Origin of the sequence: Paraburkholderia sediminicola, from assembly GCF_046027825.1 — a bacterium.
Taxonomy (GTDB): Bacteria; Pseudomonadota; Gammaproteobacteria; order Burkholderiales; family Burkholderiaceae; genus Paraburkholderia; species Paraburkholderia sediminicola_D.
Map to the genome: position 1 here is coordinate 1 of NZ_JAQQDU010000056.1, position 56,893 is coordinate 56,893.

Annotated in this window: 53 protein-coding genes and 5 pseudogenes (1 of these 58 cut by a window edge); 30 read left to right on the forward strand and 28 right to left on the reverse strand. The window is 61.4% G+C overall.

Annotation, left to right across the window (positions count from 1 at the left end):
• From PQQ96_RS26590 to PQQ96_RS26610, 5 genes are all read left to right on the forward strand, one after another.
• On the forward strand, window positions 1–878 hold an 878-nt coding region (locus PQQ96_RS26590; RefSeq protein ID WP_408298206.1), incomplete at its 5' end, for a LysR family transcriptional regulator.
• A gap of 189 nt (window positions 879–1,067) precedes the next feature.
• Window positions 1,068–1,490 (forward strand): cupin domain-containing protein, encoded by a 423-nt coding sequence (locus PQQ96_RS26595; protein WP_408298306.1) that lies wholly within the window; start codon window positions 1,068–1,070, stop codon window positions 1,488–1,490.
• A 59-nt stretch (window positions 1,491–1,549) separates the two neighbouring features.
• Complete coding sequence (locus PQQ96_RS26600) at window positions 1,550–1,810, forward strand: hypothetical protein (RefSeq protein ID WP_408298208.1); 261 nt, start codon at window positions 1,550–1,552, stop codon at window positions 1,808–1,810.
• Window positions 1,811–1,965: 155 nt separating this feature from the next.
• Window positions 1,966–3,180 carry a mechanosensitive ion channel family protein gene (locus tag PQQ96_RS26605; RefSeq protein ID WP_408298210.1) on the forward strand — a complete coding sequence of 405 codons (1,215 nt, stop codon included), beginning with the start codon at window positions 1,966–1,968 and terminating at the stop codon, window positions 3,178–3,180.
• Window positions 3,181–3,270: 90 nt separating this feature from the next.
• Window positions 3,271–3,633, forward strand: a complete 363-nt coding sequence (locus PQQ96_RS26610) for a translation initiation factor Sui1 (RefSeq protein WP_408298212.1) — start codon at window positions 3,271–3,273, stop codon at window positions 3,631–3,633.
• Between the two features lie 97 nt (window positions 3,634–3,730).
• On the opposite strand, the pseudogene PQQ96_RS26615 reads toward PQQ96_RS26610, so the two are convergent.
• Window positions 3,731–4,061: pseudogene (locus tag PQQ96_RS26615) on the reverse strand (DHCW motif cupin fold protein).
• Between the two features lie 178 nt (window positions 4,062–4,239).
• On the reverse strand, window positions 4,240–4,887 hold the full coding sequence (locus PQQ96_RS26620) for a LysE family translocator (protein ID WP_408298214.1): 648 nt from the start codon (window positions 4,885–4,887) through the stop codon (window positions 4,240–4,242).
• A gap of 104 nt (window positions 4,888–4,991) precedes the next feature.
• Here PQQ96_RS26620 and PQQ96_RS26625 point away from each other — a divergent pair, with 104 nt between their 5' ends.
• From PQQ96_RS26625 to PQQ96_RS26635, 3 genes are all read left to right on the forward strand, one after another.
• A complete protein-coding gene (locus PQQ96_RS26625; protein WP_408298216.1) occupies window positions 4,992–5,840 on the forward strand; it encodes a LysR substrate-binding domain-containing protein in 849 nt (282 codons plus the stop codon).
• A 226-nt stretch (window positions 5,841–6,066) separates the two neighbouring features.
• The gene (locus tag PQQ96_RS26630) at window positions 6,067–7,920 is read left to right on the forward strand and encodes a DUF4153 domain-containing protein (protein ID WP_408298218.1); all 1,854 of its coding nucleotides are present in this window, start codon (window positions 6,067–6,069) and stop codon (window positions 7,918–7,920) included.
• A gap of 200 nt (window positions 7,921–8,120) precedes the next feature.
• The gene (locus tag PQQ96_RS26635) at window positions 8,121–8,609 is read left to right on the forward strand and encodes an NUDIX domain-containing protein (protein ID WP_408298220.1); all 489 of its coding nucleotides are present in this window, start codon (window positions 8,121–8,123) and stop codon (window positions 8,607–8,609) included.
• Window positions 8,610–8,780: 171 nt separating this feature from the next.
• Here the strand turns inward: PQQ96_RS26635 and PQQ96_RS26640 are convergent.
• Window positions 8,781–8,900, reverse strand: a pseudogene (locus tag PQQ96_RS26640) (lipocalin-like domain-containing protein); the annotation flags it as partial.
• A 572-nt stretch (window positions 8,901–9,472) separates the two neighbouring features.
• Here PQQ96_RS26640 and PQQ96_RS26645 point away from each other — a divergent pair.
• Entirely contained in the window at window positions 9,473–9,778 is a 306-nt protein-coding gene (locus tag PQQ96_RS26645; RefSeq protein ID WP_408298222.1) for a hypothetical protein, read from the forward strand.
• A 427-nt stretch (window positions 9,779–10,205) separates the two neighbouring features.
• Here the strand turns inward: PQQ96_RS26645 and PQQ96_RS26650 are convergent.
• Window positions 10,206–10,394 (reverse strand): annotated as a pseudogene (locus tag PQQ96_RS26650) (tyrosine-type recombinase/integrase); the annotation flags it as partial.
• An 86-nt stretch (window positions 10,395–10,480) separates the two neighbouring features.
• Here PQQ96_RS26650 and PQQ96_RS26655 point away from each other — a divergent pair.
• Window positions 10,481–11,608, forward strand: a complete 1,128-nt coding sequence (locus tag PQQ96_RS26655) for an aminotransferase class V-fold PLP-dependent enzyme (protein WP_408298224.1) — start codon at window positions 10,481–10,483, stop codon at window positions 11,606–11,608.
• 253 nt (window positions 11,609–11,861) lie between these two features.
• Here PQQ96_RS26655 and PQQ96_RS26660 read toward each other — a convergent pair whose 3' ends face one another.
• Window positions 11,862–12,155 (reverse strand): DUF1330 domain-containing protein, encoded by a 294-nt coding sequence (locus PQQ96_RS26660; RefSeq protein WP_408298226.1) that lies wholly within the window; start codon window positions 12,153–12,155, stop codon window positions 11,862–11,864.
• 63 nt (window positions 12,156–12,218) lie between these two features.
• Between PQQ96_RS26660 and PQQ96_RS26665 the strand changes: the two genes are divergently transcribed.
• The 9 genes from PQQ96_RS26665 (at window position 12,219) to PQQ96_RS26705 (ending at window position 19,726) form a co-directional block, all read left to right on the forward strand.
• Window positions 12,219–12,677 carry a MarR family winged helix-turn-helix transcriptional regulator gene (locus PQQ96_RS26665; RefSeq protein WP_408298228.1) on the forward strand — a complete coding sequence of 153 codons (459 nt, stop codon included), beginning with the start codon at window positions 12,219–12,221 and terminating at the stop codon, window positions 12,675–12,677.
• Between the two features lie 153 nt (window positions 12,678–12,830).
• Complete coding sequence (locus PQQ96_RS26670; protein WP_408298230.1) at window positions 12,831–13,316, forward strand: LysR family transcriptional regulator; 486 nt, start codon at window positions 12,831–12,833, stop codon at window positions 13,314–13,316.
• Complete coding sequence (locus PQQ96_RS26675; protein WP_408298232.1) at window positions 13,204–13,740, forward strand: LysR substrate-binding domain-containing protein; 537 nt, start codon at window positions 13,204–13,206, stop codon at window positions 13,738–13,740. The genes PQQ96_RS26670 and PQQ96_RS26675 overlap by 113 nt, the downstream gene beginning before the upstream one ends.
• Window positions 13,741–13,882: 142 nt before the next feature.
• Entirely contained in the window at window positions 13,883–14,608 is a 726-nt protein-coding gene (locus tag PQQ96_RS26680; protein ID WP_408298234.1) for an alpha/beta fold hydrolase, read from the forward strand.
• A gap of 233 nt (window positions 14,609–14,841) precedes the next feature.
• On the forward strand, window positions 14,842–15,561 hold the full coding sequence (locus PQQ96_RS26685) for a P-loop NTPase family protein (protein WP_408298236.1): 720 nt from the start codon (window positions 14,842–14,844) through the stop codon (window positions 15,559–15,561).
• A gap of 145 nt (window positions 15,562–15,706) precedes the next feature.
• Window positions 15,707–16,135, forward strand: coding sequence for a GNAT family N-acetyltransferase (locus PQQ96_RS26690; protein ID WP_408298238.1), 429 nt, complete (start codon window positions 15,707–15,709; stop codon window positions 16,133–16,135).
• A gap of 91 nt (window positions 16,136–16,226) precedes the next feature.
• Entirely contained in the window at window positions 16,227–17,648 is a 1,422-nt protein-coding gene (locus tag PQQ96_RS26695) for a serine hydrolase domain-containing protein (protein WP_408298240.1), read from the forward strand.
• A 400-nt stretch (window positions 17,649–18,048) separates the two neighbouring features.
• Complete coding sequence (locus PQQ96_RS26700; RefSeq protein ID WP_408298242.1) at window positions 18,049–18,942, forward strand: NAD(P)-dependent oxidoreductase; 894 nt, start codon at window positions 18,049–18,051, stop codon at window positions 18,940–18,942.
• A gap of 100 nt (window positions 18,943–19,042) precedes the next feature.
• A complete protein-coding gene (locus PQQ96_RS26705) occupies window positions 19,043–19,726 on the forward strand; it encodes a class I SAM-dependent methyltransferase (protein WP_408298243.1) in 684 nt (227 codons plus the stop codon).
• Between the two features lie 58 nt (window positions 19,727–19,784).
• Here PQQ96_RS26705 and PQQ96_RS26710 read toward each other — a convergent pair whose 3' ends face one another.
• The 8 genes from PQQ96_RS26710 to PQQ96_RS26745 form a co-directional block, all read right to left on the reverse strand.
• Window positions 19,785–20,561 (reverse strand): SDR family oxidoreductase, encoded by a 777-nt coding sequence (locus PQQ96_RS26710; protein WP_408298245.1) that lies wholly within the window; start codon window positions 20,559–20,561, stop codon window positions 19,785–19,787.
• A 10-nt stretch (window positions 20,562–20,571) separates the two neighbouring features.
• On the reverse strand, window positions 20,572–21,381 hold the full coding sequence (locus PQQ96_RS26715; protein WP_408298247.1) for an SDR family NAD(P)-dependent oxidoreductase: 810 nt from the start codon (window positions 21,379–21,381) through the stop codon (window positions 20,572–20,574).
• A gap of 3 nt (window positions 21,382–21,384) precedes the next feature.
• The gene (locus PQQ96_RS26720; protein ID WP_408298249.1) at window positions 21,385–22,770 is read right to left on the reverse strand and encodes an aspartate aminotransferase family protein; all 1,386 of its coding nucleotides are present in this window, start codon (window positions 22,768–22,770) and stop codon (window positions 21,385–21,387) included.
• Between the two features lie 53 nt (window positions 22,771–22,823).
• The gene (locus PQQ96_RS26725; protein ID WP_408298251.1) at window positions 22,824–23,591 is read right to left on the reverse strand and encodes an ABC transporter permease; all 768 of its coding nucleotides are present in this window, start codon (window positions 23,589–23,591) and stop codon (window positions 22,824–22,826) included.
• Window positions 23,588–24,355 (reverse strand): ABC transporter permease, encoded by a 768-nt coding sequence (locus PQQ96_RS26730; RefSeq protein WP_408298253.1) that lies wholly within the window; start codon window positions 24,353–24,355, stop codon window positions 23,588–23,590. The genes PQQ96_RS26725 and PQQ96_RS26730 overlap by 4 nt, the downstream gene beginning before the upstream one ends.
• Before the next feature lie 66 nt (window positions 24,356–24,421).
• Window positions 24,422–25,402: an ABC transporter substrate-binding protein gene (locus tag PQQ96_RS26735; RefSeq protein WP_408298255.1), complete on the reverse strand. Its 981-nt coding sequence runs from the start codon at window positions 25,400–25,402 to the stop codon at window positions 24,422–24,424.
• A 103-nt stretch (window positions 25,403–25,505) separates the two neighbouring features.
• Entirely contained in the window at window positions 25,506–26,390 is an 885-nt protein-coding gene (locus tag PQQ96_RS26740) for an ABC transporter ATP-binding protein (RefSeq protein ID WP_408298257.1), read from the reverse strand.
• A gap of 28 nt (window positions 26,391–26,418) precedes the next feature.
• Window positions 26,419–27,789, reverse strand: coding sequence for an aminotransferase class III-fold pyridoxal phosphate-dependent enzyme (locus PQQ96_RS26745; protein WP_408298259.1), 1,371 nt, complete (start codon window positions 27,787–27,789; stop codon window positions 26,419–26,421).
• A gap of 95 nt (window positions 27,790–27,884) precedes the next feature.
• Here PQQ96_RS26745 and PQQ96_RS26750 point away from each other — a divergent pair, with 95 nt between their 5' ends.
• From PQQ96_RS26750 to PQQ96_RS26760, 3 genes are all read left to right on the forward strand, one after another.
• On the forward strand, window positions 27,885–28,643 hold the full coding sequence (locus PQQ96_RS26750; RefSeq protein WP_408298261.1) for an IclR family transcriptional regulator: 759 nt from the start codon (window positions 27,885–27,887) through the stop codon (window positions 28,641–28,643).
• A gap of 89 nt (window positions 28,644–28,732) precedes the next feature.
• Window positions 28,733–30,178 (forward strand): NAD-dependent succinate-semialdehyde dehydrogenase, encoded by a 1,446-nt coding sequence (locus PQQ96_RS26755; RefSeq protein WP_408298263.1) that lies wholly within the window; start codon window positions 28,733–28,735, stop codon window positions 30,176–30,178.
• Between the two features lie 140 nt (window positions 30,179–30,318).
• Window positions 30,319–31,515, forward strand: a complete 1,197-nt coding sequence (locus PQQ96_RS26760; RefSeq protein WP_408298265.1) for a porin — start codon at window positions 30,319–30,321, stop codon at window positions 31,513–31,515.
• A gap of 106 nt (window positions 31,516–31,621) precedes the next feature.
• Here the strand turns inward: PQQ96_RS26760 and modA are convergent, their stop codons facing one another.
• From modA to PQQ96_RS26830, 14 genes are all read right to left on the reverse strand, one after another.
• Entirely contained in the window at window positions 31,622–32,446 is an 825-nt protein-coding gene (modA, locus tag PQQ96_RS26765; protein ID WP_408298267.1) for a molybdate ABC transporter substrate-binding protein, read from the reverse strand.
• 14 nt (window positions 32,447–32,460) lie between these two features.
• Entirely contained in the window at window positions 32,461–34,587 is a 2,127-nt protein-coding gene (locus tag PQQ96_RS26770; protein ID WP_408298269.1) for a TonB-dependent receptor, read from the reverse strand.
• Between the two features lie 132 nt (window positions 34,588–34,719).
• Entirely contained in the window at window positions 34,720–35,553 is an 834-nt protein-coding gene (locus PQQ96_RS26775) for an AraC family transcriptional regulator (RefSeq protein ID WP_408298271.1), read from the reverse strand.
• A 123-nt stretch (window positions 35,554–35,676) separates the two neighbouring features.
• Window positions 35,677–37,179: a DHA2 family efflux MFS transporter permease subunit gene (locus PQQ96_RS26780; protein WP_408298272.1), complete on the reverse strand. Its 1,503-nt coding sequence runs from the start codon at window positions 37,177–37,179 to the stop codon at window positions 35,677–35,679.
• 180 nt (window positions 37,180–37,359) lie between these two features.
• On the reverse strand, window positions 37,360–38,037 hold the full coding sequence (locus tag PQQ96_RS26785; RefSeq protein ID WP_408298274.1) for a glutathione S-transferase: 678 nt from the start codon (window positions 38,035–38,037) through the stop codon (window positions 37,360–37,362).
• An 87-nt stretch (window positions 38,038–38,124) separates the two neighbouring features.
• Window positions 38,125–39,348, reverse strand: coding sequence for a dienelactone hydrolase family protein (locus PQQ96_RS26790; protein WP_408298276.1), 1,224 nt, complete (start codon window positions 39,346–39,348; stop codon window positions 38,125–38,127).
• 40 nt (window positions 39,349–39,388) lie between these two features.
• A complete protein-coding gene (locus PQQ96_RS26795) occupies window positions 39,389–41,029 on the reverse strand; it encodes an AMP-binding protein (protein WP_408298278.1) in 1,641 nt (546 codons plus the stop codon).
• 76 nt (window positions 41,030–41,105) lie between these two features.
• A complete protein-coding gene (locus PQQ96_RS26800) occupies window positions 41,106–41,501 on the reverse strand; it encodes a RidA family protein (protein ID WP_408298280.1) in 396 nt (131 codons plus the stop codon).
• On the reverse strand, window positions 41,498–41,941 hold the full coding sequence (locus PQQ96_RS26805) for an acyl-CoA thioesterase (RefSeq protein WP_408298282.1): 444 nt from the start codon (window positions 41,939–41,941) through the stop codon (window positions 41,498–41,500). The genes PQQ96_RS26800 and PQQ96_RS26805 overlap by 4 nt, the downstream gene beginning before the upstream one ends.
• Window positions 41,938–43,128, reverse strand: coding sequence for an acyl-CoA dehydrogenase family protein (locus tag PQQ96_RS26810; protein WP_408298308.1), 1,191 nt, complete (start codon window positions 43,126–43,128; stop codon window positions 41,938–41,940). Before PQQ96_RS26810 ends, PQQ96_RS26805 begins: the two co-directional genes overlap by 4 nt.
• Window positions 43,129–43,147: 19 nt before the next feature.
• Entirely contained in the window at window positions 43,148–43,999 is an 852-nt protein-coding gene (locus PQQ96_RS26815) for an enoyl-CoA hydratase family protein (protein ID WP_408298284.1), read from the reverse strand.
• A gap of 72 nt (window positions 44,000–44,071) precedes the next feature.
• Window positions 44,072–44,629, reverse strand: a complete 558-nt coding sequence (locus tag PQQ96_RS26820) for a MarR family winged helix-turn-helix transcriptional regulator (RefSeq protein WP_408298286.1) — start codon at window positions 44,627–44,629, stop codon at window positions 44,072–44,074.
• Window positions 44,626–45,399, reverse strand: a complete 774-nt coding sequence (locus tag PQQ96_RS26825; RefSeq protein WP_408298287.1) for an SDR family NAD(P)-dependent oxidoreductase — start codon at window positions 45,397–45,399, stop codon at window positions 44,626–44,628. Before PQQ96_RS26825 ends, PQQ96_RS26820 begins: the two co-directional genes overlap by 4 nt.
• On the reverse strand, window positions 45,396–47,768 hold the full coding sequence (locus PQQ96_RS26830) for a bifunctional salicylyl-CoA 5-hydroxylase/oxidoreductase (protein WP_408298288.1): 2,373 nt from the start codon (window positions 47,766–47,768) through the stop codon (window positions 45,396–45,398). The genes PQQ96_RS26825 and PQQ96_RS26830 overlap by 4 nt, the downstream gene beginning before the upstream one ends.
• Window positions 47,769–47,925: 157 nt before the next feature.
• On the opposite strand from PQQ96_RS26830, the pseudogene PQQ96_RS26835 reads away from it, so the two are divergent.
• The 6 genes and pseudogenes from PQQ96_RS26835 to PQQ96_RS26860 all read left to right on the forward strand — a co-directional run.
• Window positions 47,926–48,162: pseudogene (locus PQQ96_RS26835) on the forward strand (aromatic ring-hydroxylating dioxygenase subunit alpha); the annotation flags it as partial.
• Window positions 48,159–48,563: pseudogene (locus tag PQQ96_RS26840) on the forward strand (ferredoxin reductase); the annotation flags it as partial. The pseudogenes PQQ96_RS26835 and PQQ96_RS26840, both read left to right, overlap by 4 nt.
• Window positions 48,564–48,675: 112 nt before the next feature.
• Window positions 48,676–49,443: a coniferyl-alcohol dehydrogenase gene (locus PQQ96_RS26845; protein ID WP_408298290.1), complete on the forward strand. Its 768-nt coding sequence runs from the start codon at window positions 48,676–48,678 to the stop codon at window positions 49,441–49,443.
• 36 nt (window positions 49,444–49,479) lie between these two features.
• Window positions 49,480–50,952 carry a benzaldehyde dehydrogenase gene (locus tag PQQ96_RS26850; protein ID WP_408298292.1) on the forward strand — a complete coding sequence of 491 codons (1,473 nt, stop codon included), beginning with the start codon at window positions 49,480–49,482 and terminating at the stop codon, window positions 50,950–50,952.
• A 76-nt stretch (window positions 50,953–51,028) separates the two neighbouring features.
• Window positions 51,029–51,865: a p-hydroxycinnamoyl CoA hydratase/lyase gene (locus PQQ96_RS26855; RefSeq protein ID WP_408298294.1), complete on the forward strand. Its 837-nt coding sequence runs from the start codon at window positions 51,029–51,031 to the stop codon at window positions 51,863–51,865.
• A gap of 18 nt (window positions 51,866–51,883) precedes the next feature.
• Window positions 51,884–54,049 carry an acetate--CoA ligase family protein gene (locus PQQ96_RS26860; RefSeq protein WP_408298296.1) on the forward strand — a complete coding sequence of 722 codons (2,166 nt, stop codon included), beginning with the start codon at window positions 51,884–51,886 and terminating at the stop codon, window positions 54,047–54,049.
• 48 nt (window positions 54,050–54,097) lie between these two features.
• Here PQQ96_RS26860 and PQQ96_RS26865 read toward each other — a convergent pair whose 3' ends face one another.
• Window positions 54,098–54,571 carry a MarR family winged helix-turn-helix transcriptional regulator gene (locus tag PQQ96_RS26865; protein WP_408298298.1) on the reverse strand — a complete coding sequence of 158 codons (474 nt, stop codon included), beginning with the start codon at window positions 54,569–54,571 and terminating at the stop codon, window positions 54,098–54,100.
• Between the two features lie 180 nt (window positions 54,572–54,751).
• Between PQQ96_RS26865 and PQQ96_RS26870 the strand changes: the two genes are divergently transcribed.
• Together PQQ96_RS26870 and PQQ96_RS26875 are read left to right on the forward strand one after the other, a co-directional pair.
• Window positions 54,752–56,038 (forward strand): MFS transporter, encoded by a 1,287-nt coding sequence (locus PQQ96_RS26870; protein WP_408298300.1) that lies wholly within the window; start codon window positions 54,752–54,754, stop codon window positions 56,036–56,038.
• A gap of 92 nt (window positions 56,039–56,130) precedes the next feature.
• Window positions 56,131–56,893: the 5' portion of a porin gene (locus PQQ96_RS26875; protein WP_408298302.1), read on the forward strand. The gene runs 314 nt beyond the window's last position; 763 of the gene's 1,077 nt are visible here — the first part of the coding sequence; the start codon lies at window positions 56,131–56,133; its stop codon lies beyond the right edge, outside the window.

A 56,893-nucleotide genomic window follows, 5' to 3' on the forward strand; every position in this document is an offset into this window, starting at 1 on the left:
CTAGAAGCGGGGCTAATATCTTGAGTCTTTCACTCGAAATCGATCTGCTGCGTTCGTTTATCGTCATAGCCGAAGTGCGGGCGCTCAGTCGCGCGGCCAACCGGATCGGCCGGACCCAGTCTGCGCTGAGTCAGCAGATGAAGCGCCTCGAAGAAATCGTCGATCAGCCGCTGTTCCAGCGCACGGGTCGTGGGGTGGTGCTGACGAATCCCGGCGAACGCCTGTTGATCCACGCCCAACGCATACTGCGACTGCACGACGAGGCGATGGCCGATCTGTCCGGTAAAGGGCTGTCGGGGACGATCCGCTTCGGCTGCCCGGACGACTACGCCGCCGTTTTCCTCCCGCATTTACTGCGGCAGTTCTCAAGCCAACACCCGCATGCGCTGGTGGAGGTCATGTGCGCTCCCACGCCGCGATTGCTCGAACAACTGGAGATGCATGCGCTGGACCTTGCCATGATCTCGTTGCCTGAGGACGCCTCGAATGAGGGCATCATTCGCCGCGAACCGTTGGTCTGGGTTGGCTATCCGGGACTGGATTCCGCGCACTTTGACCCATTACCGCTGGCGCTTTCCGATCCGGACACGCTCGATCACGTGGCGGCCTGCGAGGCATTGGAACGCGCTGGCAGGGCCTACCGCATCGCCTATGCGAGCAGCAGTCTTGCCGGGCTCACGGCCCTCGTCCGCTCGGGGCAGGCCGTGGCGGTCATCACACAGACCGCCGTCGCCCCGGATCTCTCCATACTCAATGGCGATCCCGCGCTTCCGCCGTTGCCCACCATCGGCATAACCTTAAAGTTCGAGCGGGAGCGTCCCTCTCATCTCACCACGGCGTTCGCCGAGCACATCAGACTGACGCTGCCCTTGTTGTGACCGAACAGGCTCAGCAGGGGGCGGCGACATGGCGTCGCCGCTTCAGTGCGAGCAAGTGATCATTCGACATTGATGAAAAGATCACTGACAATCCAAGCGGACTTTCTCCCAAAGCCATACCCGTTAGAGACGAGGCGAATAGTGTCGAATCAAGCACGCGAGCTGTTGAAGGCAACCGAAATCGACGCCATGGAGCCCCAGCGCTCCGTCCATCCATTGAATGAACGAGCCGTTCGTCTTAAAAGATCGCTGAGCGAAATGACCGGGCTCACCCAGCTCGGCTTTCACCTCATCACGATCCAGCCGGGGCATGAGTCCACTGAATATCATCGCCACCTCTACGAAGAGGAATGTGTCTACATCCTCTCAGGCACGGGCGAGGCGATGATTGACAATCAGGTGTACGAAGTTGGACCCGGGGACTTTATGGGTTTTGCACGCGGCGGTGCCGCCCATACATTGACGAATACGGGGCACATGCCTCTCGTTCTTATCGTCGCCGGTCAGAGGCTGGAGCAGGATGTTTGTGACTACCCACACAAAGGCAAGCGCCTTTATGTGGCGGGCAGCAACAAGGTTTTTGTGGACCTTGTCAGTGAGAGCAAAGACTAAGGGGTTACGCGACCTCAAAGGGTGCATTCGCATTCTGATCATTTCAAGGACGGACTCCCATGAAACACGCAGGTGCGGCTGCACTCAACCGGCTCGAAAGCGTCCTTGGCGATTTACGTGAGTTTTCGGATTTACGGGAACGTTCAACCGGCGTGTTTTATAGAAAATCAAAGTCTTTTCTGCACTTCCACGAAGATCCGACTGGACTCTACGCCGACGTTCGGATCGGGCTTGAATTTGAGCGCTTTCCCGTGAATTCGGCGATCGATAGAGCGGGATTGATGATCGCAGTTCGTCGCGCATCGGCGCCGCTACAATAGCGTTCATACGATGCGTTCGCCGCCAGGCCCGGCCAGGCTTGCACGGTGGCGACGCCTGCTGCGGCGCCGCATCGCGTGAGCCGCCGCAGCGCGCTAGCCAACCGGTCAGAGCAGACATGCTCGGCAAAGTGGGTTCGCCGACAATGGAGGGATCTATGTTCGACGAAGCGCTGCGTGTCGAGGGCGGTCCAGACTGGCATCACTTCCACGTCTATACCGATAGCGCGTTTGTCGCGGTGCTGCTTGTGGCCGCTCTCCTGCTCGCGATTCTGCTGGCGAGCACGATCTGCTACTACGTGACGCGCTCGATCATGTTGATGATCGTTGGCCGCCTCGCACGCCAGGAGCAGCACAAGTGGCTGCGCGCCGCCGAGCGCCACAAGGTCTTCCATCGGCTCGCGCCGCTCGTGCCCGCGGCGATCGTCTACGCGGCCGGCCCCCTGCTTTCCGGACTCACGTTCCCGCTGATCGCGGCGCTCGGACATCCACTGGCGCTGCTCGCGGCCTGCTACATGGTGTACACGCTGCTTCGCGCCGCGCTCGCGTTCCTTGACAGCGTCAGCGAGCGCTATAGCCACGTCCCATCCGCGAGCGAACGGCCGATCAAAAGCTTTTTGCAGATCGCCACCATCGTGCTGTACGTGATCGCGCTGATCGCCGTGATTTCGGTGTTGCTGGAGCGTTCGCCCGCCTACTTCCTCACCGGCCTCAGCGCGATGACCGCGCTTCTCATCATCATCTTCCGCGATTCGCTGCTCGGCTTCGTGGCAAGCATTCAGCTCGCCGCCTACGACATGCTGCGGGTAGGCGACTGGATTGAGGTGCCCGGTTTCGTCGCCGACGGCACGGTGATCGACATCGCGCTGAACACGATCAAGGTGCAGAACTTCGACAACTCGATCGTCATGCTGCCCAGCTACGTTCTGCTGACGAATAGCGTGAAGAACTGGCGTGGCATGACAGAGTCGGGCGGCCGGCGCGTGAAGCATGCGATTCATTTCGATGCCGACACCGTCCGCTTTCCCGACGAGGCGCTGCTCGCCCGGCTGCACAGCGATATCCACCAGCCGCTCGCCGCACTTGCGCCCGACGACACACGCCGCCGCACGAACCTCGGCCTGTACCGTCTCTATCTGACCGCGCATTTCCGCGACCACCCGGCGGTTCGCCACGACATGCCTCTCGTGATCCGCCAACTGCAGTCCAGCGAGCCCGTCGTCGCGCTGGAGATCTTTCTCTACGTCGACGAGACTCGCTGGGAAGCGTACGAAAACCTGCAGTCGGACATGCTCGACCATGCTTATGGGCTTGTGCCGCTGTTCGGCTTACGCTGCTGGCAGCCGCAATGCCCGTCATCCCGGCGGGTGTAGCGGCACTCGGGGAGTGGAATCTGCCCGGCGCAGAAGTGGCTGCTAAACTCATTCCGATTCCCAACTTCACTGTCTCTGAGTAAGCAAATCATGAAGGGTAGTTCAAAAGGCGGCCTTGTCTATTCCACCGATGGCGGGCGGATGTGTCCCGAATGCAGGCAGGTGCTCGCGGAATGTGTCTGCAAGGCGGTCAACAAGACCGTACCGACGGGTGATGGCGTGGTGCGAGTGACGCGCGAGACCAAGGGCAGGGGCGGCAAGAGCGTGACGGTCGTTAAAGGGCTGGCGCTCGATCCTCTTGCCCTGGCCTTGCTAGGCAAGCAGTTGCGCACGGCCTGCGGTTCTGGCGGAACGGTCAAGGATGGCGTGATCGAAATTCAGGGTGACCATTGCGAGCGGGTCATTGAAGCGCTCAAAAAGTGCGGGCACAGCGCGAAGCGGGCGGGGGGGTAGTCGCTTCACTGAGTCGCAGAGCGATAAGCGCAATGGGCCCTGTGCGGCCAGCTTCGGTCGTTCGAGGTCAGGGCGGGAAAGAGGGGGTCGACGTTACCTAGTCGACGATGAAAAGTTTGGCACCCGTTGTAGTCGACGAGCGATGTGCCTCGGCATCATCGGCAACCTGGTAACTCATGCCGGGCAGGAGTGTGAACTGGCGTCCATCTTGAAGTTCGGTTTGAAGTTCTCCCTCGATACAGAAAAGGATGTGTCCCTTGACGCACCAATGGTCGGCAACGTAGCCTGCCGTATACTCGACGCGCCGTACGCGAACCGGTCCGAAGTATTGCGTTCGCCAGTAAGCGACACCGCTATCGCCCTTATGTTCAGTTTTTTTTCAACATCTCCCAGTCGGTGACGCCGAATGGATAGCCTTTCATTTGCATCATTGAGTTCTCTTGATCGTTGCATTGGAAATGCGCGGTGATTGCGCATGGCCGAAGAAAATCTTTGCATCCGATCACTCTAAAGACTTAGGGCCTCGATAGTCAGATACAGATCGCTGGACATTCGACCGCTACAGCGAATGGGTGAATACGGAAGCGCGATGCTTGAAACACAGCATCAATAGATGCCTCCCAGCCTCAATGCATCGATCGTCATGTGCGCACCGAGGACAGCCAGAACAACGCCCATAGCCCAACGTTGAGCCAGCAGGAGTCCTGGGCGACGGGCGAGGAACGTCGCCATGCTGCCAGAGCAGATGGCCACGAAGCCATTGACCGATGCGAACGCGACAATCAACGATGAACCCAGCACGAGCGATTGCCTGAGAACGCTGCCGTCCTGATAGTTGATGAATTGCGGCAGGAGCGACAGAAAGATCATCGCCAGCTTGGGATTCAGGAGACTAGTCGTTGCGCCCATCGCGAAGAGCCGGCGAGGCTGTTCGCGAGGCAGATCGCGAACCTCCAGGGGCGAGCGGCCACCCGGTTTCACGGCCTGCCATGCCAGATAGAACAGATACACCGCGCCCACTGCGCCCAACACGCTGCCCGCATAAGGCACACTCAGGAAGAACGCCGTGATGCCGAACGCTGCACCAAACATATAGAAGAGGTATCCGAGCATGACGCCCGCGAGCGATATCAGCCCGGCCGTGCGTCCTTGCGCAATCGAGCGCGACATCACGTAGACCATGTTCGGACCTGGTGTCACAGCAAGCATGCCGCCGACCGCCAGAAATCCGTAAATTGATGCCGTACCGTGCATTCTCGCGGGCTCCCTGCGAGTGACCATTGTTAGCAGTATCGGATCGATACCTATTCTAGTAAAACGAATTAAACTGAATCGATTACTCAGATTTTCTGACGAATATGAAAAAACTCGATCTGGACGTGCTTGAAATGGTGGTGGCGGTCGCCGATACGGGGTCGTTTGTCCGAGGTGCGGAGTCCGTGAATCGGTCGCCGTCGGCGGTGAGCATGCAGATCAAGGCGCTTGAAGAAGCGCTGGGAAAGCCGCTCTTCGTGCGAAGCACCCGTAACGTGGTGATTACCACGGAGGGAAAGACGCTCCTCGACTATGGCCGTCGAATGCTGGCGATGCGGGAGGAAGCATGGGCATCGGTCGTTCGCCCGGAGATGAAGGGGCGGGTCACCATCGGCGTTCCTGACGACTACGCGTCATCGTTGCTGCCCCAGGTTCTGGGCAAGTTCGCGGTTGCTCATCCGCGTGTTGAAATTCGGGTGATTGGCCTGCCCAGCAGCGCACTCGCTCCATTGCTCAAAGACAATACGCTGGACCTGGCATGCATCACGAAAACGAGGGGGATCGCTGGCGAATTCGTCCGGTTCGAACCGATGGTGTGGGCCGGGTCGCCCACAAGGAAAGTGTGGAAGGAGCGCCCGCTTCCAATCGCCGTTTTCGCTCATGGTAGTACGGCACGTGCCTATGCCATCAGAGCGCTTCAGCGGGAAAATATCAAATTCCGGATGTCCTACGAAAGCCCGAGTTTGTTGGGCCTTATCAGCATGGTCGACGCAGGGCTCGCGATAGCGCCTCTCGCAAAATGCAGCGTACCGGGGCATCTTGTTCAGCTATCGCAGAACGAAGGGTTACCGCCCCTGGATGACCTCGAAGTCGTCCTTGCCCGCAGTGCCCGATCCGGCCGACCGCCCTGTGATTTTCTTGCCGAACAGATTATGGCTGAATTGAGGATTTGAGCCCGTCGACAATCGACCTATGTGCCTATCGACTGTCGGAGTTTAGGGTCCAGATCGGTCGCATATAATGGCTTTGAACTCGAACATCGCGTTCGCGCGTGACGCGGCGAACAGGTACGGCCAATGACTTTCCGGGCGTCGGCAAGACAACCGCATCGGTTACGACGGACAGGCCGGCGCCCAGCGCGACCGTAGAAAAAACAGATTCGTCAAAGCGGGGATGGAAATGCAAAACAATCAGCAGGAAACACTGCGGGCTGCTCCAGGTCGAGATCTTTTCGCACTCCGGCTGATCACCGGCGTTTTCCAGGGTTTGGTGCTGTATTTGCTCCTGAACGCTGCGCATGTTCGCAGCGGCATCGCGACTATCCCCGTTCTGTTCTTTCCGCTGCTTCTAGTTATCCTGTTCATCCCGCCGACGGTTGTTGTCGGCCTGCCCCGAATGCGCGGAGCGCGGCTCGCGATGTGGGCCGCCGCCCTCGCCGTCGTTGTCGCAATTCTTGGCTATCACGACGCGTGGCGCTCCGCAGGCACTCACATCATTGGCATGCCACCTTTTGGCCGAGCCGACGCACCGCTGCCCTCAATGGCAGTCACGTTCCACGGTGGCGTGATTGTCTTTATCGCCTTTTGTCTCATTCTCGCCGGTGAGATGGCAAGCTCGTGGTTTGCACCGTATGAGTCGTACTTCGAGGTCAGTTGGAAACTCGGGCTCCAGGTCTGCCTGTCCGCGTTGTTCGTCGGCGCGATCTTTCTTGTGCTCTGGCTGGGTGCCGCACTCTTCCTGTTGCTGAAGCTGCATTTCCTCGAGCAACTCCTGCGTGAGTCGTGGTTCAGAATCCCCGTGAGCGCGATGGCATTTGCCGGAGCCCTGCACGTCACCGATGTGAGGTCAGAACTGATCCGGGGATCGCGCACGCTTGTGCTGTCACTCCTCTCGTGGCTGCTTCTCGTCCTCGTTGTCATTGTTGGTGGATTCCTCGCATCCCTGCCGTTCACCGGACTCGGATTGCTATGGGCCACGCGCTCAGCCACATGGATCCTGCTGGGCGTTGCGGCGCTGACAATCCTCTTTGTGAATGCCGCTTTCAAGGGCGGTCCTGGATCCGATCAGGCACCGCGCGTACTGCGTCTTTGCATGAGAATTTCGTGCTTCATGCTTCCCGTGCTGGTGATGCTCGCGACTTACGCGCTCGCGTTGCGCATTGGCCAGTATGGACTCACGCCGCACCGCGTTTTGGCCTGTGCGGGAGCCTTCGTGGCTTGTTTCTACGCCATCGGCTATGCTTGGGCTGCGCTGACGCGCAGTGACACCCTCCCGAGAATCGCGCCTGTGAACGTGGTCACGGCGTGGGTCTCACTCGCTGTTCTCGTTGCGTTGTTCACTCCGCTGGCTGACCCGGCACGACTGTCGGTGGCAAGCCAGGTAGACCGCCTCGTCACGGGAAGCGTGCCGCCCGAGAAATTCGACTATCACTTCTTGCGCTACGGATCCGCGAGATACGGCCTGCAGGCGCTCGAGCGCCTGCAGGGAGAGACTCAGGCACCCAATGCCACCGCCATTCGCGAACTGAGCGCGCAGGTTGCACGGGAGCCTGCTCGAGGCGTTTTGAACGTGGGCCACCTGGACGCCGCGACGCTCGCCGCCAATATCGTGTCACGCACGCCGGGCCAATCAGTTCCAGCGTCATTTCTCTCAATGGACTGGAAACGCGTCACACAAAACTGGATGCTCCCGGCCTGCCTGAACTTTGGATCGGTCAAGTGTGATGCGTACCTCGTCGACCTGACCGGCGCTCACAAACTTAACGTCGTGCTCTTCCCGAATAGCGGCGGTATTGGATTCGTGTTTGATCAGGCCAGCAGCGGAGATTGGCAACTCGTTGGCAAGTTTTCGATCGCACCCGACTGCGCTGCGGTTCGCGATGCCCTCGCGAAGGGAACATTCCAACTCGTTGAGCCCCGACTACGGGACATTCAGGTCAACGGGCAACGCGTCGAGGTAGAGGCGATGCCGGCGCGCAGCGTAGTATGTGCGAGATCGCAGGCAACTGATTCCGCAACTGTCAAAGGTAAATGAAGGCTTGCCGCCAGATTCGGCTATAACCCTGAGCGACTGCGACTGCGACTGCGACTGCGACTGCGACTGCGACTGCGACTGCGACTGCGACTGCGACTGCGCGGATGCACATTCGCGCATGCTAACGTTTTGGGCGTTTCCATTCAGCATGGTCCGACGCCACTTGCCGAATAGGTTGAAAGAAGGAAAGGAGAGAACTCATGCCGAGCCTTGAGCGAGTGCAACCGGCTATGCTTATCGACGCTGTCTGGCGCATGGTGCTTCGCCTCGGATTCCCGTTCGCTCGCGCCTGGTGGCACCTTCGACGGCCTCGCCATGAGGGCGCGCTAGTCGCAATCTACGTCGGGAGGGCGGTGTTGCTTGTGAAGTCATCGTACCGTGCCGAGTGGAATTTCCCCGGGGGTAGTGTCCGGCCCGGTGAGTCGCCTGATGCAGCGGCGCGGCGCGAATTGGAGGAGGAGATTGGTCTGTCGTCGTACACATTACTTCCCGCGGGCAGCGCCTGCGGCATGTGGGACGGACGCAGAGACCAGGTGCATTTCTTTGAACTGCACCTCGATGGCATACCCGAGTTGCGGCTTGATAATCGTGAGATTGTCGCCGCGCGTCTGGCATCGCCGGAGGAGTTGCACGGCATCGCGCTGACAGAGGCGGCCGCTGCGTATCTCGGCAGAGATCTCGGCCGTTAATTGGCCCTGTTCCTTTCTGCAGGGCTTATAGCCTATACGCCAGATCATTCACCCGGATCCGGATCACCCGAGGCCGAATACGGTTCGAAATGCCTGCCATGCCTCAGTGTGCGTTTTCAGCATTCAGCAGTCGCGGCGCGAACCTTTCGCGGATAAGTCCACCTTGTGCAATTACCTTAGCCTGCGCCAGGCCGAGATCGGCACATCGCCGTTCGGTCGAGGTACGACGCGGTAGGTCAGTTGGTCACCTGTCAGTTCGAAGCTTCGTATTTGCTGTTGCCCTTCCCAATTTGAAGAACAGGTAGGCCAGCCCCTGTTTCGTCGTCAAGGACGAGGTCTGGTTCTGACGGAATCCGGGACCTCGTCCTCTCTTATGCACTCCGCATTCTGGATCTGAATGACGAAGTCATCAGGACGGTCCGAGGGGCATCTGTCGCCGGCGTGGTGCGCTTCGGCTTACCTGGCGATTTCGCCGAGACCTGGTTGCCGGCTGCCCTGGCCGAGCTTAAGCATGTCGTGATTGAGAATGCGATAGCGAATCTAGGTTCTTACGCGGAGAAATCGGCGGCGGCCCAACAGCAAGGACACACTAGCATCGCGGACGGCTTCACTCGATCACTGCAGTTCCCTCGCGGGTCATAGCATGCACCGCGCATTGCCGACCCACGCCAGCTTCAGATTGGGGACCCGGACCTGTTAAGGGTAATTCCAAAAATCGAAATTCACCCTTGCGAACAACGTGCTTAATTATCAACCACCGCTTTCCTAAACTTGGTATCACCTGCGATGGCTCGCGCCAGCGCTGTCGGCGCACTGTAAGTCGTCAATACCGAAATTCCAGTCCAATCAAGGAGGAAACGGTCATGAACAAGGCAACCAGCACATTAATCGCGGCCGTCGCCGCACTCACGCTGTCGGGCGGCGCTTATGCACAGAGCAACAACACGCTGGCGACCCCGAGCGTAGTGTCGCCGGCCGCTAATACAACGAGCGCAACGAGCGGCTACGGCACACCTGGCGCCACCAACTCGGACAGCGGCATGGGCACCGGGTCTCCGAACTCGGGCCTGCCGAATAGCACAAACAATAGCTTGACGTCCGGCACCCCCGCTTACGGGAGCAATAACACGCTGGCAACCCCGACCACAGCGTCGCCGGCTGGCAAATAACAGCAATTCATGACGACAACCGGGCGCAAATAAGCACAAAGCGAATAAGCGCCTCAATCGTGTAGGGCGCAGTAGTAATGGTGACCTGTGCCAAAGTTCGCGACTGTAGAAAAAAGCTAATGCGACTGGCCTAGCCTGCCATCACGCGCCAGATGGCCGAATTCGTCCCGACGTTGATGACCGCTTCGCGGAGAAGCGAAGCAGTCATTCGACGGGCTGCGATCAGATCGAAGGCCAACGGCTCCAACGGCCGAACTGTACTCGACGGTTATCGGGCGCGTCCCCGAGGCTCCAGTCATTCGGCTAACGGCTTCGCAAGATGGGAGAGCGGCCATAACTTGCCCGCTTCGCACGAAGATAGCCTCGGCAGAAAGCGGTCGCGCGAACCCACCCGCATCATCGATTCGTGCGGCCAGCATTGACCGCACTAGCGTTCAGTCCGCTCCGAAATCCCAAGCGCGTCATCGACTGCGATGCCAAGGTACCTGGTTGTGCTTTCAATCTTGCTATGCCCGAGCAACCACTGGACGGCGCTAAGGTTCTTCGTGCGTTTGCAAATCAGGGTCGCTTTCGTATGGCGCATCGAATGGATGCCGTAGACTGTAGGATCAAGTCCAGGTAACGGGGCGTCTCGGCCGCTGCCGGTGGCTTTCGTTAGAATGTGTTTTCGATTCCTTTATTCGTCTATTACCGGAGGCGAACGTGCCAGGGTTACTACCCGATGTCGACCGCGAGGGACTCCTCGAATATTCAGTCGTTTACACCGACCGATCCATCAACCATATGTCGCAGCTTTTCCAGGGAGTCGTACGGGATATTTCCGGTGCCCTGAAAAAAGTCTACAACGCGCAGTCGGCCATTATCGTCCCGGGCAGCGGGACTTTCGGCATGGAAGCCGTCGCCCGGCAGTTCGCGACGGACAAGAAGTGTCTGGTGATTCGCAATGGCTGGTTCAGTTTCCGCTGGTCGCAGATTTTCGACATGGGCGGCATTCCGTCTGAATCGATCGTGTTGAAGGCGCGTCCGGTCGAACGGGGAAGGCAGGCCGCATATGCACCGCCGCCGATCGAAGAAGTGGTCGCTGCGATCAGGGAGAACAAGCCGGATCTGGTCTTTGCGCCGCATGTCGAAACTGCATCCGGGATGATGCTGCCTGATGCCTATTTGCGCGCCGTGTCGGACGCTGTTCACGCCGTCGGCGGTATGTTTGTACTGGATTGCATCGCCTCCGGTACGATCTGGGTGGACATGCAGGCCAGTGGCATCGATGTCCTGATCAGCGCACCGCAAAAGGGGTGGAGCGCATCACCCTGCTGCGCACTGGTCATGCTCAGCCCTCTCGCCCGCGAAAGAATCGACGCAACAACCAGCACCAGTTTCGCGTGCGATCTTCGCAAGTGGCTGCAGATCATGGAAGCCTACGAGAACGGTGGGTTCGCGTACCACGCCACGATGCCCACGGACAGTCTCGCGACGCTGCGCGACGTCATGAAGGAAACCGAGGCATATGGCTTCGACAAAGTGAAAGCGGAGCAGCTTGAACTCGGCACGCGCGTTCGCTCACTCCTGGGTGCCAAGGGTTTCAAAAGCGTGGCGGCCGAAGGCTTTCAGGCTCCGGGCGTCGTGGTCAGCTATACCGACGATGACGGCATACGATCTGGCAAGAAATTCGCCGATGCCGGCTTGCAGATCGCGCCCGGCGTTCCCCTTCAATGCGACGAGCCTGAAGACTTCAAGACCTTCCGCGTCGGATTATTTGGCCTGGACAAACTGCATGACGTCGAAGGCGCGGTCGCCCGGCTTGCCAAGGCGTTGGACGGTATCCTTTAGGGCGCTTTTCCGGAGCATGTGCGCATGGTTCGTCGTCCTTGCAACCGCATCGGCAGGAGCACTCCGGAACCTGCCGGAATAGCTATGCGCACGCTTCGACCAATTCCGACGGTGGGGTGGCTTGGGTTGTCGGTCAGCAATGGGGCGCATTGCTGACCGTGACGGCATCGAGCAACCGGACTGCAGCTTCCTGCATCGGCGAACTCACACTCGTGACCCCTTCCGGACCGTCACGCCTTCCGAAAGCGGACACTCACGAGGGCATGTCGACTATGAACATCCGCGCTTGCTGGGCTTCCCGACGTTCGGCCTTGATCGGCGCATACCGCTCGGAATTGTAGAAGGCTAGCGCCTGGGTGAGAGTCGGAAACTCAAACACGCCGGCCATCGGCAACGGCACCTCATCCCCCTCCAGAATCTGCGCAACAGGACCGAAATGCAGAATCTTCCCTCCCGCGTCTTTTAGCGCCGCCTGAAAGCGTGGAGCGAGCGCGGCCTGCTTGGCGGAGTCGATGACGCGTAAATTGACGTGTACGTATGCTGGCACTGTGCTCCCCTTAATAATGCATATACATTATTATGCGATGATGGAGTTGTCAAGGAGGCAGACGTGAACGGTTTTGATCCAGAATCTTTGAAGGACGTTGCAGCGGAGTGTCCGGGCTTCCAGGCTCGTGCAACGGCGCGTGCACTCACGCGCTATTACAATGCCTGCTTCAAGGCGCTCGGGCTGACGGCCGAGCAATTCAGCCTTTTGGTTGGGATCGGTGCGGCCGAGGGGACGACGCTTGTCGATCTTGCGGATAGGGCCGGGGTTGATCCGACTACCCTCAGCCGAAATGTTCAGAATCTGGAGAGCCGGGATTTGGTCCGCGCTGAAGGCGGACGTGGCCGTGCCGGGAAGCGGCTCACTCTGACGACATCTGGGCGTCAACTCGTGGTCGATGCGTTCCCGGTGTGGAGTGAGGCCAAGGCGGAGCTCGCCCGTTGCATGGGCGATGAAAAACTTCGTTCGGCAAGGCAGGCAATGGCGGAGCTGGCCAAGGCCGCAGAATCCTCATGTACATAACGTGACCTTTGTCGCGCAGCGCTCCTGTCTGCTCGCGGTAAGCTTGCCCGCATGCCAGACGCCACCCTTGTCGTTGCCGTGCACGGCAGCAGCCCCGAAAGGGCGGTACGAAAGTTCCGTGCTTCGAGTTATCAACGAAGAGGCTAATACAGCATGAAGCCCCTCGATCTGACGCGTTTCGATCTCAACCTTCTGGTTGTACTTGAGGCGCTGTGGGCCGAAAGGCACGTTGGCCGCGCGGCCGAAAGATTGCATTTGTCCCAGTCCGCAACCAGCCACGCCTTATCGAGGCTGCGTACAGCTTTTGCTGATCAGCTTTTCATTCGTAACCCCCGCGGGATCGCGCCGACGCCGCTGGCCATAGAGTTAATGCCGAGAGTGGCGGCGGTGCTCGAGTCGGTCAGGCTCGTCGCCAGTCCACGTGGCCCGGTCGATCCAGGTCGTTTGCAAGCGACGCTCTCAGTGGCGGCCACCGATCACGCCGTATTGACCGTCATCGCCCCTGTAAACCGCTGCGCCGGGCGTCGTGCTGAGGCTCAGGCCGGCCGATATCGAATCCGCGCTGCGCATGTTAGACGCCGGCGAGCTCGACATCGTGCTAGGGTCGGGCTCTTTTGCCCAGATCCCGCAGCGCTTTGATTGCCAGCTTGCCCATAAGGAGCGTTTCGTCGGCATCGCGCGCAAAGGGCACCCCGCTCTGGTCAAGCGAGGCAAGAAGCTGCACATGGAATTGGATGACTTCGCTCGCCTGCCGCACATTCTGGTCTCGCCGCGCGGCGATACACGGGGCGCTGTCGACGATGCACTGGAGAACCTCGGTCGTACCCGCAAGGTGAACGTCACCTGCCCCAGCTTTCTGGCTGTTCCGTTCATGGTCGGCGCTTCGCAATCGATTGCCGTTGTTGCCGAGCGGGTCGCATTGCGGATGCAGGAGGCCGCGCAGCTAAGCCTTTTTGAGTTGCCCCTGGCGCTACCAACCTGGGAGGTACTCGTTGTTCGAGCCCGAGGGCGCGCCAACGAGCCCGCCGTTGAGTGGATTACGAACATGATGATCGCCGACTAGACATCGGCGGGGGCTTGCTGCGGCCGGAGCGACATGGGCCATGAATCTCGTGCATCGACATGGTGTGCAAATGCCATTGGATCGAATGCCTTGGTCCGCCTAGAGTTCGGTCGTCGTTTATTCAAGCCGCCAGGCGTACCCCATGAAAACACAGCCCACCTTGGTCATGATCCCTTGCTTCGCAGGGGCCCCGTGGCAGCTTAACCAGTTGACTCACTTGCAGGGTCGCCCCATGCGTACCCTTCGTTTGCCGGACGAGGTGTGCGAGCTGGAAACGTTGGCCGACTTCATCGCTGACCAGGTGAGGGACCTCGAGCGCTATGTGTTGGTTGGCGATTCGTACGGCGCGGTCTCCTCGATCGCGGTTGCGACGCGGCAGCCGAAGGGCCTTAAAGGTCTGGTGCTCTCTGGTGGTTTTGCCAGGAGCCCGATCACGTCGCCCTTGCTCAAGACGCTGGCAGTGCTTGTACCGTTCTTCCCCGGGCCCTTTTACCGACAGACGACTCTCCGGGTTCACGCGGCGCAGTTGGCTTCGACGTTTGACAAGGAGGGGGAGATCCCCTGGTCAACCGCAAAGAGTCGCGCCTTCTTCGTCAAGGAGACGCCCCACAAAGCCTACGTCAACCGCATGCGCTCGATCGAGAAGGTGGACTATGCGGCCCTGCTGAAGAAGATCGACGTCCCTACGCTGATTCTGACGCCCGAGGAAGACAAGCTGATCGGCGAAGAAGCCGCGGGGATCCTCCTGAAGGGCATAAAGGGCTCGCAGGAAGTCATCATGCCGCGCACCGGCCACATGTTCAGGTTCTCGCATCCTGGCGCCTACTCTCTCGAGATCAGGAAGTTTCTGGAACGGGCATCGCTTTAAGCGTATGCACACGGCCGTGGATAGCGTTTCCGCTGGCTTGGGTCGGGAGCACTCATTTGCTGACAGTGAGACCTGACAATCGTCACCCAACTCAGTGCGGCCACGATCGGTCGTTCGACTCCTTCCTTCAAATCCGCGACAATTGCGACATAGACTCGGTTCGCCGGGGCGCAATCAATCGGCAATTTCACAAGATCGGTCTCCACTAACTCCTGACGGCTAGTGAGTGAACAATGGCCTGTTCGACGAACTCAACCCATGCTGAACAGTTCATCGCGCCTCGGCTCGTAATTGTCGAAGGCATCATGGGCTCCGGAAAGTCGACTACGATGCGCTTCATTGCGAAACGCTTACAGGAGACTGGAAGCGAAGCGCAGCCTGTACATGAGCGGACCGACCCACATCCGGTCCGAGCAACAGACGAACTCGAGCATTGGTTTGAACCTTGGCGGGACGCGACTGCCGCTCAACTGGCGCAGCGTGCTCTTGCACGATGGACCGCGTTCGTCGAGTCTATGCGGACAGACGCCGCAATAGTCGTGATGGATGGCCAACTCTTTCATGGCGATCTGACACATCTGCTTCTTATGGAGGCGGAACCTGCACTGATCTCCAACTATGTGCAGGCGGTGGCCACCGCTATTGCTCCGCTCGATCCTTTTGTCCTGTACTTCTGGCAGGAGGACGTCGACAAAGCCATCCGCACCGTATGCGCGGAACGCGGCGACGAGTGGGTGGCTTACCAGGTCAACTGGAAGCTTGCGGCTCCGTACTGCGTTCGCAGGGGTTTTGCGGGTCTGGATGGTCTGATTGCCCTCTATCGCGACTACCGTCGCATGACCGATCATTTGTTCGAGCAACTTCCTATCGCCAAGCTGGCGATCGAAAACTCCGAAAGGGACTGGCCTGCGTATGAGAAACGCATCCTGCGAGCGCTGCATTTGCCCGGGTAATACCAAGTCATGCAGCCGACTGCCGTTGATCGCCGGCAGCGGATCTAAGAGAGGGGAAGAGCAAGCTATGCCGGATACGACGCACAAGCGCGACGCCCGACTCTGGAAACGGCCCTTATCGGCCAATCCTCGACCAGGGGCAAGATTGTCCAACCTGCGCAACATAACGGCAGAAGACCTGCCCGCGTTGGGCACGCTGTTCTTTTGCGCGTTCGCAGGGACGATCGATGATGCAGGTCAGACCGAGTCCCAATATGCATCGAAGGCCGCGGCAATTCTTGGTGGCCGGTACGGAGAATGGATTCAGGCGGCATCGTGGGCGAATGAAGAAGCTGGAAATTTTCTGTCCGCGTGCCTCGTTTGCGACTACAAACCTTACGGCTCCCCGGTCATCGCGATCGTCGCTACTACACCATCGCGCAAACGGTCGGGAGATGGCGGAGCCTTGGTGAATGCAGCGCTGTTGTCGCTCGCTACGCTCGGCTACACCGAATGCTGCGCGATGGTTACTATGGGTAATGACGCATCCGAGCGACTCTTCAGTCGTTGCGGCTTCTTGCCGAAAGTCGATTGATCGAGTCTTTGCAAGCGGGTTGGTGCCGGCGGAGCGACCGCTTACCTTGAGCAAAGTGACGAAAGAATAACTAGAGAAAGGGAGCCATCCTATGGATTGGACGCTAGCGCGATCGGTGGCTGACAATTTCGTTGCGCAATGGAGATTGAACGACGGGCCTGGCGGCGGCGTGATGTTGTTCGATGAGAAGTCGATATTCGTACAAGCTTTTGGAGGCTTTGCGAACCTCGAATTCCGCGTCCCCTTTACTGCTCAAAGCGTCGTGAGACTGGCGTCGGTCACAAAACACGTTACTTCGGGCCTCGCGCTGAAGTATGTCGATCGGGGCGTCCTGAATCTGGATGAAAGTCTGAGTGTCTATCTTCCGCAACTCCGCGGAAAACAGCGGAGTGTATCCGTACGGGGGGCGTTGGATATGACCGGCGGTCTGCCGGATATGATCGACTCCGCCTGGATGCTTGGTGTCCCGCGCACGGCATTGCTGGATAGCAAACGGGTACTTGCTTTTCTTGCGGGCATCGAAGAGTTGAACTTCATGCCGGGCGATGAGTTCTCATACTCAAACGCAGGCTTTCGGCTGGTTGAAGCCGCAATCGAGGCGCGAGGCATCACACTCGAGAGCGGGATGAATGAGTGCTTCTTCAACGAACTCGGCGTTCACGCGGCGCTGCCCCGCGATCAGACCGATGTCGTGTCTGGTCTCGCACCGGGCTACTGGCAGGGTCCAAATGGCTGGCGTCACGGTTTGTCGGGTATGCCGTACTGCGGGGCCGACGGACTTGCAGCAAGCTCAGAACAGTTTGTAGGCTGGTTGCAGGCGCTACTTGCCGGTCGTGGTCCTGCACGCGGTCTACTGGAGCGGTTGGCAGTCTCTGCGACACTGTCCAATGGCCGCGAGACAGGCGTCGGGTTGGGGCTCACGAGTAGCCACATAGCCGGACATACTTTCCACGGTTTTGTGGGCGGCCTACCGGGCTATCGATCGGCATTCCTGCTGGCGCCGTCAATCAAGCTGGGTATGCTTGCGGTCGCGAATCGGGAAGATGCCGACGTTGGAGGTGCGATCGCTTCAGTATTTTCAGCGCTATTGGGAGGGCAACCGATTAAGCCGACACCAGGGGACGCGTTGCCGGACGGCATGTTCGTAACCGTGGATGGACCTGACTGGCTGGAGATCAATCAAGGGTACGCGACGTTCCTCGGAGCCCAGAGTTTTCTGCATCCGATCGGCGACGGACTATTCGATAGTAAGGCGTTCTATTTACCGATGAAGTTGCGGCAGAACGGTGACGATATAGTAGGAGAGGTGGGACATCGATTCAAACGCTTCCGGCGGATTCTGTCCGGCGTGACGCCTAACCCGAACTGGGCAGGTGAGTGGCGTCTTCGAGCGCAGGGCGGGCTCATCAGAATCGACGTCGACGGCAACCAGGCGCGAATTGTGATCGGAGCCGGTCCGGCAACCGACGTGGTGGCTCTTACGCCGCTTGATGAGCGTCGCGCGATTTTCTAACGGACTGAAGGTCCCCGACGACAGCGCGTATGTCTGCTTTTCAGCAGCGATGGCCGGTCAGTATTGCTCGCGACGCAACGTAGTCGAGTGCTGTCTTTCCAGCGTATCTAGTTTCGACCTGGTTTCCAACATCGGCGATTGAGCCGGTCACCGGTCTTCGCGCGACGATCGCAAATATCAAACGGCACGCACGAGCGCAAATTGTCGTTGCGCCCCGCCGCCGCACAGATTGCGGCGATTTAGATAAACTGAGCGGCGTCGCCCGGCTCGAACGACACCGTCCGGAGAGAGCGTCACGGGGTGCCAAAGCGGCCGCCCTGTCGTCGTGCGAGCGCACCTGCATCCGCACCCGACCCACCGAGCCGTGGTCATAAGCAACGGTTAAGAAACGGAGACACTCATGAAAATAGGATTCATCGGCCTCGGCGTGATGGGGCAGCCAATGGCGCTTAACCTTGCGCGTGCGGGCACCCCATTGGTGGTGTGGAATCGCTCCCCGGAACGTTGCGCCGCATTGCGCGACGCAGGCGCGCAGGTCGCAGACAGCGCCAGCGACGTTTTCCGTCAGGCCCGCATCGTTATCCTGATGATGGCAACTGACACAGCGCTCGACGCGGTGCTCGGCCGCCACACCGCGGATTTCGCGGCGAACGTCGCACAGCATACGATCGTGCACATGGGCACGACATCGGCCGACTATTCGCGTGGCCTCGAAGCCGACATCCGCGCCGCGGGAGGACGGTACGTCGAGGCACCCGTCTCGGGCTCACGCAAACCGGCCGAAGCGGGGCAGTTGGTGGCGATGCTGGCCGGCGAGCCGACCGCCGTCGAAGAAGTGCGTCCGCTCCTCAAGCCGATGTGCCATGAAACGGTGATCTGCGGAGCGGTGCCCACGGGTCTTCTGATGAAGCTGTCGGTCAATACATTCCTGATTCCGATGGTGACCGCGCTTGCCGAGGCGTCGCATCTCGCACGGCGCTACGGGCTCGACATGAAGCAGTTCCAGGCCGTGCTCGACGCAGGCCCGATGGCGAGCAACGTATCGCGCGTGAAGGTCGATAAGCTCGTGAACGAGGATTTCACGGTGCAGGCTTCGATCCTCGACGTGCTGAAGAACAACCGGCTCGCGGCCGAGGCGGCGCGCAATGCGGATCTCGCGTCGCCGCTGCTGGATGTGTGCTTTGACTTGTATACCGAGACCGCCGGGTTGGGTCACGGTCAAGCCGATATGGTGGCCGTCGTGCACGCGATCGAAGCGCGCAGCGACGCGAGGGGAAATGACTCGCGCAATTGACCTGCGGCCGAGATCGAACTGAACCATCGGCAACCCGCGCGTTTAGAGCTGCCATGATGCAAGGTATCACGAGTAATCGACACGTTGGACGGAACGAGCGATGAACATCGAACTTCTTAGCGACGGCAAAATCATCGATTCATGGAGACATAACGCTTTGCCATGGATGAATGCGGTACGCGGAGGGGAAATCGAGAGCAGGCGATTGGTCACCGATCGGGCCGTGCTGGATGCGGTGTTGGCTTGCGATCCGGCCACCGTCCTCGATCTGGGCTGTGGGGAAGGCTGGCTTGCTCTCGCGCTTCAGCGCAATGGAATTGGCGTGACGGCGATAGACGTGGTGCCGGCATTGGTGCTCGCCGCGAAGCAAGCCGGCGTGATCGACGGCAGGGTTCTGTCCTATGAGGAGATGGCATCCGGACAACTCAAACTGAGCGCTGACGTCGTGGTCTGCAATTTCTCCTTGCTCGGCAAGGAATCGGTAGACGGTCTGCTGCGCACTATTCCAACGTTACTCAAACCGGATGGGTCCTTGATCGTGCAAACGCTGCATCCCCTGGTTGCATGCGGTGATTTGCCGTACCTCGACGGCTGGCGAACGGGTTCGTGGGCGGGGTTTGGTGAGGCGTTTAGCGATGCCCCGCCTTGGTACTTCCGGACCTTGCATGCATGGCTTGAATTGATGTGGAGTAGCGGGCTCACGCTTCAGGAGATGCGAGAGCCGTTGGACCCGCGAACCGGCAGGCCGGCATCGGTGATCTTTCGCGCGAATGTGCGAGCTTAGTTGAGGGTCGCGATAGCTGCTTACCAATCTGTCACCAATGTAACCCTTGAATGCGCCGCTATCCCATGAAAACCGGACTTTCCGGTAGCGTCGACCCCCCATCCACGACGATCGTCTGTCCGGTGACATAGGCGGCCTCGTCGCTGGCGAGGAACAGCATCGCGTGCGCGATGTCTTCGGGCCGGCCGAGACGCTTCAATGGGATGTACCGCGTGAGTTCTGCCTCGCCGAAGCGCTCTTTTAACGCGGTCATCGCCGGCGTGTCGATATAGCCGGGCTCAACGCCATTGACCGTGATCCCGTATGCGGCCAGTTCTAGCGCAGCCGTGCGGATGAACCCATTCACCCCGGCCTTGCTCGCTGCATAGTGGGCGGTCCCCGGCATCGCCACCCGCGGCCCGGTAATCGACGACGTCACGAGAATCCGGCCACCACCACGCCTTTTCATATGCGGCAACGCGGCCTGCGAGAGATAGAAACACGCTTTCAGGTTGACCGACAGAAGGCGGTCCAGCGAGGTCATGTCCATCGTTTCGATCGGGTCGCGAGAGAAGGCCGCTGCGTTGTGCACGACAATGTCGAGTCCGCCATACTGCGCCGCAACCTCATCGACGGTTCGGCGAACGGCCTCGGCGTCGGCCACGTCAAGTGCGATAAATGAGGCTTGGGCACCGCGCGAGCGCACTTGCGCGGCAACATCCTCACCCTGCATCGCGGTCCGCGCGGCGATCACAACCGTCGCGCCTTGCGCAGCAAACACTTCGGCGATGGCGCGGCCAATACCCTGGCCGCCTCCGGTGACAAGCGCAATCTTGTTGTCGAGTCGTTTGGTCATCACATTGTCCTCACACTGCAAGGCGGCCTCCGTCGACTGGATACTCAGCGGCCGTCGTAAACGAACTCTCATCGGACGCAGCGAAGAGCACCGTATAGGCGATTTCCTCAGGTGTCGCGATGCGCTTGAGCGGCACGCGCGCGCTGAATGCGGCACGCGTGGCTGCTACATCGCGGGTGCCGAACGTACCCTGTTCGGCCCATTCCTCGATCTCGCGGCTCACCATCGGGGTCTCGGTCACGGCCGGCAGTACCGCGTTGACACGAATGCGATAGCCGCGCTCGGCGAATTCGATCGCCGCGCATTTGGTCAATTGCCGCACGGCGGCTTTCGACGTGCCGTACGCGATATTGTCTGGAATGCCCTGCACGCCGAGCACCGACGACAGGTTGACGATCGCCGCGCTGCCGGAGCGCGAGGGGTCACGCGCGGTCATGGCGGGTATCGCATGCCTGATGCCGAGGAACACGCCCTCCACATTGACGCGCATGACCTGGCGAAACTGCTCCAGCGTTGTATCCTCGATTGATTTGACCAGCGCGACGCCTGCGTTGTTGACGAGAATGTCGAGGCCGCCGTACTGGCCCTGGAGCCACGACATCGTGCGCTGCCAGGCTGCCTCGTCGGTCACGTCGAGTGCGCAGAACACCGCACGGCCACCGGTTGCCGCAATCTCGTCGGTGACGCGCGTGCCTAGCCCCTCATCACGGTCGGAGACAATGACCGTTGCACCCTCACGAGCGAAAAGTCTTGCAATCGCCGCGCCGATGCCCTGGCCGGCACCGGTGATGAGGGCGATCTTCCTATCGAGTCGGCCCATCGTTCACGCTCCAGCCAGTTCGGTCAGGCATTCGGTGAACGCGAGATTGTGCTGGTCGACGTCTTTCAGGGTCAACTGCGGACACGCGAGCATCATGTTATGGAACGGCGTGATCAGCACGCCGCGATTGAGCAGATACAGATGAATGAACGCTTCAAGCGGTCCGTTGCGTCCCGTCTTCGCCTGCGTGCCGTTGACGGGCGGTTGCGGCATGAACATGTACTCGGCGCGTGCACCGATCTGCGTGACATGCCACGGCAACTCGAACCTGGCGATATCCGCCTCGACGCTGCGCGCGATGCGGGTTGCCATGTCGATCATGTGCGCATAGTTCTCGTCGGTCATGACATGTTCGAGCGTGGCGCGCAGCCCGGCAATCGTCAGTTGGTTGCCGGCAAGTGTGCCGCCGAAGCCCGAATGATTATTGCGCTTCTCGCCCCCGGCCCAAACCGGCGGCTTCGCCTGCCACACGCGTTGCGCGACTTCTTCGGTCACGCCGTACACGGCAGAAGGAATGCCACCTGCAATCGCCTTGCCGAGCACGAAGATGTCCGGCTCGAGTCCCCACGCCCGTGTGCAGCCGCCCGGCCCGGTCGAGATCGTGTGGGTCTCGTCGATTAGCAGCAGCGCGCCGTATTTTCGTGTGAGCCGCCGAAGCGCATCGTGGTAACCTGGCGCGACCGGTACCATGCCGATGTTGGTCATCATCGGTTCGGTAATCACACACGCGACATCCCCGTGTGACAACTCACGCTCCAGTGCGTCCACATCGTTGAACTCCACGAGGCGCACCAGCCGCTCGTGGTCCATCCCGTTCGGATGCACATTCGTGCGCGCGCGCATGCGCCCTGACGCACCGAATTCGACCTGGGTTTCGTCTACCGAACCGTGATAGTTGCCGTTGAACACGAGCACTTTGTCGCGCTTCGTGATCATCCGCGCAAGGCGCAGCGCAAAGCGGTTCGCATCCGACGCGGAGGTGGCGAGCTGCCAGTAGGGCAGGCCGAAGCGCCGGCGCAATTCCTCACCCACCCACACACCGTCTTCGGACGGCAGCATGGCGGTGACGCCGCGTTGCGCCTGCCGCGCGATCGCATCGGCAATCGCCGGATGCGAGTGGCCGAACATCGAACCTGTATCACCAAGGCACAGGTCTACGAATTCGTTACCGTCGACGTCGCGCAACCGCGCGCCCTTTGCTTCACTCATGTAGACGGGATAGGAACCCGCCCACAACTGCATCCAGTGGAGTGGCGTGCCGTACAGGTAGACGTGTTTGCCTCGCTCATACAACGCGGCTGAACTTGGGTGACGCGCTTCGAATCGCTGCTGTTCGCGTTCGATCAGGTGTTGCATGCGCTGCGTATCGATATCCATCATGTGTCCCATTTCTCTTATCTCTTGATTCAATCTTCACTTTCTGACTGCGGCGGTACAGGTCGTCACCGCCCGGCGCTCGCGCGTTCGTGGTGCCATGCGAGCAGGTTGCGTTCAATGCGTAAAAACAGTGTTTCGATGCACAGCGCGGCTATGGCGATCACGAGGATCGTCGCGAGACCGGCAGCGATCTCGAACTGCTGCTGTGCAGTAACGATAAAGTTGCCGATGCCATTGGTGGACAGCAGCATCTCGGCGCTCACGCTGATCAACAACGACAGTGCCACGCTAATGCGAATACCGCTGACAATCTGCGGCAGTGCCGCAGGCAGGTCGATGCGCCACATGATCTCGCTGCGCGACAGGCCAATCGAGCGTCCGACGTTGATCAGCAACGGGTGGGTCGCACGTGTCGCATCGATTGCGTTGATGAGGATCGGGAACGCCGCACCGTAGAACACGACAAGGATCTTTGCCATGCTGCCGGTGCCCGCGAACAACATGACCACCGGCACGATCGCAAGCGGCGGAAGCGGGCGCACCAGGTCGAGCAGCGGTTCGACAAACGAGGCGAGCGAGCGCATCCGGCCCAGGCAGATGCCAAGCGGCAGCATGGTCACGAGCGAAAGCGCGAAGCCCGCGCTCGCGCGCACCAGCGTGATGCCAAGCGCTGGCGCCAGTTCCCCGGCATGGCGAACCAGTGCTGCCACGACATCGATGAATCCCGGATAGTTCTGCGAATTAACCAGCCGGGCCGACACTTCCCACGCAGCCGCCAGCAACACCAGAAAAACGATTCCGGGAAAATTTGTGCGTTTTGCGAGCGCTCTCATAGTTGCACCATCCTTGTGAGACTCTCATGCCATGGCACCGTGATTGCGCGCAAACGCAGCACGGCCTGGTTGAAGAGCAGACCGTTGAACCCGGCGACGACCAGCAACGCGAACGTGTCCGCAGTGCGCATCGAGAACGCGCTGTCGTACAGCATGTAGCCGATGCCGTCGCTGCCGGCGAGCATTTCCGCTGCGATCGTCGCGATCAAACAATCGGCGACGGCGAGGCGCACGCCTGTCAGCATCGCCGGCATCGCAGCCGGAACCCGCACTTGCCACAGGATTTCCCATGCGGAGTAGCCGAGCGTGCGTGCGCTTCTCAGCTGCACGGGTTCGTTGTCCGCCAGTGCGGTTGCCGCACTGACATACACGGTCCACACACCGGAGAAGCAGACGATGAAGAGGAACAGCTTCATGCCGAGCCCGAGCGCGAAGATCGACAGCGGCACGAGCGCCGCAGGCGGCAACGACCGCATGATGTTGACGACGGGCCGAAGCGCGTCTTCCACCAGACGGTGACGTGCGGCAAGCACGGCCGCCGCGAAGCCGATTGCGACTGCCGCGATGAGGCCGATCAGTGTGCGCATCAGCGTGAGCGGTTCGTTCTGCCAGAACTCTTCCGAGCGCAGTTGGCCCACGAGCGCCTCGAACACGGTGCCCACACCCGGCATGTACTCTCTCGGCACGTGCCCGCTCCACACCGCGAGCTGCCAGACGGCGCAGCCGGCGAGAAATCCGATGCACGGTTTCATCCATTGTTTCATCGCATCACCTTCCTTTGATGCATTCGTCGGAACCGCGACGAAGCATGACGGCTTCGTCGCGTCGCATCATTTCGCGTTCACGTCCGCCACGAGGCTGTTGGCGTCGAGCGGCTCATGCAGCAGCCCGTTTCGCGTCATCGAGTTGATCAGCGGGCGCAGCGAGGCGGCATCCGGTGTCAGGTCGCCCCAATCGAAGTAATGCGTCACCTGGTGCGCCAGTTCCGGCGTCAACTTGAATTCACTGACGAGCCACTGCGAATAGAGATCGGGATTTGCGCGAAAGTCGGCGCTTGCACGTGCCAGCACGCGGTTAAAGCGCTGCAACACGTCCTTGTGCTGTTGCACCCAGTCCGCGCGCGCAAACAGCACGTCGAGCGCGATTCTCTGGTCGGCCGGGAGATCCGCCACGACGCCGGATGCAAGCGTGACCGCCTGGATCGCCGGCGACATCTTTGCGGCGGCGTAGAACGGTTCCGAGATGCACGCCGCATCGGCGTTGCCGACTTGCAGCATGCTGCCCATCTGCGGCATCGGTACGATGATCTTCTTGACGGTGTCGTAGGGCACGCCCGCCTTGGCGAGATGGTCCTTCACCAGCAATTCGCAGATCGCACCCGTGGCGTTGATTGCGATCGTCTTGCCGCGCAAGTCCGCGAGCGTATGGATGTTGGACGACTTGCTCGCAACGATCCACACGTCCTGCTTGCCGGCCGCGCCATATTCATAGTCGAGGGTGTCGACGATCACGAACGGCTGATTGCGCGCCCGCGCGAAGATGACGGGGATGATGCCCGCGTAGCCGATGTCGACCGACCCGCTCGCCACCGCGCTTGCTACCGCCGGACCGGACCCGAGCGTCACGAGTTCAGGCTTGAGACCCTCCGCGGCGAAATAGCCCTTCTTGTCCGCGTAGTAGAGCCGGATCATCGAGTCGGCGCGTAAATCGCCGATCTTGATCGTTGTTTGCGCGCTGGCCACCGATGGGGTCACCGCTGCGGCAGCGACGCCGGCAAGGAATAAAGCGCAACTGATCAAGCGCTTCCACATGATTGTCTCCTGAAGTTTTCGTTGATTGAATCAATTCGGGGCTGGCGTCGCTATGCGACCCGCACGGGCCGGCGCTACGGCGATAGCCGACGGCGCGCGCGGTTCAGGCTTGCGTGCGCATCTGGTGGATCATCGCGAGGATCTTGTGCCGCAGGTCGAGAAAGCCGCGGTCTTCGCGGGTTTCGAGTTGCGTGCGCGGTTTCGCAAGCGTTACCGCGAACTCCGCCGCAACTACGGTCGGGCGCCGCGACAGCACAACGACGCGATCGGCCATGTAGATGGCTTCGTCGACGTCGTGCGTGACCAGCACGCAGGTTTGCTGGTAGCGTTTCGCGAGGTCGAGCAGCAGGTCCTGCATTTCGGCGCGTGTCTGCGCGTCGACCGCGGCGAGCGGTTCGTCGAGCAGCAGGAGCCGGGAACGAGCCGCGAGCCCGCGCGCAATCGCCACGCGCTGCTGCATGCCGCCGGACACCTGCCACGGATAGTGACGCTCGAAACCCGTGAGGCCAACGCTCGCCAGCAGTTCTTGCGCGTACTCAAGCTTCTGGGTCCGGTTGAGATCCTGGGCCCGCTTCATGCCGAAGACGACGTTGTCGAGATTGCTCTTCCACGGCAGCAGCGAACGGCTGTAATCCTGGAAAACGACCGACACGCCGGGGGGCGGCGCGCCGACGGGCTTGTCGTCGAACATGACGGAGCCGCTGTCCACCGCGTAGAGGCCGGCAAGACACATCAGCAACGTGGTCTTGCCGCAGCCGGACGGGCCGACGATCGAGAGGAACTCGCCTTCGCGGGCGTCGAACGACAGATCGCCGATGATCTGGTTGCGCTTGTCCCCCTCGCCGAGGGTTTTGGCAATGCGCTGTACCTTCAATAGCGTTCGCATCGTGTTGTTGGCCCGGTTGAGCGTCGCGACGTCGGACACCCGGCTTGGTTCGATCGGCTGCGACGCTGACGCGTCGCGCTGCAGTTTCAAATGCGCTTGCACTTTTCTCCTCCTGCGTGGCTGTCCGTGCTTAGTCCGCCGCGATCGCGGCGAGACCGGCGTGCAACCCGTCCATGCTCTGGTCGACGTGCGCTTTGTCGAAGATGAGCGGAGGAGACAGGATGATCTTGTTACCCGCGATGCGCACCAGCAAACCATGCGCGCAGATCGTCTCGTAGAGCTTCCTGGAAGCGGGGTGGGTTGGCGGCAGTGGCGCCCTGGTGGCCTTGTCGAGCACCAGTTCGATGCCGAGCATCAGCCCTTTGCCCCGCACGTCGCCGACTTGCTTGTACTGCAGCAATTCCTGCAGACGTTCGAGGAAATAATCGCCCTGGCGTCCGGCATTGCCCGGCAGGTCCTCACCCTCGACGATATCGAGGTTGGCGAGCGCGGCGGCGCAGGCGAGGGGATGCCCGGAATAGGTATAGCCATGCATGATCGCCGCCAGCGGATGGTCGCTTTCCCACGCCTGGGCGACGCGCTCGTTGACGACCGTCGCGCCGAGCGGCACGTAAGCGGAATTGATGCCTTTCGCGAAGTTCATGATGTCGGGGGCGACGCCCCAGGCGCGTACACCGAACATGTGGCCGGTACGCCCGAAGCCGGTCACCACCTCGTCGGCGATCAGCAGGATGCCGTGGCGATCGCAGATTTCGCGTACGCGCGGCCAGTATGTCGCGGGCGGCACAATCAGACCACCGGCGCCTTGCACCGGCTCGGCGACAAACGCCGCGATCGTGTCCGCGCCCTGATACAGGATTTCCTGTTCCAGCAGGTCGGCGCAGATCGCGGCCAGCTTGTCTGGATCGTCGGTCCAGCGGTTGCGGTACAGATAGGGCGCCTCGACCTGGAAGAAACCGGGCACGAGCGGCTCGTACGCGCGGCGCCACATGACGTTGCCGCTTGCTGACATGCCGCCGAAATGCAGGCCGTGATAACCGTGCTTGAGCGAGAAGATCTTGGTCTTTTCGGGCTTGCCGGAGAGCTTCCAATATTGACGCGCGAGCTTGAACGCGGTTTCGTTCGCGTCCGATCCGCCCGAGCCATACATGACACGCGCCATCTTCTCCGGCGCGAGCATCTTGATGAGCCGGGCCGACAGCGCAATTGAAGGGGGGTTCGAGAGGTTGGAGAACGTGCCGTAGTACGCGATCTGGTCCAGTTGCTCGACGATCGCGCGTTTGATCTCGGGGCGGTTGTGGCCAACGTTGACGCACCACAGGCCGGCCGTGCAGTCCAGGTAAGTCTTGCCTTCGATATCGCGAACCAACACACCGTCGCCTTGCGCGATGATGGTCGGAGGAGTGGTTCTGGTGGCTGCGGGCGCCGTCATCGGATGCCAGATGTAGCGCGCGTTGTCGGCTACAGTGGAGGCCCGGTCGGATACGGGATTACTGAACACTTCGCTTGTCTCCGTTAATAATATATAAACAGCGTTGACATATCGTTAATGCAGTATGGTAAACTGCCCTCTGTGTGTCAAGTCGGATTCCATCCATGAAAACCCTTGCGAAGTCTCTTGACGTGCTGGCGCAGTTCGCGAGCGCCAGTACTGATCTAGGTGTCACCGAAATCAGCCTTCTCACCGGCATCGACAAAGTGATCGTTCACCGCATCCTGAAAACGTATGCGGAGTACGACTACCTGGTGCAGCACCCCACAACGCGCCGCTACCGTCTGGGCAATGCAATCCTTGCGTTGGCCGCGGCCCAGCAGCACAGCTTTCCGCCTCTTGAGGCGGCGCGACCGCATCTGCTTCAGTTGTGGAAGGGCACCTCTGAAACGATCCATTTCACAGTTGGGCGTAAGGACGAAATGGTCGTGCTGCAGGTCTACGAGAGTCCGCTGCCCAATCGGGTAGCGGCCGATCTCGGGGAGCACGTTCCGATGTACTGCACGGCCGCTGGCAAGCAGTGGCTCGCGCGCTTGCCGGAGAGCGCAGTACGCGACTATCTGAAACGCGTGCCGCTCGTGTCACGCACGCCTCAGACGATTACTGATCCCGAGTTGCTCCTCGCGGAACTCGAGCGGACGCGGGAACGTGGCTACGCACAAGACCACGCCGAATATGAAGAGCATCTGCACGCGCTCGCCGCGCCAATCGTCAATAGCCGTGGCGAACTGCTCGCCTGCGTCGCGCTTGCCGGCCCGGCGGCGCGGCTCACCAAACGGAGCATGACGAAACTCGCGCCGCTTCTGACCGAGCGGGCGCAGGCGATCTCTGCAGAGCTCGCCCATGTGTCGTCGATTGACTGATCACCCCGAATCCGGCGGGCGCGGGTAAGGAATGCGGCGAACGTTTCACCCCACGGCCTCACGGATCAACTTTCCTAAAGGAGACACCGTTGAAAACGTTCGACTATCCTCAGCCGCGCCAATACATCGCAGGCCAGTGGCGTGACGGCACGGGCGCAAGCTCGCTCACCGTGACGAATCCCGCGACCGAAGCGACACTGGCGACCTTCCACGCTGCGTCTGCCGACGACATCGCGCAGGCGGTCGACGCGGCCAATAGCGCCTTCCGCGTGTGGGCGGCCGAAACACCGCTCGCTCGCAGCAAGGTCATGCGCGCGGCCGCCGAGCGATTGCGCTCACAAACGGAGCGCGCTGCCGCGTTGCTGACGCACGAGCAGGGCAAACCGCTTGCCGAAGCGAAACGCGAGATCGGGCAGGCCGCTGAAATCATCGAATGGTTTGCGGAAGAGGGGCGGCGCGCGTACGGACGCATCATTCCGAGCCGCTGGCCAGGCGTCCAGCAGACAGTGGTGCAGAAGCCAACCGGGCCCGTTGCAGCGTTCACGCCGTGGAACTTTCCGGTGATGCTGTCGGCATGCAAACTCGCGGCGGCACTGGCGGCCGGTTGTTCGGTCGTGTTGAAGCCAGCGGAGGAAACGCCGGCCGCGGTCATGATCCTCGTCGACGCTTTCATTGAAAGTGGCGTGCCGCCAGGAACCGTGCAGATGCTGCTGGGCAATCCGGCTGAGATCTCAAGCACCTTGACTGCGTCGCCCGCGATTCGGAAGATCAGTTTCACTGGCTCCATCAACGTCGGACGGTTGCTCGGCGAGCAGGCCGGGCGGCATCTCACTCGCGTCACGCTGGAGTTGGGCGGACATGCGCCCGTGGTTATCTGCGAAGACGCCGACTTTGACAAAACGCTCGACGCGCTGGCCGGATTCAAGTTCCGCAACGCCGGGCAGATCTGTGCGAATCCGTCGCGCTTCTATGTTCACCGGTCTTTGTACGCCCGTTTTGTAGAGGCATTCGCCGCGCGCGCAAGCAGTTTGCGTCTTGGCGACGGGATGGACCCGCAGACGGAAATGGGCCCGCTCGCCAGTCGTCGCCGCATCGATCACATGGCGTCGCTCGTAGACGATGCGCGCAGCGCTGGTGCCCGCGTGGTCTGCGGTGGCGATCGCGTCGCACGTGCCGGCTTCTTCTTCCAGCCGACGATTCTTGCGGATGTGCCGGACACGGCGCGCGTGATGACCGATGAGCCGTTTGGACCGGTCGTGCCGTTCGTTCCGTTCGATAGTCTCGACGACGTGATCGCACGCGCCAACCACCTGCCTGTGGGCCTCGCCGCCTACGCGTTTACGACTTCGCTGCGCAATGCCGATCGCCTTGCGGACGAACTCGAGGCCGGCGCGATTGGCATTAACAGCGTGTCGCTGCTGCAGCCGGAAACGCCGTTCGGCGGGATCAAGGACAGTGGCTTTGGCCGGGAGAACGGCATCGAGGGATTGCAGGACTACCTGTGCGCGAAGTTCGTCAGCCGTAGCGGGGCGTAGGCGTCACCGTCGTTCACCAGCGTCACTGTCGTTAACCATTAAGCCACGCCGATTTGCTTGACACCAAAAAGACGACATCCAATACTCGATCTATATTAGAAACAGCGTTGATATTATATCAACGCAACCAGGAGATAGAGATGAGGCGTGTGTCTTGTGGGTTGGTATGTCTCGCGGCTTCGATCGGTGTGGCTCATGCGCAGAGCAGCGTGACGCTGGCGGGCGACATTACGACGGGGATTGCCTATGTCAGCAACATGGGATCGGCATCCAACTGGAATCCCTATGCAAGCAACCCGGGACAAGGGCACGCCTATCGATTTCTCGATAACAATTCGACCGGCAGCCGGTTCGTCCTGAAAGGGACGGAGGACCTCGGTGGCGGCATCGCCGCAATCTTCAACCTGGCAGACGGCTTCAAGCCGTCGAACGGGGCGTTCGCGCCGGGCGCCGGCGGCCGGCTGTTCGGCTCGCAGGCCACGGTCGGTCTGCGCAGCGCCACCGCAGGTACCGTCACGTTCGGCCGCCAGTACGATCCGACCCAGGATCTCGTTGCCATGTACGCGTCGGATAACGACTGGGCCGGCACCATCGGCGGTCATGTGGGCGACTCGGACAATTTCGATGGCTCGTTCCGGGTCAACAACTCGGTCAAGTACATGAGCCCCGAATGGGCAGGCTTGAGCGTGGGCGCGTTATATGGCTTCAGCAATCAGGCGGGCGGCTTCAGCAACAATAGCGTGTGGTCCGCCGCCGCGGGCTATCACAATGGCCCGCTTGGGTTGGGTGTCGGCTATATGCGCCTGAACAATCCGGACAGTGCGACCAACCAGGCAGGCGCGGTCGGCGCGTTGAACGGGGTAGGCTCAACCGACGACTATTCGAATCCGTTCACGACAAATCCGTTCGGGGCGCTGGTGGCGAAGCAACAGATCGTGAGCGCGGGCGGCGCCTATACGATCAAGAACGCAACGATCGGTGCGACCTTTTCAGATGTTCAGTATAACTATTTAGATCAGACGAGCCTGCATCTGCAGAATTACGAGCTGAACTTCAAATACGCGCTGACGCCCGCGCTCGTGCTCGGCGCGGCCTATCTCCTGACGGACGGCAAGTTCTCGGCGACACCGGGTATGGAGAACAAGAAGCCGCGGTGGAATCAGATCAACCTCGGTGCCGATTACAACCTCTCCAAACGCACGATGGTGTACCTCGTGGGTGCACTGCAGAAGGCCAACGGGGACGCCCGCTACGCCGCGCTGCAACCTTCCCTGTTTCCCTTCTCGTCCTCGAGCAAACAATTTGTGATCACGGCGGGGATCGATCACAAGTTCTGAGCCAGCGCTTCGACGGCGCCTTGTCGCCGTCGTCCGTCATTGGGTTTCGTACGAGCGCGCCGTCCGGCGAAAAACGAACGCCTTAGCGCGTCGGACGGCGGCGATGCTACTGGCGCGCGACCGGCGTGAACCCGTAACGTGTCAGGACGTCCTGCGCCTCCGGGCTCATCAGATACAAGGCAAGCCGGTACGCGGCGTTTCGCGTGGCAGCGTTCTGCGGCAGCTCCAGGACTGTCATCCCATAGTCAGCGGAGATGCTGAGGTTGGAAGGGAGTTCGACCTGCACAAGGGAAGAATCGGGCTTTGTTTCGTGAGAGCTGCAATAGCCGATGAAGACATCGACACGCCGGGTCGCCATAAAGTACTTCACCGGATTCTGACCGGCCGGAACCTGAGGCGCTGCTGCGCCACCTACCAACTGCTGCGCTTTCGTTTCGAGAATCTGCTTCGCTCCGGGGCGGACTGAGTCAGCTTTCGCGAACAACGCCCATGCATAGTCACCGCCCGGGTCTGCCTTCGGTGTTGACGTGCCGATCTTTACGTTCGGATCAAGCAGTTTGTCGAGCAGATTGTCCGTTGTGAGGCCGACGTCCGGGCGGGCCTGAACGCAAACCCGATTCCGCGCAAAGACAACAGTGGGCGCCGCCTTTCCCTCTGCCGTCAGGCGCTGCGGATGCGCCATATTGGCGGAAACGAAGATATCTGCCTTGGCGGAATTCTCGATCTTGTTGAGTAGAAGTCCTGCTGGCCCTGTCACGAGATCAATCTTCTGGCCAGACTCCGCGGTGTATTGATGCGTGATAGTGGTGAGTGCGCCGCCCATGCTTCCGGCAGCATAGATCGTGACCGCCGCTGGGGCGGGTGCTTGCTGCGCCCACGCGATGCTCATGGTGCTGCCGAGCGCGACGGCAATAAGGGTGCGAAGTACCATCTGTTGGTCCTTGTTCAGAGATTGATTTGTAGCGAAGCGCGGACGGTACGTGGGGCGCCAAGCGTGCCTGTACCGTAGTCGGAGCCGGTGTAGCCATTTTGTCCACTTGGCGTGATGTTGGCCCAGTACTGGCGATTGGTGATGTTGTCGATGGCAAGGCGCAACGTCACTGATTTGCCGGCAATTTTCGTTCTGTAGCGCGCGCCGAGATCAAAGACGGTGTAGCCGTCGACATAGTCGGTGTTCGTATAATTGCCTGGCCGACGGCTTGCGTAGTTCATGTTGATGTTGAACCCGAGACCGGCGACGGCCGGCACGGAGTAGTCAAGCAGAGCATCGAATACGACGCGCGAGAGCCCGAGGATCTGTTTATCGCTGGTAGACGCCGAGCCCGTGTCGAACAGACGCGGGTCGAGTAGCGAGATCCCCGTGAAGATGTTGAGATCTCTTGTAACCGCGCCTGTCGCGGTCAGTTCAAGTCCGCGATTAACCTGTTGACCTTGTTCAGCAAAAACGTTGTTCGCGCCGACAAATGCGTACGGCCGCTCGATGCGGTAAAGGGCGGCGCCGAGCGTCACCTGGCTCACATCGACTTTGTAGCCCAGTTCCCATTCTTTGCTTCGGTACGGAGCGAGGCTATCTCCCGCATTTGCCGATCCCGCTGGGGCATTGTCCCCCTGTTGAAGACTGTCAGCGTACGTCAGATAAGCCGTCATATTATTTTGCGGCTTAAACATCAGACTGGCCGTTGGGCTGATGCCGTCCGCGTTGTACTTGCTGGTCGTCGCGCCCTGCTTGCTGTAGTTCTCGGTGTGTATCCAGCTCTGGCTTGCGGCTAGCAGCGTTGACCAGTATCTGCCGAATCCAATCGTGTCCCCGACGCTAATCGACTGCTGGACCGTGTTGGAGGACAGATATCGATTTGAGAAATCGGGCAGCGGAGGTTTCGCAAAAGACAGCGGATCGTTGATGCTTGCACTGCCGAGCGTAATCGCGCCTGTTTGATACGGCGTATACCGATTCCAGTAGAAACCGGTGGTCGACACGAAGACGTCGTGTGACAGGCCGGCAAGCTCGGTGTGGCCATTCAGCGCGATGGTGTTGCTGACGATCGTATCCAGGCTGTACGTGGTCGTCGCGGTGGTCGTCGTATAGGCGCCGGTCTTGCTGGTGATGGTATTGGTCGGCACGGTCGACGCACGGTCGTTCGTCTCTCTCAACACGCCTGCGCTTAAGTGCCAGTCCTTGTTGAAGTCGTGCTTCAAGGTGGCACTGAACATGTTGGTGACGTTGTCATCACCCGCCCATGATTGGCCGTAGCCCGGACGTGTAGGGTCCGGAGCACTTGGGAAGGGTACGTTGCGGGCTAAAGCAAACGTTCCTGGGAATCCGGTTGACAGGTAATGGTACGTGCTGAAATTGGTCTCAAGCGTGGTGTCCGGGGTGAAACGAACGTCGAACGCGAGGCTTGCCAATTCTCTGCGCAGGCGACTGCCCTCCACATATCCCTCACCGTTCTGGTTGAGCAAATTCAGCCGATATCCGAAGAGGTCGTCGTTGCCAAAGTGTCCTCCGAGGTCCAGATGTTCAGTCAAGGACTGGCGTGACTCGTAGCCGACCGTGAACTCGCGCAGCGGCTCGGCGGTAGGCCGTTTGAGCACGTAGTTAAACGTGCCGGCAGGACTGGCGGGTCCGTACAGCGCACCGGCCAGGCCATTTAGAACCTCGATCTGCTCGAATTGCTCGATCGGATAGTCCGTTGTCGCGGCGATGTTCATGCCATCGATCCGCGTGTTCTGGACAACGCCGGCCTGCATCCCTCGAGTCTGCGGGCGGATATTTTCGCCCTGAACCGTCGGGATGAAGCGAAACGCTTCCCGCACGCTCTGGAGTTGCTGATTCTCCGCGAGTGATGAGGGGACGACGCTAATTGAGTACGGCGTATCAAGAAGCGCCTTGTCGCCTAGCGGTCCAACTGTCGTTCGGTCGATCTGATACGACGGGTATTGAGTGGGAGAAATTCCCGTGATGACCACTGGTGTGAGTTGGATTCCGTCGTCCTGAGCATGGACTGAGAATGTTGCGCCCATCCCCGCTGATACGAGGGTGAGCGCCTGAAAGGCGTTGATTGTGCGAGTCATGGACCTTGAACTATCTATTTGGCATCGTTATATCCTTCTATATATAACGCAATGCATGAACTCTCGACAAGCCGTAGCCCGTGATAGATGGAATTTGGCCAAAACTCCGCTCAGGATGCCTAGCGACTGAAATCAGGCCTTCAACGGCAGCCAGATCTCGAGCCCACCCATACCGCTGACCGGATCGAACTTCTCGTCATAGCGCTCGAAGTTCGGCGCATCGGCAGGCACATGTCCCGACGCCGGCAGCCACTGGTTCCAGATCGTGTTCACGGTGCGCCGGATCGTCGAGATATGCTCGCGATGGCTGAATACCGCATACCGCTGCGCGGGAATACGTACGCGGCTCAACTCGGCGGGCAGCGCCGAAAAGTCGCTGACTTCGACGCCGCACAGGTAGTCGAAGTTGCCAGCATCATCCGCGTTGTAGCAAACGCCGTAGGCCACGCCGCCTACTTGCCCCGGCACCTTGCCGTAGTAGGCGCCGAAGCGCGCCCATTGCGAGGGAATGGCGGTGCTGGTGTCGCAGGTATAGCGCTCGCTGAGACCCGCGACGAGAAACGGTTTGCCGTCTTCGAAACGCGGTGGTTCCAGATGGGTGAGAAGGGTTTCGTCCATTTTGATCGGCTCCACGAGGGCAAGGTTGTCGAGATGACCACGCGCACGCAGTGCTTCGGGTGTGAGTCCGAATTGCTCGCGAAACGCACGCGTGAATGCTTCGTGAGAACCGTAACCGGCTTCGATGGCGACCGTCAGGATGTCCGGTGCGCCGTCGGCGAGGCGACGTGCCGCTTCGCTCAGGCGGCGCGCACGAACGTAACGCATCACCGACAGCCCGGTGGCCGCTTCGAAAGCACGCGCCAGGTGAAAGCGCGACACGCATCCACCATTGGCGATGTCGTCGAGCGTTAGCTCGCGGGCAAAATGGCTTTCGATAAACCAGAGCGCTTTTCCAACGGGGTTCATATCGGCTCTCATGTCTGCATGAAGCCAGCATAGCCGGGCGCGATCCGGCGCATTTGATCGTGCTTGCGGTGTTGCGGTTGGGATTGAATGACGGCGATTGACCTGATGTTAAGTGGAGGCAGGTCAGTAGCGTTCGGTCGCCGGCGCGTTACTGGCGCCATGCGGCTGCGCTGCTGTGGGGCCGCCGTGACCGTGTGAGTCCGCCGGTGTGTCCTCCCCCTGCGGTCGCCCCGGACGGAGCAGCAAACCGCCCAGCACACCCGCTGCAGCCGCGAAGATCGCACCGAACAGAAACGCCACGTGGTAACCACTGTTGAGCGCCGCCGCGGCGCTCCCGGATGCCTGCATCGCCTCGCTGCGCGCGGCAGCGAGACTTGCGAGCACCGCGAGACCGAGTGCGCCACCCATCATGAACGACGTATTGACGATACCGGAGGCCAGGCCCGAATCGCTCGGATCGACGTCGCTCATGGCGGCCAGCAGCATCGGGTTGAACGCGATGCCCGCGCCGAAGCCGAGCAGGATCATGCCCGGCAGCACGTCGAGCACGAAGCTGCCGTTGACCGGCGCGCGTGCAAACAGCGCGAGGCCACATGCCGCGACCAGCAGCCCGGCGGCAAGCGGAAGGCGCAGACCGAAGCGCATCACCACGCGTGCCGAGAGGCCCAGCGAAAAGAAGGCCATGATCAGATTGGCTGGCAGGAACGCGAGCCCAACCTGCAACGGCCGGTAGCCGAGCACGCGTTGCAGATACAACGCGGAGATGAAGAACCACGCGAACATCGCCGCCGCCCACAGCACGCCGACCACGTTGGCCGTCGCGACATTGCGCAAGCGGAACAGACCGAGCGGCATCAACGGATGCTGCACGCGCGCTTCGATCACGAGAAACACGGCCAACAGCGCGAGCGCGGCAAACAGCAGGCCCAGCGTTTGCGCCGAGGTCCAGCCGGCTTCGTTGCCGTTCACGACCGCGTACACGGCGAGCATCAACGAAGCAGTCACCGTCACCGCGCCGGCCACGTCGAGCCGTTCGCCATGAGCATGACCGCGTGCCGACGGCAGAAGCGCGACGCACAGCGCGTAGACGGCGATACCAATCGGCAAGTTGACGAGAAAGATCCAGTGCCAGCTCAGCAGGTTGGTCAGCAGGCCGCCAAGCAATACGCCGATACTGCCGCCACCCGCGCAGACGAAACCATATACGCCCATCGCTTTCGCCCGTTCACCAGTCTCGGTGAACAGATTCATGATCAGCGACAGCGAAACAGCGGAGACCACAGCGCCGCCCAAACCCTGCACGGCACGTGCGCACACCAGCAGCACTTGCGAGTTCGCCATGCCGCATGCGAGCGACGCCAGCGTGAACAGCGTGATGCCGCCGAGGAACAGTTTGCGGTGGCCGTAGAGATCGCCGAGCCGCCCGCCAAGCAGGAGGCAGCCGCCGAAGGTGAGCATGTACGCATTGACCACCCACACCAGCGAGGTCTCGGTAAAGCCGAGGTCCGCGGCGATCGACGGCAAGGCAACGTTCACGATCGTCGTATCGAGCACGATCATGAGCACACCGAGGCACAGAACGATCAGCGCCAGCCAGCGTTTGTTGCCGTGGATGGAATGGGTCATGCAGGGGCTCCTTTGCCGGGGTCAGCCGGGCGCCAGCGGATGCAAGCGAATGCCGGACGTGCCACCACTCGGCACGAAGTCGGAAACCCGGTCGGCAACCCGTTGATGGCAATGGGGAATTTTAGTCTAGCACCCGCGACTTTTGACCCCCAACTACGAATTCCTGGGCGGCGTTGGCCGTCAGTCGCCACCCGGCAGTTCGTACTTGCCGCCGCGCTCCAACGCCCGCTGATAAGCCGGCCGCGCGTGAATGCGCTTCAGGAAATCGACTACGGCGGGAATCTGGCCTTCCATGCCGCCGCGCGCGGTGGCGGCTTCGAGCGGAAAGCTCATCTGAACATCGGCCGCCGTGAGATCGTTGCCGGCGAACCAGCCGGTCGCGCCCAATTCTTTATTGATGTAGCCGAGGTGCAATTTCAACTGCGGATCGATGAAGCTCGATTGCAGCGTCGACGCGATCTTGCGAGCGATCGGTTTGGCAAAGAATGGCATTGGTGCGCCGGCGATGCGCAGGGCGACCAGTTTGAGCAGCAGCGGCGGCATCGCCGAGCCTTCCGCATAGTGCATCCAGTAGGTGTAACGCAGCCGCTCAGGCGTGCCTGCAGCGGGCGCGAAGCGGCCCTGACCGTACTTGTCGACCAGATACTCGATGATCGCGCCGGATTCGGCGAGGGTCTGGCCGTCGTCGGTGATGACGGGTGACTTGCCGAGCGGATGGATCGCGCGCAACTCGGGCGGCGCCAGCATCGTCTTCGGGTCGCGCTCGTAGCGCTTGATCTCGTACGGCACGCCGAGTTCTTCGAGCAGCCACAACACGCGTTGCGAGCGGGAGTTGTTCAGATGATGGACGATCAGCATGGGTCGAGGGACGTTGGCCAGTGGAGTGTCACATCATAGGGGCGTTGTGCCGAGGCGGGGCTCTAGTTGCCCGCCCCTGGTCAAACGTCACACCCGCGACTTCGCACCCATCAACCGATTCGACGGCAATGTCTCGTCGAGCAGCTTGCGCGCGCTTTCGATACCGGCCACCGGCAGCCCCTCGGGATTCAGCAAGCCGACCTGCACCAGCACGGAAGCCTGATCCCAGTAGATGTGCTCGTTATACAGCTTGTCGCCGCGGAAGCACACCACCGCCAGCATCGGCACTTCGAAGTATTTACCCGTCGGTGCGACGCCGGGCAGCAACCAGTCGATTTCGCAGCTATGCGTGCAGCTGAAAATGAACTCGTCGACGATGCGGTCCGCGCCGATGGTGCGCGAAATTGGAATCAGCTTCGTATCGGCGGGATTCGAATTGACGAAGTGATGCGTGTAGAAGCGCTTGAGGTTGTCATGGCCGACGCCGCCCGTCATGGTGGGGACGTGATTGACATAGGGCTGCGCGACCATGGTCGGCATGACGGCGTCGACGTCGCGCGTGGCGAACTCGTAATAGCAGTGCGCTTCCCACAACGCGTTCAGATCGTACACAGGCCCCAGCACTTTACGCAGCAGCGCCAGCGTGCGCGAATAGGCCATCATCGCGGCGGGTTTGTCGTACTGCGGGCGCGATGGTGCGGCGAATGCATGATCGCAGCCCGGGTACACGTATTGCTCGATTTGCGGACGCGTGCGCAATGCGGCGCTGATCCGCTCGCGCGTCTCGGGCGGACAATGCGCATCGTTTTCGGGGAAGTGGAACACCATCGGGCAGCGCACGGCTGGCACTTCATCCAGATGGTCCTGGAGACCGACGCCGTAGTAACTGACCGCGCAGTCCACGTCATTACGTGCCGCGCTCAGGAACGCGAGCTTGCCGCCGAGACAGTAGCCGACGGTGCCCACCTTGCCGGCCTGCTCGGGCAGCGCGCGTAAAGCCGCGACCGTTGCAGCGATATCGTCGACGGCGAGATCGACATCGAAACGCCCGAGGTAATCGAGCGCCTGCTTCATATCGGCCTCGTCATAGCCGAGCGAGATGCCCGGCTCGATCCGCCAGAACAGATCCGGCACCAGCACGACATACCCTTCTTCTGCGAAGCGATCGGCCATCGCTTTCATCGTATCGTTGATGCCGAAAATTTCCTGCAGCAGAACGAGCCCCGGGCCCGAGCCTTGCGCCGGACGCGCGACGTAGGCGTTGAAACGGCCGCCATCCTGGGCGACGACTTCGATGAAAGAGGCAGCCATGCGGTGTGTCTCCGACGGGAAAGAGGGGCGACTTGATGGGCTACGTCATCGTACGCAATTCAAAGCGTTTGAGCTTGCCGGTTTCGGTGCGCGGCAGCGCTTTGATGAAGGAGATGACGCGGGGGTATTTATACGGCGCCACGCTATTTTTCACGAAATCCTGCAGTTGCGCGACCAGTTTGTCATCCGGCGTATAACCTGGGTTCAGTACCACGAAGGCCTTCACGATCTGCCCGCGCGTCTCATCTGGCACTCCGATCACGCCGCATTCAGCCACCGCGTCGTGCTGCATCAGCACGCTTTCCACCTCCGGGCCGGAGATGTTGTAGCCGGCGGAGACGATCATGTCGTCGGCGCGGGCCTGGTAAAACACGTAGCCGTCTTCGTCGAGATAGACCGAGTCGCCGGGAAGATTCCAGCCGTCGCGCACGAACCGGGTTTGCCGATCGTCGGCGAGATAGCGGCAGCCGGTCGGTCCGCGTACCGCAAGTTTGCCGATCGTACCGGGCGCAACGGGCTGCATGGCGTCGTCCACGGCTTGCACGACGTAGCCCGGCACCGCGCGACCGATGGCGTGCGGGCGAATCGCGTCGCCTTGGGACGAGATGAAAATATGGATCAGTTCCGTGCCGCCGATCCCGTCGATCATGTCGATGCCGCTTGCGTCGTGCCATAGCTGGCGCGTCGAATCCGGCAACGCTTCTCCTGCCGAGACCGTTTTCTTCAAGCTTGAAACGTCGTGATGCGCCACGAGCGGCGCCATTTGCCGATAGAACGTCGGCGCAGTGAACATGATCGTCGCGTGAAAGCGTTCGACGGTTTGCAGCAAGGTCTCGGGCGTGAGCCGCTCGATCAGCACAGTCGACGCCCCCACTCGCAGCGGAAAGCACAGCAAACCGCCGAGTCCGAACGTGAAGGCGAGCGGTGGCGTGCCACAAAACACATCGTCCGACGAAGGTTTCAGAACATGACGCGGAAACAGATCGCACATCGCGAGGACGTCGCGATGAAAGTGCATGCAGCCCTTCGGTGCGCCTGTCGTGCCGCTGGTGAAGGCGATCAGGCAGACATCGTCAGCGGCGGTGTCGCAGGCCGTAAAGTGGTCCGGTTTGTTGATCGCGAGGGTGTCGAGCGAATCGGCGGAATCATCATGAAACAGGCGCGTTTGTTTCAGGCCCGCGCAGTAGAACTCGTCCTGAGGATTGTTGCAGCGCGCGAGTTCATCGGTGAGTCGTGCGTCGCATAACGCGGCGCTGACTTGCGCCTTCTCGATGATCTGCTTGAGTTCTTTCGCGCGCAGTAGCGGCATGGTGGGCACGACGACGAGGCCGGCCTTCAGCGCGGCGAGCGCCGTGACCGCCATGTGCAACGTGTTCGGTCCGCGCAGCAGGACGCGGTTGCCCGGCTGCAAACCCATTTCGTCGACCAGCACGTGCGCGCTGCGATTCACCAAAGCAAGCAACTCACCGTAAGTGGTCGCCTGCGGCTTCCCATCCACGTCCGACCAGATCGCCGGACGGTCGCGATGACCCGCTTCGATCGTTCTGTCGAGCAATTCCGTCGCGCAATTGAAGCGCGCCGGGTAAGCAAGGTCCGGGTTGTCGAGCAGAAAGACCGGCCATTGATCCTGCGGCGGAAGATTGTCCCGCGCGAAGGTATCGACGTGTGCTGACGGTTCCATCATTGTCTCCCGGTCGTTGAGCCGGCTGAATGTGCTTCGGTTGGCTGGGTGGCTAGGTGTTTCGTATTTCGTGCGCTTACTGGGGGATCACTGCCGTGGCTTCGATTTCGACTTTGGCTTCGTCCTCGATCAACGCGACGACCTGGACTGCGCTCATCGCGATGTCGTAGTCGCCGATCAGTTCGCGAAACGCACGGCCGATGTCTTTTAGCGCGGCAAGGTACTCGCGCTTGTCCGTGACGTACCACGTCATGCGGACCAGATGCTCGGGTGTGCCGCCTGCTTCATGCAATACCGCCAGCACGTTTTTGAGCGCCTGAATCGCTTGTTGCGCGAAGTCGCTGCTCTGGAAGCGAGCTTGCTCGTCCCAGCCGATCTGGCCGGCGATGAACACTTGCGTGCCGGTTGCCGCGACGCCGTTCGCGTAACCGCGCGGCTTGAGCCAGCCGGCGGGAAGGAGAGCTTTTTTCATGAGCGATGCGCCTCGATGGATTCGGACTGAGGGGAAAACGTCGCGAGCGCGCTCGCGATGTCGGCGGGAATGTCGATGGATGTGCCGCGTTCGAGCGATGTCGTCACGAGCACCTGTTTCGCGCGAAAGCGGGTTTCGCCGTCGCAATAGCCGAGGATGTCGATGCTGATCGAGCGACGTCCAATCGCCACGACGCTGAGCGCCAGCGTGATCGTTTCGCCCATCTGGCTCGGCCGCGAAAACTCGCAATCGAGTTTGACGATCGGCAAGCCGATACGGCGTTGCGCGATCATCTGCGCATATTCGATCTGCAGGCCGTCGTTGAACCAGTCTTCGACCAACGCGTTGGTCATCACCAGATACTGCGGAAAGAACACGATGCCGGCGGGGTCGCAGTGCGAGAAGCGGATGCGGACCGGTCTTTCGAAGGTGGTGTTCATTTCGCTGCATCCTTGATGGCTTCTGCAGCGTGGGCCTTCAAAAGGTCGCGGCCGATGATCAACTGCTGCACTTCAGTCGCGCCTTCATAAATCCGCAACGCCCGAATCTCACGGTACAGCATCTCGACGGCAGTGCCGCTTTGCACGCCCATGCCGCCAAAGAGCTGCACGGCGGCGTCGATCACCTGTTGCGCGCCTTCGCTTGCGTGCCACTTGGCCATCGCGGCTTCACGTGTGACGTTTTCGCCCTGATCGCGCAGCCAGGCCGCGCGATAGACGAGCAATGCGCTGCTGTCGATCGTCAATGCCATTTGTGCGAGTTTGGCTTGCGTCAACTGAAAATCGCCTAGCGTCTGTCCGAACATCTTGCGCGACGATGCGCGCGAGAGACCTTCAGCCATGGCATGACGCGCGAAACCCAACGACGCTGCCGCGACCGACGTGCGGAAAATATCCAGTGTCCGCATCGCGAGTTTGAAACCTTCGCCGGGTGCGCCGAGCATCTGGTTGCGCGGCACGCGTGCGCCAGCAAAATGCAAACGCGCTAGCGGATGGGGGGCGATCACGTCGATGCGTTCGGCGATTTCCAGACCCGGCGTGTCGGCGTCGACGATGAAGGCGGTAATGCCGCGTGCGCCCGGTGCTTCGCCGGTTCTGGCGAACACTACGTAAAAATCAGCGATGCCGCCGTTCGAGATCCACGTCTTGTCGCCGTCGAGTACATAGAAATCGCCGTCTTCGCGTGCGGAGAGGGCCATTGCGGCGACGTCCGAGCCTGCTTCCGGTTCCGACAAAGCGAAGGCAGCGATGGCCGTGCCGTTTGCGACTCGCGGCAAGTAGCGGGTCTTTTGCTCATGCGTACCGCCGAGCGAGATCGCGCCTGAACCGAGCCCTTGCATTGCCAACGCGAAATCCGCCAGACCGGAATGCCTGGCGAGGGTTTCGCGCAGCAGGCACACGGCACGTGTGTCGATGGTGTCTCCATTCCCGCCGTAGGCGACGCCGCCGACGCCGTATTGCAGCCAGCCTGCCGCGCCGAGTTCACGAACCAGGCGGCGGCAGGTCGCATCGACGTCATCGTGCTCACCATGCGAGAGATTCGCGTGGCACCATGCTTCGATACCCTCGGCCAGTTCGCGATGGTGTGGTTCGAAGAACGGCCAGGCCAGCGCGCTGTGCAGATCCATATCGCTGTTCGTGCTCACTTCAATCTCCCTCGAACACCGGACGCGACTTCGCGGCAAATGCGCTATACGCACGCTCGAAATCGCGCGTGCTCATGCAGATGGCCTGCGCTTGCGCTTCCGACTCGATCGCTTCGTCGATGCTCATGCTCCATTCCTGGTGCAGCATTTTCTTCGTGATGCCGTGCGCGAAAGTCGGACCGGAGACGAGATCGGCGGCGAGCTTCTGTGCGTCAGCGAGGAGTGCCGCCGGTTCGCTCAGGCGGTTATAGAAACCCCATGCATGGCCTTCGTCACCACTCGCTGAGCGGCCGGTGAACAGCAACTCGGCAGCGCGTCCCTGACCGATGATGCGTGGCAGGATCGCGCAAGCGCCCATATCGCAGCCCGCGAGGCCGACGCGTGAAAACAGGAACGCGAGCTTGCTGCGCGCGGTGCCGAGGCGCATGTCGGACGACATCGCCAGAATTGCGCCCGCGCCGGCGCAGACGCCATCGACCGCAGCGATGATGGGTTGCGGGCAATGGCGCATCGCTTTGACCAGGTCGCCGGTCATGCGCGTGAACAGCAGCAGTTCCGGCATCGGCAGATCGATTAACGGCGCGATGATGTCGTGCACGTCGCCGCCGGAGCAGAAGTTCTCGCCTGCGCCGTGAATCACGACCGCCTTGACGTCGGTTGCGTAGGTGAGTTGCCGGAACAGATCGCGCAACTCCGCGTACGATTGGAACGTCAGCGGGTTCTTGCGTTCGGGGCGGTTCAGCGTGATCGTCGCGACCTTGTCGGCGACAGACCAGCCGAAGTGCTGCGCTTCGTAGCCGGCGAGTGTCAGGCGGTTGCCGGCCAGTAGCGCGTCGGCGTTGGATCGTGTCATGTGTGTCTCCTGTGTCGACCGGAGTTAGCGCTTTAGCGCTTACTCCGGTCCCATGCATCAGCGGTCGACGAATCAGTCTTTCAGACTGTCGAGCAGATGTTTCTTAAGTTTGCCGAGGTGCTGATGGGTCCGCGATTTTTCGTCGAGGCTCAAACCACCGAACAGTTCGACGACCCATTGCTCATGCGCGACGGCCATCTTGTCGAATGCCTTGCGGCCTGTGGGCGTGAGGCACACGCTGATCGAACGGCGGTCGTTCGGATCGGTGTCGCGTGAAACCAGACCGTCTTTTTCGAGCTGATCTGTGATGCCGGTCACGTTGCCACCTGTCACCATCAAACGGCGCGACAGTTCGGTCATCTTCAGGCCTTCCGGATGACGTTCGAGTTGCGCCATCAAATCGAATCGCGGCAGCGTGGTGTCGAATTCGTTGCGCAGGCGCTTGCGCAGTTCGGCCTGCACGAGATTGGTCGTGGTCAGCATGCGCAGCCACAAGCGCAGGCCCATGTGACTATCGGCGCCGGTGCTCATTTCCAGATCCACGACGTTCTCCGCGGGTTTCGCGACACCTTTGCGCGGCGGCTTTGCCTCAGCCGGCGAGGGCCTTTTGATGTTCGATGACTTGGTCACATTACTTCTCCACCGGAGATGGAAATGGATTGACCCGTGATCGCGTCGGAGCCGGGTTGGCACAGCCAAAGCACTGCGTTGGCGACCTGCTCCGGGCTCACGAAGCGATGTTGCGGATTCGAGCGAAGCAAGGTTTCACGCGCCTGCTGTTCGGTGCGCGAGGTCTTGCTGGTGATCTGTTCGAGCGATGCGTGCAGCAGTTCGGTTTCCGTGTAGCCGGGACACACGGCATTGACGGTGACGCCTTTAGTCGCGACTTCCAGCGCGAGTGAGCGCGTCAGGCCGATTACACCGTGTTTCGCGGCGCAGTAAGCGGCGACGTACGCGTAGCCGATTTGCCCGGCCGTGCTCGCGACATTGACGATGCGGCCGTGGCCCCGTTCGAGCATGCCGGGTAACACGGCGCGCGTGCCGAGGAATACGCCGGTGAGGTTCACGTCGAGCATGCGCTGCCAGAGCGCCATGTCGGTATGAGTGAAGGGCGCGGCTTGCGCCTGACCGGCGTTGTTGACGAGGATGTCGATTGCGCCGGCTTGGGCGAATGCCTTCTCCACCGATTCTTCGTTCGTGACGTCGACGCTGATGCAGGCGATCTCACCGAGCCCGTTGAATTTATCCCGCTGCGCATCAAGACGTTGTGCGTTGCGCCCCATCAAGGTGACACGCGCACCAGCGAGCAACAGCGCTTCGGCTACCGCCGCGCCGATGCCGCTGCCGCCGCCTGTAACGACAGCGTGCTGTCCAGCGAGCGTTCTGATGGGCGTGTTCACGTGGTTCCTTTGGCGCGTTGTGCGCGCTCTAGCGGCGACAGTCCGGCATTTGCAGCGGCCTGTGCGCGCTCACGTTCGAGATTGCGTTCCAGTTGCGACTTCGCTGCCGTGTAAGGCTTCGGCCACATCACATCGAAATAGCCGATTTTTGCGGCTTCATTCAACGTCCACGACGGATTGGCCAGATGCGGCCGCGCAATCGCGCAGAGATCCGCACGGCCCGCCGCGATGATGCTGTTCACGTGATCCGCCTCCGAAATTGCGCCAACCGCGATCGTTGCGATTCCAGCTTCGTTGCGCACACGGTCGGCGAATGGCGTCTGGAACATGCGGCCAAACACGGGCTTTTCCTGCTTGCTGACCTGGCCCGACGAGACGTCGATCATATCGGCGCCTGCAGCCTTGAAGGCGCTGGCGATTTGCACAGCGTCGTCGGGCGTGGTGCCGCCTTCGACCCAGTCGTTCGCGGAAATACGCACGGAAATCGGCTTGTCTTGTGGCCAGACTGCGCGGATCGCCTTGAAGACCTGCAACGGGTAGCGCAGACGATTTTCGAGCGAGCCACCGTATTCGTCGGTGCGATGGTTGGTCAACGGCGACAGGAAGCTCGAGAGAAAGTAGCCGTGTGCGCAGTGCAGTTCGAGCCAATCGAAACCCGCTTCTGCGGACATCTGCGTAGCGCGCACGAACTGCGCTTCGATTTCTTGAAGTTCGTCTCGGGTGGCCTCATGCGAGATCTGACTGACGCCGCTTAAATATTGTTGTGGCGACGCGGACACGACCGGCCAATTGCCTTCGTCGAGCGGCTGATCGATGCCTTCCCATGCAACGCGCGTTGAACCTTTGGCACCGGAGTGACCCAACTGGATACCGATTTTCGCGTCCGACTGACTGTGCACGAGGTCGACGATGCGCTTCCACGCTGCGAGATGTTCCGGCGCGTACATGCCGGGACAAGCGGGCGTGATGCGCGCTTCCGGCGACACGCAGGTCATTTCCGTCATGACCAGCGCGGCGCCACCCATGGCGCGGGCACCGAGATGCATCAGGTGATAGTCACCGGCAATGCCGTCGACGGCGGAGTATTGCGCCATCGGCGAGACGACTACGCGGTTTTTCAGCGTGACGCCACGCAACGTGAAGGGCGTGAACATCGGCGGAACGGAGTGTTTCTCAGGCGCGCGTTCAATGCCTGAGCGGTGTGCGAGCCAGTCTTCGAACGTCGAAAGATAGCTTGCGTCACGCTCACGCAGGTTCTCGTGCGAAATGCGCTGGGAGCGCGTAAGCAGCGAGTACGCGAACTGCTCCGGTTCGAACGACGTGTAGCGTTCGACATGCTCGAACCATTCCGTCGAATTGCGCGCGGCGTTCTGGATGCGCAGTACGTCGATGCTGCGGACGTCCGTGTAGTGCTTCAACGCAGCAGGCAAATCACCGGGATGCGCGCCGATGCTGTTGGCGAGTTCGATCGAATCTTCTAGCGCGAGCTTGGTGCCTGAACCGATCGAGAAGTGCGCGGTGTGTGCCGCGTCGCCCATCAGCACAATTGGTGTTTGCGTGCCATCGGCGTTGCCACGCCAATGCACCCATTCCTCGTTGACGACGCGCGGGAAGCGAATCCACTGCGACGACCCACGCAAATGCGCTGCGTTCGATAGCAATGCGTTGCCGTCCAGATATTTGGCGAACAGCTTTTCGCAGAAGGCGATGCTGTCCTCCTTGCTCATTTCGTCGAGACCGGCGGCGCGCCACACGCGCTCCGGTGTTTCCACAATGAACGTGGAGGTCTGATCGTCGAAGCGATAGGCGTGCGCCTGGAACCAGCCGAACTCGGTTTCTTCGAAGGCGAACGTGAAGGCGTCGAAGAGCTTTTTGGTGCCGAGCCAGACGAAGCGGCAATCGCGCATGTCGATGGCGGGCTTGTACGTGGCGGTGTGCTTCTGGCGGATTGCGCTGTTGGCGCCGTCGCAGGCGACGATCAGGTCGGCTTCATAGGCGGTGTCTTCCGTGACCTGGGTTTCGAAGACCAGCTTGACGCCGAGCTCTTCGCAGCGGGCCTGCAGGATATTCAACAGACGTTTGCGGCCAATGCCGCAAAAGCCGTGACCCGACGAGCGAATCTGCCTGCCGCGGAAATTGATCTCGATGTCGTCCCAGTGATTGAAGGCGTCGAGAATCGCGTCGGCGCTTGGGGCGTCGGCGGCGCGCAGGTTACCGAGCGTCTGGTCTGAGAAGACGACGCCCCAGCCGAAGGTGTCATACGGACGGTTGCGCTCGACCACGGTGACGTCATACGCCGGGTTCCGTCCCTTCATTAACAGGCCGAAGTACAACCCGGCCGGGCCGCCGCCGATACAGACGATGCGCATGGTGCCTCCTCTCGTGGACTTTGCTCTGGAGGGTAATTTAGACCTGGATAGTTTAGATGTCAAGTAAATAGTAGGCAGGGTTTCCGATGGAAACTCCGCCAGGCGCGACGCAGGAAATCTTCACACCGGCTTGCGCTACTTCAAGTCGCAGTGCTTCCGAGAAGGCCAAGGGAAAACCTTTGCCGAGGATCTGCAGATGCTCGAGCGTCAGCAGCAAAACCTGCTGGCGCGGCCGGAGCGTTCACTGCTGAAGCTCAATATCGATGCGGGCGGGGTGTTGTCTCGCAAGATCATCGACCGCCTGCTGGCCGAAGAGCGATCGCAACAGGCAGCGCGCGAGGGCGTGCCGGTTGTGCCGGTCAAGCCGGTCGTGTCGACGAAGGAGGCTTCGTGAACGACGTCACGTTGACGGTCGAAGTCGTGCGCAGGTGGGATGAGGCGCACGGCATCTGTGGTTTCGAACTGCGTCGCCCGGATCGCGCGCCGCTACCCGGCTTCGACGCGGGCGCGCAATTCGACGTGCATCTTCCAGGTGGGCTCATTCGCCAGTATTCGCTATGCGGCAATCCGGCCCGCAACGACTGCTACGAAATCGCGGTGCTGCGCGATGCGAACGGACGGGGCGGTTCGATGGCGATGCACGATCAGGTGCAACAGGGTGACTTGGTCCGGATCGGCGCGCCGCGCAACCATTTTCCGGTGGACGCGCAGGCAGCCCGCCATCTGCTGCTCGCGGGCGGTATCGGCGTGACGCCGATCCTCGCGACGTCCTCGTGCTCGATCTCTAGCCGTTTCCGCGCCAAGTCTCGCATGCTGAAATTCTGCTTGAAAAAATAGTTATGTGATGTAACTATTATGGTGTAAAACAATCAAGCGGCACTCGACCGGAACCAAGGAGACAAGCTCAATGAATCTGCATGGCAAGACCCTGATCGTCACGGGAGTTGCGTCCGGCATCGGCGCGGAAACAGCTCGCCTCGCGCGGTTTCATGGCGCGCGCGTGATCGGCGTGGACCGTCAGCCAGTCAACATGACCCTCGATGCGTTCCACCAGGCGGACCTGGGCGACCCGGACGCGATCGACGCGCTGGTCGAACGTCTGCCTGCCCGCATCGACGCACTGGCGAATATCGCCGGAGTGCCGGGCACCGCGCCGGTCGACGTCGTCGCGCGCGTGAACTATCTGGGGCTGCGCCATCTGTGCGAGGCGCTGCTACCGCGTCTCGCGCCGGGCGGCAACGTGATCAATGTCGCGTCCATCCTCGGCGCGGAATGGCCGCAACGGCTGGCCCTGCATCGCGAGCTGGCCGGGACGGACGGCTTCGATGCAGGCTCGCGCTGGCTCGGCGGGCATCCCGTGCCCCAGGCCACCTGCTACCAGTATTTCAAGGAAGCGCTGATCGTGTGGAGCGCGCGCCGTTCGCAGGACTGGTTCGCGAAGCATTCGGTGCGCGTCAACAGCGTCGCGCCGGGGCCCGTCTTTACGCCGATTCTGGGCGATTTCGTCACGATGCTCGGCGCCGAACGCGTGCAGGCCGATGCCGCCAGAATGAAACGCCCCGCGTACGCTGACGAAGTCGCCGAAGCCATCGTGTTTCTGGCCTCCGACGCCGCGCGCTGGATCAACGGCGTCAATCTGCCCGTCGACGGCGGCCTGGCCGCCACAGCTATCTGAATAGAGCCGGTTCAACAACAATTGGAGACATTCTTCATGAGCAATCCGTCAGGCCTTTCGCTTGCCAACGCCGATACATGGCGCGGCGCGATCTTCAACGGCGACTGGGTCCGCGTGCCGGGCACGCTGGACGTCATCGAGCCGGCTTCCGGTCAGCCGCTGCATCAGGTCGGCAAGGCCACGCAGGAGGACGTCACGGTCGCAGTGCGCGCGGCGCGTGCGGCACAGCGCGCATGGGCCGCCACGCCGCCGCGCGAACGTGCTGCCGTGTTTCATCGCGCGGCAGCGCTGCTTCAGGAGCATGCTCCGGCTGCTGCAGCGCTGATTGCGCGCGAGACCGGTGCCATCCTCCCTAAGGGCGAACATGAGGTGCGTGAAGCGATCGTGCTGCTGCAGCGTGCCGCGGCCATGCCACTGGAAGCGACCGGCCGCGTGCTGCCGAGCGTCCCTGGTAGGTTCAGCATCGCGCGCCAGTTGCCGCTGGGCGTGATCGGCGTGATCTCGCCGTTCAATTTCCCGTTGGTGCTGTCGCTGCGCTCGGTGGCGCCTGCGCTCGCGGTCGGCAACGCGGTGGTAGTCAAGCCTGATCCGCGCACGCCGTATGCCGGCGGCTTCGTGATCGCCGAAGTGCTGGCGGCCGCGGGCCTGCCGAAGGGCCTGCTGCACGTGCTGCCAGGTGGCGCGGACGTCGGGCAGGCGCTGGTCGAGGCCCCCGGCGTGCCGATGCTCGCGTTTACCGGTTCAACGGCCGCCGGCCGCAAGATCGGCGAACTGGCGGGGCGCCATCTGAAGAAGGTTTCGCTGGAACTGGGCGGCAAGAATTCGCTGATCGTCCTCGACGATGCCGACCTCGACCGCGCGGTGTCCGCGATCGCATTCGGCGCGTGGTTCCACCAGGGGCAGATCTGCATGGCGACCGGCCGCGTGCTGGCGCAGCGCGGCATCGCGGCCGAACTGACGCGGCGTCTCGCCGACAAGGCGCGTCACCTGCCGGTGGGCGACCCCGCCGTCGCACAGGTGGCGCTCGGCCCCATCATCGACCAGCGGCAGTTGCAGAATGTGGCCGACATCGTCGGTGCATCGGTGGCGGCCGGGGCGGTGGTGGAGGCGGGTGCGACGCACGAGGGCCTGTTCTACGCGCCCACCGTGCTGTCCAACGTAAAGCCGGGCATGCGCGCATTCGACGAGGAAATCTTCGGGCCTGTCGCCAGCGTGATTCCGTTCGATACCGACGATGAAGCCGTGGAGCTCGCCAACCACACCGAATACGGTCTGTCCGCCGGCGTAATCTCGGCATCAGTCGGACGCGCGATGGCGCTGGGTGAGCGTCTGCACACGGGCCTTCTGCATATCAACGACCAGACAGTGGCCGACGAGGTGATCAACCCGTTTGGCGGCACCGGCGCCTCGGGCAACGGCACCAGCGTGGGCGGCCCCGCGGACTGGGAGCAGTACACCCACTGGCAATGGGTCACGGTGAAGGACGCTGTGCCGCAGTATCCATTCTAGGTAGCAGCGGGACGTCCGCACGGCTTTCCAGTCTGGCGTCCCGATCGATCATTTCTCTTCTAACAAGGTGTCGGCAATGAGCAGTCAGGCAGAAGAACAGACCGTCGTTTTCAGCATCGAGAACGGCATCGCGTGGGTAAAATTCAACCGTCCGGAAAAGCGCAATGCGATGAGCCCGGCGCTGAACCGTCGCATGATGGAAGTGCTCGACGAGCTGGAATTCCATCCAGATGCGGGTGTGCTGGTGCTCACGGGAGAAGGGCCCGCGTGGACGGCTGGCATGGATCTTCAGGAGTACTTCCGTGATACGGAAGCCGATGGTCTCGCAGGCACGCGCAAGGCGCAGCGTGAGAGTTACGGGTGGTGGCGGCGTCTGCGCTGGTACCAGAAGCCCACCATTGCGATGATCAACGGGTGGTGTTTCGGCGGTGGCTATGGCCCGCTCTTCGCCTGTGATCTCGCGTTCTGCGCAGAGGACGCGCACTTTGGCCTGTCGGAGATCAACTGGGGCATCTTGCCGGGCGGTGGTGCGTCGAAGGTCGCAGCGGAGCTGCTGTCGTTTCGTCGCGCGATGTATCACGCGATGCTCGGCGAGCGTATCGATGGCCGCAAGGCCGAGGAGTGGGGGCTCGTCAACGAGGCGGTGCCTGCCGCGCAATTGCGTGCGCGCGTCGTCGAGGTGGCGCAGGCGCTGCTGAAAAAGAATCCGGTTGCGCTGAAGGCCACCAAGGACGCGATCCGCCGCGTGCGCGAGATGACCTACGACAACGCGGAGGACTTCCTCGTGCGTGCCCAGGAAGCGGCCAACAGCTACGACGACGACGGTCGCAAGGAAGGTCTGCGGCAATTCCTCGACGACAAGACCTACAAGCCCGGTCTTGGCACGTACGATCTGACACGCCAGCGTGCCTGAGCCCGGGAGCCCGCCGACATGAACCCGACTCAATCCGACGTGCGTTCCGCAGTGAGCGCTCAGGCCGTGGGACGTCTGCTGCGGCCCGATTCGATCGCCATCGTCGGTGCTTCGCCGACGCCCGGCGCGCTCGGCGCTTCGGTGCTGGCCAATCTCGAGCGCAACGACTACCGGGGCCGCATTTACCTCGTCAATCCGAAACGCGACGAAATCGACGGCCGGCCGTGCGTGAATTCGATTGACCAGTTGCCCGACGGCATTGACGTCGCCGTGCTGGCAATTCCGCAAGCCGCAGTGCTCGATGCCGTGTGCGAGCTTGCGGCACGCAAGGTCGGGGCGGTCGTGATCTTTTCGGCGGGTTTTGCCGAAGCAGGGCCGCAGGGCATCGCGCAGCAGCGCGAGATCGCGCGCATCGCTGCGCAAGCGGGCATGCTCGTCGAAGGGCCCAACTGCCTTGGCTGCATCAACTATCTCGATCGCGTGCCGTTGACGTTCGTCGAAACGACAGTGAGCGACGCGCAGGCGCAGCGCAACCGCGCGCATCCGGCGATCGGTATTCTGTCGCAGAGCGGCGCGATGATGGCCGTGCTCAACACGACGCTGGCAAGCCGCAATTTGCCGCTGTCGTACGCAGTGTCGACGGGCAACGAGGCGGCCAGCCACCTGGAAGATTACCTGGCATTCCTGCTCGACGATCCTGGCACGCGCATCATCGCGCTGATCGCCGAGCAGTTCCGTCAACCGGGCCGGCTGCTCGCAGCCGCGCGTCGTGCACGCGAGGCGGGCAAGCTGCTGGTGTTGCTGCATCCGGGCAGGAGCGCCGCCGCGCGCGAATCGGCGGCCACGCACACCGGCGCCATGGCCGGCGACCATGCGTTGATGCGCACGAAGGTCGAACGCGCGGGCATCGTGCTCGCCCACACGCTGGAAGAACTCGGCGACATCGCGGAGATAGCGCTGCGCTGCGCGCAGCTGCCCGCGCGCGGCACCGCGATAGTTGGCGAGTCGGGCGCATTCAAGGCGCTGTGTCTGGATCTCTGCGAGGAGATCGATCTCGAGCTGCCCGCGCTTCACGATGACGATGCTCCCGCGCTGCGCTCCGCGATGCCGGCGTTCGTGGCGGTGGCCAATCCGCTCGACCTGACCGCGCAGGGGCTGGTCGATCCTGATCTTTACTACCGCACGCTGTCTGCGCTATTCGACGACGACCGCTTCTCGGCGATCGTGGTCGGTCTCATCCAGACCGACCCGGTGACGTGCGCCATCAAGATGCCGCCGGTGTTGCGCGCGGTGCGCGAACTGCGGCCGCAGAAGCCGGTGATCTGTGCCGGGCTGGACGAAGGCGCGCTCGTGCCGGCCGACTACATCGCGCAGATGCGCGAGGTGGGCATTCCGTACTTTCCGAGCACGGAGCGCGCGCTGCGCGCGGTCGCCCGTCTGTCGGAACTCGGAACCCGCGACTTCGCGCAGGCCGTCTTCGAACCCAAGACGCTCGGCATGACGCTGCCCAACGGCGTTGTGCCTGAATACCGGGCCAAGCAACTGCTTGCGCCGTTAGGTGTGCCGTTCGCACGCGGCGAGCTTGCCACCGATCTCGACACCGCGCTGACGATCGCGCGGCGGCTCGGCTACCCGGTCGCGCTCAAGGTGCAGGCGGCCGCGTTGAGCCACAAGAGCGACGTGGGTGGCGTGATCCTCGGCACGAGCGGGGACGATGCGCTCAGACTGGCGTGGGCGCAGCTCCACGACAACGTGCGGCAACACGCTCCCGACGTCGCGCTCGATGGCGTGTTGATCGAGCGGATGGGGGAGCGTGGGCTGGAGATGATCGTCGGCGCGCGCCACGATTCGCAGTGGGGGGCGGTGATTCTGATCGGTTTCGGTGGCGTCGCTGCCGAGGTGACGCGCGACATTCGCCTGCTGCCGCACGATCTGACCAGAGAGGCGGTGGTGCGCGAGATCGGCAAGCTGAAGAGTGCGCCGTTGCTGCATGGTTATCGCGGTGCGCCCGCGCTGGATGTCGAAGCGCTCGCGGAGGTGGTCGTGTGTCTGGGGGGGCTGCTGCAAACGGCAGCGGACATTCGCGAGATTGACCTGAATCCGGTGGTAGTCTATCCACGTGGCCAAGGCGTGCTGGCGCTCGATGCGTTGATGCTGGTCGCAGCAGACCCGATGGCTATCTGAGCGCAATGTGCCGGTGGAGAACGCGGTGTCGTTCCCCCCGGGCACGCGCTAGTCCTTGAAAATTTTTGACAGCAGCAGTCTCAGCTGATCCCGCTCATCGCTCGACAGCCGGTGCACGGCTGCTTCGTCGGCCTTGCGTGCGGCCTTCACTGCCTGAGCGTGGCGCTTCGTGCCTTGCGGCGTGAGCGAGACGAGCTGGATGCGTTTGTCGTCGGTGCTGCGTTGACGCGCCAGCAGTCCGGCAGACTCGAGGCGGTCGAGCAACGTGGCGAGGTTCGGCGGCGCGATGGCGAGCGCCTCGGCAAGCGACTTCTGATTGATGCCCGGATTGCGCCGCAGGGTGGAGAGCACTGCGAAATCGGCCTGACGCACCTCGAGCTTTTCCATCTGCATGTCGAAGTGCGCCTGGATTACCAGATACGCGCGCCGCACGTTGTAACCGAGAAGATCCAGCAGTTCCGACTGGTCGACCTGACCGACGAGATCGTCGTTGATGTTATCGGCGGTGGGCTTGGTCGACATGGGCGTGGAACATGGGCGTGGACATGGCAAAACGGGTTCGATGGATCATAGCATGCGACTACCTCGAATTCAGCGTTTTCCCCTAACCCGGGATTCTTGCGTTTTTCGGTAAACAACTTATCATCAATAACAAATATAAAACATAAACAAATTCCGATAACCTCGACAGGAGACACCCTCATGCATTCTGCTTCACCTGCACATGTGGAAAATGGCCAGCAACATGATTCGGTATACGAAATAAAGACGCTTGTACTGCTCGGGCTCGGTTTCGGCCTGGTCGGCCTTGATCGCTGGATCGTCGCGCCGCTGTTTCCGCACATGATGCGGGAACTCAATCTGAACTTCCAGCAGCTGGGCAGCCTCATTGGGATTCTGAGCGTCGCGTGGGGCGTCTGGGCGATCGCGATGGGGCCTGTGTCCGATCGCATCGGCCGCAAGCGCATTCTGGTCGCGACGATGGTCGCGTTTTCATTGCTCTCGAGCCTGTCGGGTCTCGCAAGCGGCTTCGCTAGCCTGATGCTGATCCGCGCAGTGATGGGCATCGCGGAAGGGGCGTTCACGCCGGCCAGTGTCGCGGCTACCGGCGAGGCATCGCTGCCGTCGCGGCGCGGCTTCAATATGGGACTGCAGCTCAGCATGTTCTCGCTGCTGGGTCTTGGCTTCGCGCCGATCCTCGCGACGCAACTGCTGCGGGTCGTGCCGTCCTGGCACTGGGTCTTCACGATTTCCGCGGTGCCGGGATTGATTGTCGCGATCCTCATCGCGCGCACGCTGAAGGACCAGCCGCGCAACGAACTGATGCCTGCGCAGGTCAGTTCCGCCCGACCCCGCTGGACCACGCTGTTCAAACGCCGCAATGTCTGGCTCGCCACGCTCGCGATCCTGTGCGCGATGGCGGGCATCTTCGTGGTCAGCGCGATGGTGCCGACCTATCTCGTCGAAGTGCTGCATCTCGACACACAGAAGATGGGCTTCGTCGTGTCGGCGATCGGCTTCGGTGGCTTCGTCGGCTCGTTTGGCTTGGCCGGGGTGTCGGATTTCATCGGTCGGCGCAACGCAGCGATCATCGCGTTCGTGTGTGCCGCGGTGCTGCTGTATCTGTTCGCACAGACTGGCGCCAATCCGCAAACGCTCTTCATCCTGCTGTTCGGCGTCTCGGTGTTCGCGCTTGGCCTGCTCGGTCTCCTGAGCGGCCCGATCGCGACCGAAGCGGCGCCGATCGGACTCGTCGCTTCGTCGGTGGGTTTCGTGTCGGGTGCGGGTGAAATCTTCGGCGGTGGACTTGCACCGGCGATCGCCGGATTCGTCGCGCAGCATTTCGGCTTGCCGTCAACGCTGACCTTCGCGCTCGGCGGCCTCGTTGTGGGCGCCGTGGTGTCGCTGTTCCTCGTCGAAACGTCGCCACGCAGACGCAGCGACGTGGCTCCGGGCGCCGCGCTTGGCGTGTCGAAGGACATCGCCTGACGCGCCACAACGTATCCCTAACTACCCCCACATTCACACAAAGCGCTGCGACCTCGGCGCGAATCATAACAATTCGATTCAGGAGACAGTCAATGAAAACCAGAGCCCTTTGCGCGGCGGCCACGCTGCTGTTCGCGTGCCATGCGTACGCGCAAAGCAACGTTACGCTCAGCGGCCTGCTCGATGCCGGCGTGTCCTATGTCAGCAACGAAGGCGGCGGCCACGTGCTGAAGTTCGACGACGGCATTGCCGTGCCGAACCTGCTGAAGTTTACCGGCAAGGAAGATCTGGGCGGCGGCACGCATGCAATCTTCGCGCTCACAAACCAGTTCGAAATGGGCTCGGGCTCGTTCATGCCGGGCGGCAGCCTGTTCAGCCGCGAGGCATTTGTCGGTCTCGACGACGAGCGCTACGGCCGGCTCACCTTCGGCAACCAGTACGACTTCATGACCGATTCGCTGTTCTTCGGGCTGGACGACGCGGCGATCTACACGCAGGGCATCTATGACTTCCGCAACGGGCCGTTCGCGAAGCTCGCGTTGCCGGGCAATCCCACCGGCGCATTCGACTGGGACCGCATGGCAGGCGTCGGCGTCAACAACTCGGTGAAGTATCAGAGCATGAGCTATGGCGGCTTCTCCGCGGGTGCGATGTATGGCTTCGGCGGCGTCGCAGGTTCGTTCGGTTCGAACAGCGGCGTGAGCGCGGGGATCAACTACACGCACGGCGCATTCGGCGCGAACGCCGCTTATACGCAGGTGAAGACGGCGGTCTCGGGTGCACAGGACAGCGTGCGCAACTGGGGCGTCGGCGCGCACTACCGAATCGGCTCCGTCACTGCCACCGCGCTCTATA

Bases quoted from the DNA above. Each gene is read 5' to 3' on its own strand.
- PQQ96_RS26800 (WP_408298280.1), bottom strand. From the start codon at position 41,501: ATGAAAAAAGCTCTCCTTCCCGCCGGCTGGCTCAAGCCGCGCGGTTAC.
- PQQ96_RS26730 (WP_408298253.1), bottom strand. From the start codon at position 24,355: ATGAAACAATGGATGAAACCGTGCATCGGATTTCTCGCCGGCTGCGCC.
- PQQ96_RS26805 (WP_408298282.1), bottom strand. From the start codon at position 41,941: ATGAACACCACCTTCGAAAGACCGGTCCGCATCCGCTTCTCGCACTGC.
- PQQ96_RS26725 (WP_408298251.1), bottom strand. From the start codon at position 23,591: ATGAGAGCGCTCGCAAAACGCACAAATTTTCCCGGAATCGTTTTTCTG.
- PQQ96_RS26795 (WP_408298278.1), bottom strand. From the start codon at position 41,029: ATGGAACCGTCAGCACACGTCGATACCTTCGCGCGGGACAATCTTCCG.
- PQQ96_RS26775 (WP_408298271.1), bottom strand. From the start codon at position 35,553: ATGAACCCCGTTGGAAAAGCGCTCTGGTTTATCGAAAGCCATTTTGCC.
- PQQ96_RS26610 (WP_408298212.1), top strand. From the start codon at position 3,271: ATGAAGGGTAGTTCAAAAGGCGGCCTTGTCTATTCCACCGATGGCGGG.
- PQQ96_RS26785 (WP_408298274.1), bottom strand. From the start codon at position 38,037: ATGCTGATCGTCCATCATCTGAACAACTCCCGCTCGCAACGCGTGTTG.
- PQQ96_RS26680 (WP_408298234.1), top strand. From the start codon at position 13,883: ATGAAAACACAGCCCACCTTGGTCATGATCCCTTGCTTCGCAGGGGCC.
- PQQ96_RS26715 (WP_408298247.1), bottom strand. From the start codon at position 21,381: ATGGGCCGACTCGATAGGAAGATCGCCCTCATCACCGGTGCCGGCCAG.
- PQQ96_RS26670 (WP_408298230.1), top strand. From the start codon at position 12,831: ATGAAGCCCCTCGATCTGACGCGTTTCGATCTCAACCTTCTGGTTGTA.
- PQQ96_RS26735 (WP_408298255.1), bottom strand. From the start codon at position 25,402: ATGTGGAAGCGCTTGATCAGTTGCGCTTTATTCCTTGCCGGCGTCGCT.
- PQQ96_RS26780 (WP_408298272.1), bottom strand. From the start codon at position 37,179: ATGACCCATTCCATCCACGGCAACAAACGCTGGCTGGCGCTGATCGTT.
- PQQ96_RS26845 (WP_408298290.1), top strand. From the start codon at position 48,676: ATGAATCTGCATGGCAAGACCCTGATCGTCACGGGAGTTGCGTCCGGC.
- PQQ96_RS26750 (WP_408298261.1), top strand. From the start codon at position 27,885: ATGAAAACCCTTGCGAAGTCTCTTGACGTGCTGGCGCAGTTCGCGAGC.
- modA (WP_408298267.1), bottom strand. From the start codon at position 32,446: ATGGTACTTCGCACCCTTATTGCCGTCGCGCTCGGCAGCACCATGAGC.
- PQQ96_RS26870 (WP_408298300.1), top strand. From the start codon at position 54,752: ATGCATTCTGCTTCACCTGCACATGTGGAAAATGGCCAGCAACATGAT.
- PQQ96_RS26830 (WP_408298288.1), bottom strand. From the start codon at position 47,768: ATGCGCATCGTCTGTATCGGCGGCGGCCCGGCCGGGTTGTACTTCGGC.
- PQQ96_RS26710 (WP_408298245.1), bottom strand. From the start codon at position 20,561: ATGACCAAACGACTCGACAACAAGATTGCGCTTGTCACCGGAGGCGGC.
- PQQ96_RS26695 (WP_408298240.1), top strand. From the start codon at position 16,227: ATGGATTGGACGCTAGCGCGATCGGTGGCTGACAATTTCGTTGCGCAA.
- PQQ96_RS26855 (WP_408298294.1), top strand. From the start codon at position 51,029: ATGAGCAGTCAGGCAGAAGAACAGACCGTCGTTTTCAGCATCGAGAAC.
- PQQ96_RS26720 (WP_408298249.1), bottom strand. From the start codon at position 22,770: ATGGGACACATGATGGATATCGATACGCAGCGCATGCAACACCTGATC.
- PQQ96_RS26630 (WP_408298218.1), top strand. From the start codon at position 6,067: ATGCAAAACAATCAGCAGGAAACACTGCGGGCTGCTCCAGGTCGAGAT.
- PQQ96_RS26810 (WP_408298308.1), bottom strand. From the start codon at position 43,128: ATGGATCTGCACAGCGCGCTGGCCTGGCCGTTCTTCGAACCACACCAT.
- PQQ96_RS26850 (WP_408298292.1), top strand. From the start codon at position 49,480: ATGAGCAATCCGTCAGGCCTTTCGCTTGCCAACGCCGATACATGGCGC.
- PQQ96_RS26685 (WP_408298236.1), top strand. From the start codon at position 14,842: ATGGCCTGTTCGACGAACTCAACCCATGCTGAACAGTTCATCGCGCCT.
- PQQ96_RS26705 (WP_408298243.1), top strand. From the start codon at position 19,043: ATGAACATCGAACTTCTTAGCGACGGCAAAATCATCGATTCATGGAGA.
- PQQ96_RS26865 (WP_408298298.1), bottom strand. From the start codon at position 54,571: ATGTCGACCAAGCCCACCGCCGATAACATCAACGACGATCTCGTCGGT.
- PQQ96_RS26645 (WP_408298222.1), top strand. From the start codon at position 9,473: ATGAACAAGGCAACCAGCACATTAATCGCGGCCGTCGCCGCACTCACG.
- PQQ96_RS26595 (WP_408298306.1), top strand. From the start codon at position 1,068: ATGGAGCCCCAGCGCTCCGTCCATCCATTGAATGAACGAGCCGTTCGT.
- PQQ96_RS26600 (WP_408298208.1), top strand. From the start codon at position 1,550: ATGAAACACGCAGGTGCGGCTGCACTCAACCGGCTCGAAAGCGTCCTT.
- PQQ96_RS26860 (WP_408298296.1), top strand. From the start codon at position 51,884: ATGAACCCGACTCAATCCGACGTGCGTTCCGCAGTGAGCGCTCAGGCC.
- PQQ96_RS26620 (WP_408298214.1), bottom strand. From the start codon at position 4,887: ATGCACGGTACGGCATCAATTTACGGATTTCTGGCGGTCGGCGGCATG.
- PQQ96_RS26815 (WP_408298284.1), bottom strand. From the start codon at position 43,999: ATGACACGATCCAACGCCGACGCGCTACTGGCCGGCAACCGCCTGACA.
- PQQ96_RS26760 (WP_408298265.1), top strand. From the start codon at position 30,319: ATGAGGCGTGTGTCTTGTGGGTTGGTATGTCTCGCGGCTTCGATCGGT.
- PQQ96_RS26625 (WP_408298216.1), top strand. From the start codon at position 4,992: ATGAAAAAACTCGATCTGGACGTGCTTGAAATGGTGGTGGCGGTCGCC.
- PQQ96_RS26635 (WP_408298220.1), top strand. From the start codon at position 8,121: ATGCCGAGCCTTGAGCGAGTGCAACCGGCTATGCTTATCGACGCTGTC.
- PQQ96_RS26770 (WP_408298269.1), bottom strand. From the start codon at position 34,587: ATGACTCGCACAATCAACGCCTTTCAGGCGCTCACCCTCGTATCAGCG.
- PQQ96_RS26605 (WP_408298210.1), top strand. From the start codon at position 1,966: ATGTTCGACGAAGCGCTGCGTGTCGAGGGCGGTCCAGACTGGCATCAC.
- PQQ96_RS26790 (WP_408298276.1), bottom strand. From the start codon at position 39,348: ATGGCTGCCTCTTTCATCGAAGTCGTCGCCCAGGATGGCGGCCGTTTC.
- PQQ96_RS26700 (WP_408298242.1), top strand. From the start codon at position 18,049: ATGAAAATAGGATTCATCGGCCTCGGCGTGATGGGGCAGCCAATGGCG.